This is a genomic window from Acinetobacter sp. ANC_7635, from assembly GCF_056779945.1.
In genome coordinates, this window is the sequence record NZ_JBWYIS010000005.1 from 115,343 (window position 1) to 168,572 (window position 53,230).

At 39.9% G+C, this 53,230-nt stretch carries 41 protein-coding genes (1 of these 41 only partly in view); 17 read left to right on the forward strand and 24 right to left on the reverse strand.

The window, feature by feature from the left end:
• The 3 genes from gltB to AC1M89_RS07975 form a co-directional block, all read left to right on the forward strand.
• Window positions 1-2,518: the 3' portion of a glutamate synthase large subunit gene (gltB, locus tag AC1M89_RS07965; RefSeq protein WP_171076729.1), read on the forward strand. Its footprint begins 1,958 nt before the window's first position; 2,518 of the gene's 4,476 nt are visible here — the last part of the coding sequence; its start codon lies beyond the left edge, outside the window; its stop codon occupies window positions 2,516-2,518.
• A gap of 72 nt (window positions 2,519-2,590) precedes the next feature.
• A complete protein-coding gene (locus tag AC1M89_RS07970; RefSeq protein WP_481614096.1) occupies window positions 2,591-4,012 on the forward strand; it encodes an FAD-dependent oxidoreductase in 1,422 nt (473 codons plus the stop codon).
• 281 nt (window positions 4,013-4,293) lie between these two features.
• A complete protein-coding gene (locus AC1M89_RS07975; RefSeq protein WP_481589148.1) occupies window positions 4,294-5,184 on the forward strand; it encodes a metal-dependent hydrolase in 891 nt (296 codons plus the stop codon).
• 33 nt (window positions 5,185-5,217) lie between these two features.
• Here the strand turns inward: AC1M89_RS07975 and AC1M89_RS07980 are convergent, their stop codons facing one another.
• The 14 genes from AC1M89_RS07980 to AC1M89_RS08045 all read right to left on the reverse strand — a co-directional run bounded on the left by AC1M89_RS07980 (window position 5,218) and on the right by AC1M89_RS08045 (window position 21,015).
• Complete coding sequence (locus AC1M89_RS07980) at window positions 5,218-5,604, reverse strand: Na+/H+ antiporter subunit G (RefSeq protein ID WP_481590464.1); 387 nt, start codon at window positions 5,602-5,604, stop codon at window positions 5,218-5,220.
• A gap of 15 nt (window positions 5,605-5,619) precedes the next feature.
• Entirely contained in the window at window positions 5,620-5,895 is a 276-nt protein-coding gene (locus tag AC1M89_RS07985; RefSeq protein ID WP_092767266.1) for a monovalent cation/H+ antiporter subunit F, read from the reverse strand.
• Window positions 5,892-6,416 carry a Na+/H+ antiporter subunit E gene (locus tag AC1M89_RS07990; RefSeq protein ID WP_481614098.1) on the reverse strand — a complete coding sequence of 175 codons (525 nt, stop codon included), beginning with the start codon at window positions 6,414-6,416 and terminating at the stop codon, window positions 5,892-5,894. The genes AC1M89_RS07985 and AC1M89_RS07990 overlap by 4 nt, the downstream gene beginning before the upstream one ends.
• 3 nt (window positions 6,417-6,419) lie before the next feature.
• Window positions 6,420-8,231, reverse strand: a complete 1,812-nt coding sequence (locus AC1M89_RS07995; protein ID WP_481591466.1) for a monovalent cation/H+ antiporter subunit D — start codon at window positions 8,229-8,231, stop codon at window positions 6,420-6,422.
• The gene (locus tag AC1M89_RS08000) at window positions 8,231-8,596 is read right to left on the reverse strand and encodes a Na+/H+ antiporter subunit C (protein WP_092767259.1); all 366 of its coding nucleotides are present in this window, start codon (window positions 8,594-8,596) and stop codon (window positions 8,231-8,233) included. Before AC1M89_RS08000 ends, AC1M89_RS07995 begins: the two co-directional genes overlap by 1 nt.
• 3 nt (window positions 8,597-8,599) lie before the next feature.
• The gene (locus tag AC1M89_RS08005; protein ID WP_481608949.1) at window positions 8,600-11,437 is read right to left on the reverse strand and encodes a monovalent cation/H+ antiporter subunit A; all 2,838 of its coding nucleotides are present in this window, start codon (window positions 11,435-11,437) and stop codon (window positions 8,600-8,602) included.
• A gap of 314 nt (window positions 11,438-11,751) precedes the next feature.
• Window positions 11,752-13,119, reverse strand: coding sequence for an ATP-binding protein (locus AC1M89_RS08010; protein WP_481591464.1), 1,368 nt, complete (start codon window positions 13,117-13,119; stop codon window positions 11,752-11,754).
• Between the two features lie 27 nt (window positions 13,120-13,146).
• Complete coding sequence (locus AC1M89_RS08015; protein WP_481586744.1) at window positions 13,147-14,640, reverse strand: UvrD-helicase domain-containing protein; 1,494 nt, start codon at window positions 14,638-14,640, stop codon at window positions 13,147-13,149.
• A gap of 163 nt (window positions 14,641-14,803) precedes the next feature.
• Window positions 14,804-15,586 (reverse strand): bifunctional phosphoribosyl-AMP cyclohydrolase/phosphoribosyl-ATP diphosphatase HisIE, encoded by a 783-nt coding sequence (gene hisIE / locus AC1M89_RS08020; protein WP_092767251.1) that lies wholly within the window; start codon window positions 15,584-15,586, stop codon window positions 14,804-14,806.
• Window positions 15,587-15,677: 91 nt separating this feature from the next.
• On the reverse strand, window positions 15,678-16,763 hold the full coding sequence (locus AC1M89_RS08025) for a patatin-like phospholipase domain-containing protein (protein ID WP_481591463.1): 1,086 nt from the start codon (window positions 16,761-16,763) through the stop codon (window positions 15,678-15,680).
• 58 nt (window positions 16,764-16,821) lie between these two features.
• A complete protein-coding gene (locus AC1M89_RS08030; protein ID WP_481591462.1) occupies window positions 16,822-18,441 on the reverse strand; it encodes an ABC1 kinase family protein in 1,620 nt (539 codons plus the stop codon).
• A 19-nt stretch (window positions 18,442-18,460) separates the two neighbouring features.
• Window positions 18,461-19,117, reverse strand: coding sequence for a ubiquinone biosynthesis accessory factor UbiJ (locus AC1M89_RS08035; protein WP_481591461.1), 657 nt, complete (start codon window positions 19,115-19,117; stop codon window positions 18,461-18,463).
• A gap of 19 nt (window positions 19,118-19,136) precedes the next feature.
• A complete protein-coding gene (ubiE, locus tag AC1M89_RS08040) occupies window positions 19,137-20,081 on the reverse strand; it encodes a bifunctional demethylmenaquinone methyltransferase/2-methoxy-6-polyprenyl-1,4-benzoquinol methylase UbiE (protein ID WP_179998846.1) in 945 nt (314 codons plus the stop codon).
• A gap of 223 nt (window positions 20,082-20,304) precedes the next feature.
• Window positions 20,305-21,015, reverse strand: a complete 711-nt coding sequence (locus AC1M89_RS08045; RefSeq protein ID WP_481591460.1) for a DUF8198 family protein — start codon at window positions 21,013-21,015, stop codon at window positions 20,305-20,307.
• Window positions 21,016-21,210: 195 nt separating this feature from the next.
• On the opposite strand from AC1M89_RS08045, the gene pap reads away from it, so the two are divergent.
• The gene (pap, locus tag AC1M89_RS08050; RefSeq protein ID WP_481591459.1) at window positions 21,211-22,665 is read left to right on the forward strand and encodes a polyphosphate:AMP phosphotransferase; all 1,455 of its coding nucleotides are present in this window, start codon (window positions 21,211-21,213) and stop codon (window positions 22,663-22,665) included.
• Between the two features lie 64 nt (window positions 22,666-22,729).
• Here the strand turns inward: pap and AC1M89_RS08055 are convergent, their stop codons facing one another.
• Window positions 22,730-23,242 carry a hypothetical protein gene (locus AC1M89_RS08055; protein ID WP_035264037.1) on the reverse strand — a complete coding sequence of 171 codons (513 nt, stop codon included), beginning with the start codon at window positions 23,240-23,242 and terminating at the stop codon, window positions 22,730-22,732.
• Between the two features lie 187 nt (window positions 23,243-23,429).
• Here AC1M89_RS08055 and AC1M89_RS08060 point away from each other — a divergent pair, with 187 nt between their 5' ends.
• From AC1M89_RS08060 to AC1M89_RS08080, 5 genes are all read left to right on the forward strand, one after another.
• On the forward strand, window positions 23,430-27,098 hold the full coding sequence (locus AC1M89_RS08060; protein ID WP_481591458.1) for an exodeoxyribonuclease V subunit gamma: 3,669 nt from the start codon (window positions 23,430-23,432) through the stop codon (window positions 27,096-27,098).
• Window positions 27,095-30,814: a UvrD-helicase domain-containing protein gene (locus tag AC1M89_RS08065; RefSeq protein WP_481591457.1), complete on the forward strand. Its 3,720-nt coding sequence runs from the start codon at window positions 27,095-27,097 to the stop codon at window positions 30,812-30,814. Before AC1M89_RS08060 ends, AC1M89_RS08065 begins: the two co-directional genes overlap by 4 nt.
• Window positions 30,815-30,901: 87 nt before the next feature.
• Window positions 30,902-32,671, forward strand: coding sequence for an exodeoxyribonuclease V subunit alpha (gene recD, locus AC1M89_RS08070; protein ID WP_481591456.1), 1,770 nt, complete (start codon window positions 30,902-30,904; stop codon window positions 32,669-32,671).
• A gap of 606 nt (window positions 32,672-33,277) precedes the next feature.
• Entirely contained in the window at window positions 33,278-33,565 is a 288-nt protein-coding gene (locus tag AC1M89_RS08075) for a hypothetical protein (protein ID WP_035264045.1), read from the forward strand.
• Window positions 33,566-33,608: 43 nt separating this feature from the next.
• Window positions 33,609-35,069 (forward strand): S8 family peptidase, encoded by a 1,461-nt coding sequence (locus tag AC1M89_RS08080; RefSeq protein WP_481591455.1) that lies wholly within the window; start codon window positions 33,609-33,611, stop codon window positions 35,067-35,069.
• A 64-nt stretch (window positions 35,070-35,133) separates the two neighbouring features.
• On the opposite strand, the gene AC1M89_RS08085 is transcribed toward AC1M89_RS08080, so the two are convergent.
• The gene (locus tag AC1M89_RS08085; protein WP_092767411.1) at window positions 35,134-36,429 is read right to left on the reverse strand and encodes a serine hydrolase domain-containing protein; all 1,296 of its coding nucleotides are present in this window, start codon (window positions 36,427-36,429) and stop codon (window positions 35,134-35,136) included.
• 249 nt (window positions 36,430-36,678) lie between these two features.
• Between AC1M89_RS08085 and rpsO the strand changes: the two genes are divergently transcribed.
• The 3 genes from rpsO (at window position 36,679) to AC1M89_RS08100 (ending at window position 40,617) form a co-directional block, all read left to right on the forward strand.
• On the forward strand, window positions 36,679-36,948 hold the full coding sequence (gene rpsO, locus AC1M89_RS08090) for a 30S ribosomal protein S15 (RefSeq protein ID WP_035264047.1): 270 nt from the start codon (window positions 36,679-36,681) through the stop codon (window positions 36,946-36,948).
• Window positions 36,949-37,190: 242 nt separating this feature from the next.
• Window positions 37,191-39,278: a polyribonucleotide nucleotidyltransferase gene (pnp, locus tag AC1M89_RS08095; protein ID WP_481589200.1), complete on the forward strand. Its 2,088-nt coding sequence runs from the start codon at window positions 37,191-37,193 to the stop codon at window positions 39,276-39,278.
• A gap of 106 nt (window positions 39,279-39,384) precedes the next feature.
• The gene (locus tag AC1M89_RS08100; RefSeq protein WP_481608952.1) at window positions 39,385-40,617 is read left to right on the forward strand and encodes a magnesium transporter CorA family protein; all 1,233 of its coding nucleotides are present in this window, start codon (window positions 39,385-39,387) and stop codon (window positions 40,615-40,617) included.
• 82 nt (window positions 40,618-40,699) lie between these two features.
• Here AC1M89_RS08100 and AC1M89_RS08105 read toward each other — a convergent pair whose 3' ends face one another.
• The 6 genes from AC1M89_RS08105 to AC1M89_RS08130 all read right to left on the reverse strand — a co-directional run bounded on the left by AC1M89_RS08105 (window position 40,700) and on the right by AC1M89_RS08130 (window position 47,579).
• Window positions 40,700-40,963 (reverse strand): HP1242/YdcH family protein, encoded by a 264-nt coding sequence (locus AC1M89_RS08105; RefSeq protein WP_481586754.1) that lies wholly within the window; start codon window positions 40,961-40,963, stop codon window positions 40,700-40,702.
• 76 nt (window positions 40,964-41,039) lie between these two features.
• Window positions 41,040-41,366 carry a chaperone modulator CbpM gene (locus AC1M89_RS08110; RefSeq protein WP_035264056.1) on the reverse strand — a complete coding sequence of 109 codons (327 nt, stop codon included), beginning with the start codon at window positions 41,364-41,366 and terminating at the stop codon, window positions 41,040-41,042.
• A complete protein-coding gene (locus AC1M89_RS08115; protein WP_481591453.1) occupies window positions 41,363-42,286 on the reverse strand; it encodes a DnaJ C-terminal domain-containing protein in 924 nt (307 codons plus the stop codon). Before AC1M89_RS08115 ends, AC1M89_RS08110 begins: the two co-directional genes overlap by 4 nt.
• A 153-nt stretch (window positions 42,287-42,439) precedes the next feature.
• Window positions 42,440-43,315 carry an Hsp33 family molecular chaperone HslO gene (gene hslO / locus AC1M89_RS08120; RefSeq protein WP_092767221.1) on the reverse strand — a complete coding sequence of 292 codons (876 nt, stop codon included), beginning with the start codon at window positions 43,313-43,315 and terminating at the stop codon, window positions 42,440-42,442.
• A gap of 50 nt (window positions 43,316-43,365) precedes the next feature.
• The gene (locus tag AC1M89_RS08125; RefSeq protein WP_481614097.1) at window positions 43,366-45,246 is read right to left on the reverse strand and encodes a monovalent cation:proton antiporter-2 (CPA2) family protein; all 1,881 of its coding nucleotides are present in this window, start codon (window positions 45,244-45,246) and stop codon (window positions 43,366-43,368) included.
• Between the two features lie 110 nt (window positions 45,247-45,356).
• Entirely contained in the window at window positions 45,357-47,579 is a 2,223-nt protein-coding gene (locus AC1M89_RS08130; RefSeq protein ID WP_481597487.1) for a primosomal protein N', read from the reverse strand.
• A gap of 152 nt (window positions 47,580-47,731) precedes the next feature.
• Between AC1M89_RS08130 and gspF the strand changes: the two genes are divergently transcribed.
• The 3 genes from gspF (at window position 47,732) to AC1M89_RS08145 (ending at window position 50,061) form a co-directional block, all read left to right on the forward strand.
• On the forward strand, window positions 47,732-48,937 hold the full coding sequence (gspF, locus tag AC1M89_RS08135; RefSeq protein WP_035264068.1) for a type II secretion system inner membrane protein GspF: 1,206 nt from the start codon (window positions 47,732-47,734) through the stop codon (window positions 48,935-48,937).
• Between the two features lie 58 nt (window positions 48,938-48,995).
• Window positions 48,996-49,421, forward strand: a complete 426-nt coding sequence (gene gspG, locus AC1M89_RS08140; protein WP_228143111.1) for a type II secretion system major pseudopilin GspG — start codon at window positions 48,996-48,998, stop codon at window positions 49,419-49,421.
• A gap of 307 nt (window positions 49,422-49,728) precedes the next feature.
• Window positions 49,729-50,061, forward strand: coding sequence for a hypothetical protein (locus AC1M89_RS08145; protein WP_481591450.1), 333 nt, complete (start codon window positions 49,729-49,731; stop codon window positions 50,059-50,061).
• Between the two features lie 63 nt (window positions 50,062-50,124).
• Here AC1M89_RS08145 and lnt read toward each other — a convergent pair whose 3' ends face one another.
• Entirely contained in the window at window positions 50,125-51,684 is a 1,560-nt protein-coding gene (gene lnt, locus AC1M89_RS08150; RefSeq protein ID WP_481596144.1) for an apolipoprotein N-acyltransferase, read from the reverse strand.
• On the reverse strand, window positions 51,681-52,520 hold the full coding sequence (locus AC1M89_RS08155) for an HlyC/CorC family transporter (protein WP_092767211.1): 840 nt from the start codon (window positions 52,518-52,520) through the stop codon (window positions 51,681-51,683). Before AC1M89_RS08155 ends, lnt begins: the two co-directional genes overlap by 4 nt.
• Window positions 52,521-52,720: 200 nt before the next feature.
• Between AC1M89_RS08155 and tusA the strand changes: the two genes are divergently transcribed.
• On the forward strand, window positions 52,721-52,978 hold the full coding sequence (gene tusA, locus AC1M89_RS08160) for a sulfurtransferase TusA (RefSeq protein ID WP_035264077.1): 258 nt from the start codon (window positions 52,721-52,723) through the stop codon (window positions 52,976-52,978).
• A gap of 107 nt (window positions 52,979-53,085) precedes the next feature.
• Window positions 53,086-53,230 (forward strand): hypothetical protein (locus AC1M89_RS08165; protein ID WP_481614099.1); only part of this gene is annotated, 145 nt, incomplete at its 3' end.

The following is a 53,230-nucleotide window of genomic DNA, read 5'->3' on the forward strand; positions in this document are numbered from 1 at the left end:
ACGTACAGATGCAAACATTATTGTTGAAACAGCTTTAGCGCGTGATCCACACCAATTTGCCGTAATGCTTGGCTTTGGCGCAACAGCAATTTACCCATATCTTGCATATGACGTCATTAATGATTTAATTGCGAAAGGTGAGTTGTTAGGTGATCCGATTCATGCACAAGCGAATTTCCGTAAAGGGATTGAAAAAGGATTGCTGAAAGTCCTTTCAAAAATGGGTATTTCGACTGTTGCTTCATATCGTGGTGGGCAGTTATTTGAAGCTGTCGGTTTATCTGAAGAAGTTGTTAATAAATGCTTCACAGGTGTTCCAAGCCGTATTAAAGGTGCGACTTTTGTTGATCTTGAAAATGATTTGAAAAAATTAGCAGAAACCGCTTGGAAATCACGTAAGCCAATTGAACAAGGTGGTTTGCTGAAATTTGTATTTGATAAGGAATATCACGCTTTTAATCCTGATGTAATTAATGCTCTACATAAATCTGTACGTTCTGGGAAATATGAAGATTTCAAAGAATATGCTGAGCTTGTAAATAATCGTCCAGTGGCAACCATTCGTGATTTATTTAAACTCAAAACAGAAAATTCAATTCCACTGGATCAAGTTGAATCTGTAGAAGCGATTCTTCCGCGTTTTGACTCTGCAGGGATGTCTTTAGGGGCATTATCACCAGAAGCACATGAAGCGATTGCCATTGCAATGAATACAATTGGTGGTCGTTCGAACTCAGGTGAGGGGGGGGAAGATCCAGCGCGTTACGGCACAATCCGGAACTCAAAAATCAAACAAATCGCATCAGGTCGTTTTGGTGTAACGCCTGCTTACTTAACTTCTGCAGAAGTACTGCAAATTAAAGTGGCACAAGGTGCAAAACCGGGTGAAGGTGGTCAGTTGCCAGGTGGTAAAGTGAATGGCTTAATTGCACGTTTACGCTACTCTGTACCGGGTGTGACATTAATTTCTCCACCACCGCACCACGATATTTATTCAATCGAAGATTTATCGCAGTTAATTTTTGATTTAAAACAAGTTAACCCTCAAGCGATGGTCTCTGTAAAACTGGTATCCGAGCCAGGTGTGGGTACGATTGCTGCGGGTGTTGCAAAAGCCTATGCTGACTTTATTACCATCTCTGGTTATGACGGTGGTACAGCAGCATCGCCATTGTCTTCGATTCATCATGCGGGTTCGCCATGGGAGCTTGGTCTTTCTGAAGCGCATCAAGCCCTTCGTGTAAATGATTTGCGTGGTAAAGTTCGCGTTCAAACGGATGGTGGTTTAAAAACGGGTCTAGATGTCGTGAAAGCAGCTATTTTAGGTGCGGAAAGCTTCGGTTTTGGTTCTACACCAATGATTGCGTTGGGTTGTAAATACCTCCGTATCTGCCACTTAAATAACTGTGCGACTGGTGTAGCGACTCAGCAAGATCATTTGCGTCAAGAGCACTATATCGGTGAACCACAAATGCTCATTAACTTCTTCACCTTTATTGCTGAAGAAACACGTGAGTGGTTGGCTGCATTAGGTGTATCAAGTTTGAAAGACTTGATTGGTCGTACCGATTTACTAGAAATGCTACCTGGTGAAACAGATAAGCATGCTCACCTAGACTTAAGTGCTTTACTTGAATCACATCCAGCTGCTGAAGGCAAAGCTCAATATTGCGAAGTCGAAGGAAATGCACCATTTGATAAAGGTGTTTTGGCTGAGTCTATGATCGCAGAAATATTGCCTGCGATTGAAGCTGGTACAGGTGGTGAATACAGTTTTAGCATTGGTAACTGTGACCGTTCTATTGGGGCACGTGTTTCAGGTGAGATCGCTCGTCGCTATGGTAACTTAAGTATGGAAGCACACCCTGTTAAAGTGAATTTGACAGGAACTGCTGGACAATCACTTGGTGTATGGAATGCGGGTGGTCTGCATATCAAGCTTGAGGGTGATGCGAATGACTATGTGGGTAAAGGTATGGCGGGTGGTCGTATCTCAATTTTCCCACCGAAGGGTTCTCCATTCCAAACACAAGAAACAGCGATCATTGGTAACACATGTTTATATGGTGCAACAGGCGGTAAATTATTTGCTGCAGGTACAGCTGGTGAACGTTTTGCTGTTCGTAACTCAGGTGCGTTCGCGGTGATTGAGGGTGCTGGAGATCACTGTTGTGAATACATGACAGGTGGTATTGTGACGGTACTGGGTAAAGTTGGTCATAACTTCGGTGCAGGTATGACAGGTGGTTTTGCTTATGTACTTGATTTAGATAATGACTTTGTTGATCATTATAACCACGAGTTGATCGAGCTTAATCGTATTTCGACCGAATCAATGGAAGAACATAAAGAGTTCTTAAGCCGCATTTTAGATGAGCATATTAAGGAAACTGGTAGTGCTTGGGCGTACAAGATCCGTAACGAGTTTGATTTCTACAGCCGTAAATTCTGGTTGGTGAAACCAAAAGCTGCAAACTTGCAGACTTTATTAAAAACAACTCAAGCTGATCCTCAATAATTCCACTACTGCAGATATATAGGCAGATGCAGCTGAACTAACAATAGACTGCATCTACCCACGGAGAGAGACATGGCAGAACGCCTTAATAATGACTTTCAATTCCTGGATGTCGCACGCCAAGATCCAGAGAAAAAAGATCTCAACGTCCGCAAAGCTGAGTTTGTGGAAATTTATAAACCCTTTACAGCTGAAGTTGCGAAAAACCAAACACATCGCTGTTTAGGTTGTGGTAACCCTTACTGTGAATGGAAATGTCCAGTACATAACTATATTCCAAACTGGTTAAAACTGATTGCTGAAGGTCGTATTTTTCAAGCAGCAGAGCTTTGCCACCAAACCAATACTCTACCGGAGGTGTGTGGTCGAGTTTGTCCTCAAGACCGTTTGTGTGAAGGTGCATGTACACTAAATGATGGGTTTGGTGCGGTGACCATTGGAAATGCTGAAAAGTATATTAATGATACGGCATTTGCATTGGGCTGGCGTCCTGACATGTCTCATGTCAAATGGACAGATAAAAAAGTCGCGATTATTGGTGCAGGCCCTGCAGGTCTAGGTTGTGCGGACATTTTGGTGCGCAATGGTGTTAAACCTGTCGTATTTGATAAGCGCCCAGAAATTGGTGGTTTGCTGACCTTTGGTATTCCTGAATTTAAGATGGAAAAGGACGTGATGAAACGTCGTCGTGAAATCTTTACAGGCATGGGGATTGAATTCCGTTTAAATACAGAAATTGGCACAGACATCACTATTGATCAATTGCTTGCTGATTATGACGCTGTCTTCATGGGTATGGGAACATACACATACATGAAAGGTGGTTTCGCAGGTGAAGATTTGGAAGGTGTTTATGATGCGCTTGATTTCTTAATTGCCAATGTGAATCGTTGCCAAGGTTGGGAGAAAGATCCTTCAGAATTTATCAGTGTGGAAGGTAAGAAAGTTATTGTACTCGGTGGCGGTGATACTGCTATGGACTGTAACCGTACTTCAATCCGCCAAGGTGCAACATCTGTCACTTGTGCATACCGCCGCGATGAAGAAAACATGCCAGGTTCACGCCGTGAAGTTAAAAATGCGCGAGAAGAAGGTGTTGAATTTCAGTTCAATCGTCAGCCGATCGAAATCGTGGGTGAGAATGGAAAGGTCACAGGTGTTAAATTTGTGACGACTCAACTCAGTGAGCCTGATAGTCGTGGTCGTCGCAGTCCTGAACCGATCCCAGGTTCAGAGGAAATCTTACCTGCTGATGCAGTGCTGTTGGCCTTTGGTTTCCGTACAAGCCCTGCAGAATGGTTTAATGATGTAAGTATTAATTTAGATGGTTCAGGTCGTATCGTTGCTCCTGAGCATCAACAATACAAGTTCCAAACTTCTAATCCGAAAATCTTTGCCGGTGGAGATATGGTGCGTGGTTCTGACTTGGTCGTAACTGCGATTTGGGAAGGACGTCAGGCTGCTGAAGGTATTTTAGATTATCTTGATGTTTAAACGAAAACATGCCTTACAAAAAATCCTACTTCGGTAGGATTTTTCATTTATATGCATGACTTGTTTGACAATCTCTTGTTGAATATTCAAAAGTATCCAATTCAAGAACTATCTTACGAATCATGTAATTAAATTAAAAAAGAGAATGGAGTTGTAATTTAATTTGCGACTTTATTGGCAAAAAATATAATTTATTTGTCTGTGTGGTTATTTTTGCAATATTAAATCTGATTTATTCTGACAGTATGAATAAGAAATGCTATATCCATATAGGCTCTAAAATGACAACTACACAAATCGCCAAAGATAAATCTTATTTAAATCGTCCAAAAGCGATTGGGATTACCGTACGACGTTTAAATTATAATCCTAAAGCCATACGACGCCATTTTTTCGCGAATTCTCCTGTCATGTCACACTTGTTGACGGCACTTTCTTCTACCTTTCCAATTGGTGAACAATTCTTTGTTCATAGTGTTCGTAATGTACGAGATAAAGTGAAAGATGAAAAATTACAAGCGCAGATTGCAGCATTTATTGGTCAAGAAGCGATGCATTCAAAAGCACATGCGGAATTTAATGACGCTTGGCGTCGTGATGATTATCAACTTGACAACTTTCAAGCATGGTTAGCGCGACGCGATGAATTTATTCGTACTACCCATCCAAAATTGCAGTTAGCAATTACCTGTGCTTTTGAGCATTTTACAGCGTTATTGGGTGGTTATATTCTTCGTCATCCTGAAGTCCTGTCGACCTTAGATGAAGATGCAACTAAGCTTTGGGTGTGGCATGCTATTGAAGAAATTGAACATCGAGCAGTTGCATTTGATGTCTATCAAGCGGTATACAAAGATACCAAAGTGCGCCGCAATATTATGCGTAGCGTAACCACAGGTTTCGCGAGTCTTACATTTTATTCAGCGACTCGATTATTTTGGCAAGATCGTCGAAAAAGCTTACCGAAGGTCAGTGGAAACTTATATGGTATTTACCTGATTTCTAAAATGATGATCGAGCTAATTCCAGAATATTTATCATATTACAAAGAAGATTTTCATCCTTCTGAAATTGACTATACGGATATCGTGAATCATTGGAAGGCAAAATTAGCTGAAGAATATCAAGTGGAAGGCTTCCAAGAGCATCCCCAACCTGTACTATATAGCTAACAAAAAAAACCTAGCGAAAGCTAGGTTTTTTTATTACTTAGATGAGTCTTGATTAAACTGACGCATTCTTCTTTGGCGCTGCCAAGGGAGAGGGCGGTCTAGTGCTTCGGGGACATCGCCTGATGTAGAGCGTAAACGTAAATGTAATGCAGCTTGTGCAATTAAATTTGCCGATACAGGCGCCGTAATAAAGGCAAGTAATGTAATCAGTAGTTCAGCAAACCCAAAGCGACTATGAAAAGCTGAATAAATCATAGCTGCTATTAAAAAACTACCTAAGCCTAGTGTGCTCGACTTTGTAGGGGCATGCAGACGCATGAATAGGTCAGGCAATTTCACCATTCCAATTCCACCTACAAGTGTAAAAAAGGCACCATTGATCAGGAAGAAGGAAACTAAGATTTCCATAATCAGCTGAATATTCATAGTTTTCTCCTAGTCCACCACATGGCCTGTCGTAAAATAGCGAGCTAATGCTGCTGTCGATACGAAACCGAGCATGGCTACCAATAGTGCACCTTCAAATAAAGAGGTGCTAGCCCAATAAATTCCTAGAACCACAACTAAACACGTAGCATTCAGAAATAAAGTATCTAATGCAAGTAGTCGATCAACCATTGAAGGACCGATTACAAGACGGATTAGACAGAGCAACATTGAAATCGTAATTCCAATTAAGCTAATTCCCAATACATAAGGAAGAATGATCATTGAGAATCTCCTTGCTGTTTTACATGGAAAATTGCGATGAGAGGCGCTTCGTAGCGCTGTTTGATTTCTAAAATATCAGCCTCTGGATTGTCTGTATTAATCGAGTGAACAAGAATATCTCCACGTTCTTGGTCGATTCCAGCACTGACTGTACCAGGAGTAGTCGTAATGATCATTGCCAGTAAACTGTTTACTTGGTCATGATCCGTATCTAGAGGTACCCGATACCACTTAGGGTGTAGACGATCAGTAGGTCCTAGGACTTGTTTAGCAATACGAATATTACTGATGATAATGTCCCATAACACAACAAAAACCAGTTTAACTGCTAAATCCCAATGAATATTGGGTGTACGAACGATAAAAGGTTGTACTAGCTTAGGAATGACTAAACCAATAAGAATAGCAACCAATATATCAAACAACGCTGCGCTGTTAGCCAACATCAGCCAACTGATAGCCACGATAACTGAAACAAAAGGATGTGGCATGATTCGATCAAATAGAGAGCTCTTTTGTATCATTTACTGCTCCATCGGTTGAAGCTTAGATTGGGCTTCTTCAGGTTGTCGCTGGTTCAATTCTTGTTCTTTGATTTGACGGCGCTTGAACTCTGAGATGTGTTCGCCCTCAAGTGATTTTTCACTTATAACATGTGGAATATAATGTGCATTTGGGTCTGCAAACTCTCCGCCGTATTTTGTTTCTGGAAGATAATTGGGATCAAATGGTTGTACACTAATTACTTCACCACGTTCATCCATTTTTAAAACAGCAGTAATATATTGTTCTGAATCATTTAACTGATTTGCAGTTTGTTGAATATACTGTGTGACTGGATGAGCAAATATCACATAAGCGATTAAACTTATAATAAAGACAAAAATTGTGGTGTCATTACGTGGAGGTGCCTTGCTTGGTAACTTTTGATATTCATGATAAGACTCTTGATTAGGGTCATTTTCTGGTACAGTTGAACGCCATAAAATAACGAATCCTAAACGAGTGAAAGCTATGATACTAAGCAAGCTCACAATCAGAATAACAATAATAATGAGCAATTGATAGCTAGATACAGAGGCCGCTTGAAGGATAAATACTTTTCCAAAGAATCCACTGAAGGGTGGAAGCCCTGCCATCATGAGTGCAATAATGAAGAAGCAAATCGAAACTAGCGTCTGCTGTTTCATGATTGGTGCGATTTTTAGATGATCTTTGAATGCACCACGCTGCGAAGTAATCCAACCGCATAGCAAGTAGAATGCAGCGGCAATAATCGTACTATGCACGAGGTAATATAGCGCTGCAGCCCAAGCATCTGCAGTCATCAGAGAAAGGGCGATTGCAATCGTTCCTATAGACGATAGGATCATGAAACCAACAAAACGACGCATTCGCTCTGCACCAATCGCACCAATTACACCATAAATAGTCGTAATTAAACCAATTGGAAGCAGCCAAGTGCTGAGAATTTCTCGCGAAAGCTCATCGGTGAATACGGTTCCATTCACACGTAAAATGGCATAGATACCCACTTTGGTCATGATGGTGAATAATGCGGCTACAGGGGTCGTGGCGACGGCATAAGTTTTAGGTAGCCATAGTCCGACAGGGAGGATTGCAGCCTTGATACCAAAGACTACAAACAGCATTAATCCGCCTGCAACTGCCATATTGTACTGATCACCTTCAAGTGTACGTACAATTCGACCCACATCAGCCATATTCAGGCTACCAGTATTACCATAAATCATCCCTAAGCCAATCAAAAAGAATGCAGACGCTAATAGGTTGATCGTTACATAGTGAATACCAAGTTGGAAACGTGCTTTGCCTTGACCATGTAGAAGCAATACATATGAAGCCATCAATAGCACTTCAAAGAAAACAAACAAGTTAAATAAGTCGCCTGTTAGAAATGCACCACATAATCCCATGAGTAAAAAATGGCTCATTGCATGGAAATAGCGTCCACGTTCATCCCATTCTTTACTTGCAAACCAAATAATTGGTGTCGCAAGAGCATAGGTGAGCACGAGCATAAAGGCTGCCAAACGATCTACTACAAGTACAATGCCAAAAGGAGCTGACCACTCGCTTAAACTATACACATAGATCTGACCAGAATTCGCCTGAATTAAGTAAATGATTGCAGTCGCTAAACCAAGAAAAACCGATGTTAAACTGATTCCACGACGCCAAGGTTGACGCCAGTCATGCGCTAAAGATCCTGAACCTGGATTACCCAATAGCACTAAAATAAATGCAGTAAATGTCGGAATTAAAATACTTAAAATTGGCGAGTGGGTGAGCCATAAATCATAAAAATTCATCATTAAGGCTCATCCTCTCTTGGGTCTGTATTGATTATTTCTTCTTTAGAGTCAACATGATCAGTACCCGATTCATAACGACTTCTCAATGCTAGTTGCACGATAAAAGCAGTTGTGGCAAAACCGATTACAATTGCCGTTAATACAAGTGCTTGAGGTAATGGATCTGTAACTTGAGTGGCATTGGTTAAAATCGCAGGTGAATTTAATTGAATCCGCCCCATTGCAAAGAGAAATAAATTGACTGCATACCCTATCATGGCCAAGCCTAGTACCACAGGGAAAGTGCGGGCACGTAAAATCAGATAAATACCAGTGGCAACCAATAATCCAATAGCGGAGGCGAGTAAAAATTCTAAACTAATCATTCTTTACTCCTTCGGTACAGGGCCGGTGATGCTTGAGTTGCGTGAGTCGCCTAAAACGGAAATCATGAGCATTGTTGCACCAACGACTGTGACATAGACACCAACATCAAATGCTGCAGCAGATGGCAAATGCATTTTTCCGAGAATGATCGGCTCTACATAAATATGAGCACTGGTCAGGAATGGTCGACCCCAGAACCACGCAGCGACCCCAGTCAGACCAGCAATAGTTAAGCCAGTACCAATCCAAATTTCATAAAGACGCCCAGACTTTGCTCGTAAGAGTTGTTCAGTGTGATCTTGACCTAGTGCAATGTACTGAATCACAAGCGCCATTGATGTAATGAGACCTGCGATAAAGCCACCCCCTGGAAGATTATGTCCGCGTAAGAAAATATATAAGCTGACGACTAAGGCAATCGGAAGGACCCAAGATGCGGTCATTCGGAACATCAACGGTGATGGATTAAAGCGATAGGTTAAGCCTTGTGTAATGGTCGTACCATGAGCACGCATTCCATCCATTAAACACAGTGTCCCAATCGCAGCAATACCCAGTACTGTGATTTCACCAAAGGTATCAAATCCACGGAAATCGACTAAAATTACGTTCACAATATTTGAACCACCACCAAGCGGTAGAGATTGTTGAACAAAGAACCATGAGATTGAATTGTGATCACGCGTTAGAATCATCCAAGTGATCCAACCGATTCCTAGGCCTCCGATGATTGCAATCACCGCATCTCTCCAACGACGAGTGCGTGAAGATTCATAAGGCGTAAGTTGTGGTAAGAGGGACAGACTCATCAGAAGTAAAACAGTTGTGACAACATCGACTGTGATTTGTGTGAGTGCCAGGTCTGGTGCTGACATCGTAACAAAGACCATCGTCACGACAAGACCGATTGCTCCACTGATAAGAACGGCTTTAATGCGTTCATGGTGAAACCAAAGCATCATCCAGCACGCTGAAAACAGTAATAACCAAAGCACGATTGCAACCAATGGTGCATGCGTCAGTTCGCGTGTACCTGCATAAATACCTTGACCAATGAGAGGCATGGAGACTAAAGCAACAGCAAAAATTAATATCCACAATAAATAGTTTTGTAGAGAACCTGTTTCTGTTGCTCTTTTTAATTTTCGCGAATTTAAGAGCAAATGTTTGAGAAAGAGATCAAACAGGACTTTACCTTGAAGTTTGCCAAGTATTGGATCAAGGTCAATGTCACGAATTCTACTGTTCTTCGCAAGACTAAAATAAAAAATAATACCGCCAATCAATGCAATCGCACTCATCAATAAAGGCACATTAAAGCCATGCCAGATTGCTAGATGTACGCCTTCAAAAGCTGGAAGGTTGGTGCTTGCTCGTGCACCAGCATTGACGATATCGCCTACTAAGAGCGCTGGTAATAGACCCACTGCAATACATAATGTAGCTAATAAAATTGCAGGTGCACGCATACCAATTGGTGGTTCATGTGCATCTTTATTTGGAATCGCTTTGCCTAAATCACCATCAAAAAATACGCCATGAACTAAACGAACAGAATACGCGACAGCAAACAGACCTGCGAGTGTTGCAATAATTGCTGCGAAGATACCTACACCACCCGAGAGATTCGCTAATAGTTCAGTAAAGAACATTTCTTTGGATAAGAATCCATTGGTCAGTGGTACACCAGCCATTGAGGCTGCTGTGATCATGGTTAAAGTCGCTGTAAATGGAAGTAACTGCCATACCCCACTGAGTTTTCGTAAATCACGTGTACCTGTTTCATGGTCGATAATACCAGCGATCATGAATAATGCTGCTTTAAAGGTCGCATGGTTAATGATATGAAAAATAGCTGCAGCCACAGCGAGTGGTGAACCAATCCCAAGTAAGCAAACGATCAAGCCTAAATGACTAATGGTGGAGTAGGCAAGCAAACCTTTCAGATCTTCCTTAAAAATGGCAAAGAACGCGGCCATACATAAGGTAAATAAACCAATGAATGTGACGAGGTTATGATACAAAGCAGAACCAACAAAGATCGGCATTAAGCGCGCCAGTAAGAAAATTCCGGCTTTCACCATTGTCGCTGAATGCAAATAAGCTGACACGGGTGTTGGGGCAGCCATTGCATTTGGCAACCAAAAATGGAAAGGAAATTGAGCACTTTTGGTGAATGCACCTAAAAGAATAAGGAGCAAGGCTGGCACAAATAAATGACTCGATTGAATCTGCGTCGTCATATTGAGGATTTGATCAATTTGATATGTGCCAGTGATTTGACCTAAGAGAATAAAACCACCGAGCATAGCTAAACCACCCATACCCGTGATGGTTAAGGCCATTCTTGAGCCACGCTGTGCTGCTTCGTAGTTACTCCAATAACCCACTAAAAGGAATGACGAAATACTGGTCATTTCCCAAAAGACAAGAAGAATAAGTAAATTATTGGAAAGTGAAATGCCGAGCATGGCGGCCATGAACAGCATCAGTAAGAAATATAGCTTACTTAGAGAGTTTTTATGATTTAAATAATAATAAGCATAAATATAAATGAGCGTCCCAATCCCTGTAATAAGGAGGGAGAAGATCAAGCCTAATGCATCAAGTCTAAAGCTTAAGTCGATACCAAACTGTGGTAACCATGACCAATGTTCAGAGATGACTTGACCTTGAAAGACGTCTTTGGCTTGAGTCAGCAACAAGATAAAACTTGTTAAGCTGACTCCAATTGCCCCTAATGCTGTCGCCCCGCGAGAGATTTTTTGCAGCCAGAGGACAAGAAAAGTGCCAAGTATTAATGGTAACAATATAATAATCGGTAGCACACTCGTATCCATAGAGTTGTAGGCCGGAACCTATGATGAGTTTTATCTTTCAAAAGCTTGAGGATGGCAAAGAGTCATCCAACTACTTAAACTTTGAAAGCCGAACGAATTTTAAAAACAAAAACAAGTTGTGTTGCGCAACTTGGAAAGCTAATGCAAAGAAATAGACACTTTTTGATTAAAAAATGAATGAGTAGATTTTATTACATGTATAAAATTACATCAAACTTTTTAGCTACACAATTCAGAATTATAGCGAAAAAAAGCTTAAATTTCTGTTTAAATTGAGTGAGTCATACCCGATTAATTCATCTATTTCCAATCAATTAGGGTAAGGAAATACTCGATAAGTCACCAGCTTGGAGATACTCAATGAAGCGCTGTTTTTCTGACGCTGATAAATTTTTGAAGTGTTCAAACAAACGCAAGCCATCAAGCGTATCAGTAGTTCGATTCACTTCAGAGATTTGGCCATCTTGTAAATCATTAGCCATGAGTTGAGCAAATAGTTCATCATATTGTTCCCTGATTTGGTTTTGTTCTATTTCAACAACTTTTCGATTTTCTAATTTAAAATGTTGTAGATCTACGTCATTGTTTAAAATCAATTCAGAGCATGCAGATGCGATAATTTGAATTTGTGGGAATGCTTCATGCAAACGGCTGAGTACGTTTTGCACAAAATCTTCATCCACTTGAGCATCAATATTGTCAATTAATAGAATGCCTTCACCATCAAGGCATGGGTCAATACTATGAGGATTCAGGAGACAAAGTCGTCTGACAATATCACCTACTAAACACAACCATTGACGATACGAATTAGATAATTGCGAAAAAGGAATTTCTTGACCATTTTGTACCAGCATCAATTGGATCTTGGGCGTGTATTCAATATAAATGTCACTGATCGACGGGAATAATGTCTGGATGGCTTTCTTGAGTGCTTTGAGTGATGGTAGTTGCATCTCTGCTTCAAGATTCAATAATTTTGCAACTAAATCCTCTTGGTCATGATGAGAGGATAATTTTTGATTGGTTTGAATTTTTTGAAAAACTTGTGCTAATCGTGCATTTTCGATGTCACTAATTTCACGAAACCATTCGAAGAACCGAGCAAATGTTGTATAAGGGAGTGCTGCAAGTTCGTAGGCTGCATGTGTTTGTAATACAGCAGGATTATTTTTGCTTAGCAAATTCACTTCGTTGATAAAGCGATCAGAAGGATAGTAGGCCACCATAGGCATGCCTTGAGCAGGATCTTGTTTGATCGCTTGTTGATAAAGATGAACGAGTGATTCTAATTGAGTCGTTAGCGCTTTACTATGACCTACACCTTTGCTGGTTAATGTTTTATAGAGTTGCCATTCGCACAAACCCTCTTCATTGTTTTGCACGGTCGCAGCCTGTTCAATAGATCCAATATCCGTGGGATATTGAACACAAATATCTATTTTGGCTTGAATGTGTTTGTGCTTAATATCCGAATCAAGCATGACTACACCAGCAGTTCTTAAATCTTTGGCACGTGCAGCAAACCACGTTAAAGCTTGATAAATATTTTTAATTATCGCAGTTTTACCAGAGGCCTGATCACCTAAAATAATAGATATTGGTCGTTGAGTTGGATCAAATTTAATTTTTATATCTGAAAAATGATAACAGTGACGTAACTGAATAGATTGAACTTTCATATTTTGCCTGCAACTTATCGTAGGGGATTATGCTGTTGCTTTCGTTTTAATCGTGGATTTAAGTTTGAGTTGTTGTATTAAATCATAAATATGATGAATATTTAAGCTGCTTTTTGCTCGTGTACATGCAACATAAAGTAAACGTAATTCTTCATCGCTAATTTTATGTTCTAGTCCATTAATTTTAAATTGGTAATCATCTTCTAAATGCACACGATTCCATTCTAAACCTTTGGCTTTATGAGCGGTTGAGATTACATAGTCCGCTTGTTCAATGGGTGTGATTTTGGCAAGAGCTCGTTTGAGTGGATCTGTACCATGTTCATCAACCAATTTAACCAAAGGCTTGATGTCGCTACCATCATTTGTTTCACAATATTCATGCACATCATGCCAAGAGTTAAACCAAGCTAACTCTGGAACGTCCGTTACTCTTTTACCTTGTTTAAGTAAGCTTGCAGCGTCAACAAAGCGATTTAATTTCGCATGATCGGCTTGCAGGCTCACTTTGTCCCCTTGAACTAATCCTGAGAGTAAAAGTTCCATTGCGCGTGCGTTAGTACGGCACAAAATCGCATCTCGCATTTTGGTATGAGGCTTGTTGACGACTTTTGATTGGAGTTCGGGGTTGCCAATCAACGGAACAGTCTCATTGAGTGCGCCTAATAAGTGATTAGCAACTTCAGCGATATCATCACCAAAACGGAATGAAGTGGTTAGGCGCGATTCGGGTAAAGGCATTTGTTGCATCGCATTGACTGCCCCACGCCATGCATAAATTTGTTGATGTGCATCGCCGACATAGATGACTTGCGTACTTTTTTGCTTGAGTAAAATCCCTAGCATGAGTGGGTCAGCATCCTGTGCTTCATCAAACAATACATAGTCTGCGGGTATAAAAGGATCTGATAAAGCCCATAATTTGAGATAGATATCATGCCCAATGCCAGCCTGATGATTAGGGTCGATTGATTCTAACCAACGACGTTCGACTGCAGGATAGAGGTGTTGCTGTAATACCGCAATATCGTCAGCATGTAGCCAACTTGGTGCTTGAATATGTCGGGGTGCAGGATATTGCGAGCTTGTTGAACAGAAATAACTAACAGCATTTGCAACTAAGCCCGCCAAACGACTAGGCATAAGCGCATATTTTTCGTAACGCCCCCCCATGAGTCGGCGTAATGTGATGGGTTGCAAACGGTATTCTTTGGCAATAAAGCTCGGGCTCAAGCGTGGGAGTCTAAGTTTATCTGTCACTCCACGTGGAACGCTTCGAAATGCTAAAGAGTGGAATGTACGACAATCCACGCGCTGATGAAATTTTTGTTGAGCCTCGCTGGCAATCGCTTTGTTAAAGGCAAGATACATACCGCGACGCTGTTGCATCGCATCACTGACTAATTTAAGCGTTGTTGTTTTACCTGTACCTGCATAGGCAATCACTTTGAAGGATTGACCAGATTGCGCTTGTTGAATCGCAATTTCTTGTTCTAAGGTAGGTTTGACAATGACAGACACAGGTTGATAAATCTTCAATGGTTTTAAAAATGATCAGTGAGTATAGCAAGAATTTACAAAGGGGAGAGTTCAATCTTCTTCTTTTTGGATGGGGAGTCTTCGGCGACTTAAAAAGCCGAATTAAATAAAAAAGCCATGTTTGAACATGGCTTTAAAGAGTAAATTAATGCGTGCGATTTGCTTTTTCAACAAGTCCTGACAGACCCTGACGTCGTGCAAGCTCATTTAAAACGAGTTGAATATCAAGATCGAAGTAACCCAGCATCACTATGGTATGGAACCAAACATCAGCAACTTCATAAATTAAATCATTTTGGTGATCCAGCGTCGCTTCTTGTTTGAAATCTTTAGCAGCTATTACCGTTTCAAAACTTTCTTCACCAATTTTTTCAAGTATTTTATTGAGACCTTTATGATAAAGCTTTGCCACATAAGAAGAGTCAGGATCTGCAGATTTACGTTCTGCCATCATTTGACCAAGATAATGTAACACATCGACTTGCTCAGCTTGAGCTGTTGATGCATTCATCACTTTACTATGCGCATTCTCAGACTTTTCGCCATAAATTTGGTTCGGATCTTTCAATTGAGCGTCTACAATTTCCCAACCGTTTGATGTTAAGCGGCGATAAAAACATGATTCACGTCCTGTATGGCAAGCAATGCCACCATGTTGCTCAATTTGAAGAACGATCACATCAGCATCACAATCTAAACGAATTTCATGCACAGTTTGGAAGTGACCTGATTCTTCGCCTTTATGCCACAATTTGCTGCGTGAACGAGAGTAGTAAACAGCTTGATTTTTTTCTGCTGTAAGTGCCAAAGACTCACGATTCATCCAAGCCACCATCAACACTCGACCTGTTTGATGATGCTGAGCAATGGCAGGGATTAAACCTTGTTCGTTAAATTTTACTTCATCGAGCCATTGCGTATTGTTCATAAGGATTTCACCAGAATTAAATGAGACACTACAAAATTGTAGGTCATTAGTTTAAGCGAATAAATCTTTGTAGGGGAGAGTAGAAATTAATTTATTTAAGATCTTGCATGTATTCTTCAAAGTTTTGCTTATGGATCATTTCTAGGAATGCATCCCCTAATCGTTGACTTTCAGCTACAGACTGTTTCCAAAGCTCGATTCGTTTTTTTTGATCAAGCCCTTTCAGTGTGAAATCTTTGCGATCAGGAAGACGTCCTAAAGGAAGTGATCTTAAATAAGACTCAGAGGGTGAAATCAATACGGTTCGTGCTTGATATTCAGCATTAGATCTACGTTTTTTGAGGAACTTATCGAACCAACCTGGTGTTATTTGATCTGTAAAATGAGGGTAGAGGACAATCCCATGACTCGGTAAAGGTAGATCAATATGATAATCGATTAGCCCGCCATCACGATAAGCAGCGACATCTGCACCTTCGATATTTCTGACCGCCGGCATCACAAATGGAATGGATGCAGATGCCATTAACCAATCTTCTAAATTTTTTTCAGTCAACGCATAATCAAGATGTTCGAATTCATTTTTGATGAGTGAAAGTCGTGAAGCGTTGTGTGGTTGGGCAATTGTACGTTGCATGAAGTGCCCAATTTTAGCTCTCGAAAAAGTATTGAGACCGATAATGCCAGCAACTGCACGGGCAAGCATAAGAGGATGATCACTTTGAAATTTTTTCGATGACTTTACTGACAAAATAGCCAAATGGTAGTCGGGATGATCAATAATTTGATTGGTTTTACCTTGAAGGAGGGCTTTAAGCATGCCGCGACAGACGTCTCCAACTTCAAGAATATTCATCTTAGGTCGAAATTCAAGATGGGTATATAAGTCTGCTAATTTGGATGTGCCTGCTTGTGCACCATGCGCTGCAATACTTGCAAAACGCCAACTCCCAATGGATGAGCCAATTAGAGTCCGCTTTTTGGGTGCTTGAGCAAAGAACTCACCAAAAACAGCTAGGTCCAATCCTTGAATTCCAATACCTTTGGGACCACCTGCTGCTCCAGGAACAAAATCAACCGCACTGGCTTGTAGACCTTGTTCTTGAATGATCTGTTTTGCTTTATAACCTACATGAATATTCAAGCAAGGTTGAGTGGTCTTGAGGATATGTGTCATAAGCAATTCAGCGACTAAAACCTATTGATGTAGCAAGTTTTGACATGAGATAGTGAACTTATTTCACCATACGCCACATAGCAATAAAAGATGCCAACACAATTAAAATCATGGAAATAAACCATGGTGCGATCACAGCGATTGAGAGCAGAATTGCGATTACACTTCCGAAAATCCAACTACGCTTTTGCTGATGCTCCATTTGCAAGCGCAGCGTTTGAAGTTCATTCAATTGTTTAGCATGCCATGCAGACTGATTTTTTAAACCGTTAAGACTGTCAATCAGTAAAGTCGGTAAATCCTGAGCGCCCAATAACAAGTCTGGGATTTTTTGTCCTAATTCTTTAATATTTTTTTGAGGATTCATTTGGGCTTTAACCCAATCCGTTAGAATTGGCTTTGCTAACTTCCAAATATCTAATTCAGGATAAAGGTCTGTACCTAAGCCTTCAACATGTACTAAGGTTTTAAGCAATAACATCAGTTGTGGTGGAATTTCTAGATGAAAACGTCGAGCGATGTCCATCACTTGGATCAATATGCCTGCGAAATCTAACTCATGCATCGGTTTCGAAACCATAGGTCCTACTGTACGACGCATTTCACGTGCTAAAGCATCTTGATCCGTGCCTGGTGGAATCCAACCTGCTTGATGCACAATCTGAATCAATTGCATGAAATCACTGTTCATGACTGCCAGCAACATACGTGCTATCGTCATTTGATCGTGCTTGGAAAGCTCGCCCATGATGGCGCAATCGAGCGCAATAAATCTTGGATTTTGCGGATTAATCGTTTCTACGAAAACATTACCCGGATGCATATCTGCATGGAAAAAATTATCGCGAAACACTTGAGTAAAAAAGATTGTTAAGCCTTTTTCTGCTAAGTCTGCACGATTCATTCCTAAACGATCAAAGGTCGCAGTATCTGAGATAGGCACACCAGTGATACGCTCTGCCACCATTACATCCGGACTATCCATATATACTTCAGGCACATACATCATGCTTGAGCCAGTAAAATAATGGCGCATACGTCGTGTATTTTCGGCTTCAAGAGTCAAATCGAGTTCATTTAAAATGATTTGACGATAATCTTGAATAATTTCTGATAGATGTAAAGCACGGGCAGCTTCTAGCCTTTTTTCTAAATAGTGACCAAGCCATTCTAAAATTTCAAAATCTTGAATAATTTGAGCACGTATATTCGGGCGAGTTACTTTCACGACAACTTCACGCCCATCGTGAAGAGCAGCGGTATGTACTTGAGCAATTGAAGCAGCAGCTAGCGGCTTATCATCGAAGCGCTCAAATAATGTGGAAACATCTGCTTTAAGTGATTCTTGAATTCTTTGCTTAGCCACACCAAGATCGAAAGGTTTAACACGATCTTGTAATAACACCAATTGTTGTAATATTTCTGGTGGAATTAGATCGCGACGCGTAGAGAGGAGCTGCCCTAATTTAATTGCGAGTGGCCCCATTTCTTCTAAAGCTTCTTTAAGCTTTAAAGGATTTTTACGTTCTCGACTAGAAAGTGCAGCAGGATGCAAACGTATAAGATTCAGCAGGGGGCGAACCTTTGCAGGAATATCTTCCGCAGGTACCAACGTGTCGAGTCTATAGTGCGCAGCTATACGCCAAAGTTCGATTAAACGTCTAATGTGCGGAATCATATATGCAATTACCTGAAATCTACGAAGGGTTAAATTTTGATTTTAAAAGCTGAATTTTTGCTTCTAGTCGATCAATATCTTGATTAAGCTGGCGAGTTCCGTGGAGAAGATCGTCCATTTGCCAACGTGGTGCGAATAGTCCAGTATCTTCTTTTAAAAAGTCTTCCGCAAAAAAAAGATGAGATTGAAGTGACTTAATTAAATGTTGTGGTGCTAATTGAACTTTGCCGATTTGACTTGCAAGATTAGGTCCGATCCAATCACTCAATTGCGAAGCGAGGTCTGGCTCAGCATTTTGTATAATTTTTTGAATGTCTTGCAGAAGGCGATAGTCACCTTGAACGGGGATATTGCCAATGTCATGTGCTAGAAATAGTTTGCACAAGTCGACCACATTATTAACATGCAATGTGGAGTCTGCTTCAGTAATCGTGTGAGCTTGCTCCCAAGGCCGCTGTTCGAAAATAGAGGGTTGAGTGCTATGACCTGTTACTGTTGGTTCTAAACGAACTTTATTTTCATCAAAAAACACATCAACGGAAAGCTGTGGCGCATCGATCACAACACGAAGCATTTTCCCTTGTAATTGGTTAAATTGGATACGAGTAATCGCATCCAAATTAATCCAATGATGTATGGTTTTTTCAACTGCACCCAGTGCTAAGATTGACCACATGACGAAGTGCTACCTGCGGTTAGAGTTTAAAACCACGGTGAACTGCAACAATACCACCTGTTAAATTGTGATAATCGCAGTTTTGGAAGCCCGCATTTTCCATCATGCTTTTCAATGTGCGTTGGTCTGGGTGCATACGAATTGATTCAGCAAGATATTTATAGCTTTCAGCATCATTTGCCACAATTTTACCCATGATTGGTAAAGCAGTGAATGAGTACAAATCATAGAGTTTTGAGAAAGGCTCAAAGACTGGTTTTGAAAACTCTAATACAAGTAAGCGACCACCTGGTTTAAGTACACGATACATTGCTGCAAGTGCTGCATCTTTGTCTGTTACATTACGTAGACCAAAACTGATGGTGAGTAAATCAAAACTGTTGTCTTCGAAAGGCTCGAGGGTTTCAGCATTCGCCAGTACAAAATCAACGTTGGTACAACCCGCGTCGATCAGACGGTCGCGACCTACATTCAGCATGGATTCATTAATATCAGATAATACAACATGCCCAGTAGGACCAACTTCACGACTAAATACTTTCGCTAAATCACCAGTACCACCAGCGATATCTAAAACGCGTTGCCCACGGCGAACGCCAGACATATTAATGGCAAAACGTTTCCACAAACGATGAATACCAAATGACATTAAGTCATTCATAATGTCGTATTTTGCGGCAACTGAATGGAAAACTTCAGCGACTTTTTGCGCTTTCTCTTCAGAATTTACGGTTTTATAACCGAAGTGTGTCGTTGGTCCAACGTTTCCAGTATTCGCACCACGTGGCAAATTATATTTCGGCACTGAAGAATGTACTGGCGTATCTGTCAGTTGCTTTTGTAGCGATTGTTGCTGACCTTGAGGTGCGCCAGTTGGTAATGGATCTGTTAAAAAAGGACTCACGTTGTCTTTATTATTTGCCGGCTCAACCTGAGCATGAGGCTGTTGATTTTCATTAGACATTCGAGTCACTCCTGAACACAAATAATATTAAATCTGAATTAAACTGCATAATGACAGATTCTTCAGTTTTTTTCAGTCTAGATTATGCAATTGATATGAATAATATACAGAATTAAAGCGAAGTTTCATCCATGAAATGAGAAGATGTTCTTTTATTTTCGATATTCTGACCAGACGCTTTTACGCTTTTCGGCTGATCAGAATCTTGGCTGATGAATTTTAATTAAGCGATTTGGAAGGGATTTTCTTTCCCTGTGTGGACATTATTCACAATGATTCGCTCTTTTTCTGTAAAACTCCGAATGAAGGTCGCAGCCGATTTCATTGGTTTCATAGCGACAAAGCCTTCACCAATAAAGTCATACATCAGTTCAAAATTATATTTGCTTGCTGCACCTTTACACATTTTAAACGCTGTGTGCATGATGAATGAACGCATGTATTTGTCCAGACTCAGACCGAGCTCATCCAACAGATTGAGTTGTTCATGGCGCGCTTGCTCTTGATCTAAAGCCACTAGAGTTTCACGCATCATTTCATCAGTAATGGGTTGGTCTTTTGGATAATGTTGGAGTAAATACTGTGCAACTTGTTCATCCAGTTGCATCGCCAAGACCGCCAGTCCTACAGATTTTAACCCAGTTTTAATGGCATTTTCTGGAATGATTTTTTCAGCTTTGTGTGCGTATTTTAGTAAACGTTCGATTTGCAATGCTAGGTCATCAAATTCAGGGCCACCATAAAGACGGTTAATAAAATATTGAGCCATCAGCTTATTTTTGTCTTCAGCGAATAACTCAGCATGTGTGTGAAGTATGCGCTGTTTTAGCCAATTTTGAGCATCATTTAACCTTTGTTTAAGTGCCGGATTCTGATGATAATTGAGTTGTTTGTATTGTTCTAAAAGTTGATCTAATGCAGCAAGTTTGGACATGTTCTAGCTCAATTAAAAGGACTGAAAAAAGCATAATAGGTTGGATTGCGCTCGACTATGACTGTTGAAATCTAAAATAAAACCTTTCAGGTCAGTCATGGATGAAAAGACAATTGCAATAAATTGTACCTGAAGATTTAAGTTGATACTGTTCCTTGCGTATACTGTCGAAAATACAATAATTTTGAGTGGGCTATGTCTGAACCAAAACAACAATTTGATAAAAATACTGATCAACCCGAAGATAAGAACAAAATATTTGACGCAGATCAGATCAATTTAGACTTAATTGAAGCGCAATATGCTCTCAAAGATACACGTGGTAAGAAAAATGCCAAAAGCTTAGTGGTGTTGGTAAGTGGCATTGAGTTAGCAGGTAAAGGAGAATCGGTTAAGCAATTAAGAGAATGGGTTGATCCACGATATTTGAAAGTCAAAGCTGACCCTCCTCACCTTATTCAGCCGAATATCCCATATTGGCAACCTTATGCACGTTATATTCCTGCTGAAGGACAAATGATCGTCATGTTTGGAAATTGGTATAGTGATCTTTTAGCCACATCCTTACATGTTTCAAAACCATTTGATGAAACCATGTTCGAAAATTATTTGCAGCAAATGCAAAGCTTTGAGCAGGATTTAAAAAATAATCATGTTGATGTCGTGAAAGTTTGGTTTGATTTATCGTGGAAATCATTACAGAAGCGTTTAGATAAAATTGAACCTTCGGAGCAGCGTTGGCATAAATTGCATGGGCTGGATTGGCGCAATAAAAAACAATATGAAAATGTACAACGATTGCGTCAAAAATTTACCCAAGACTGGGTCATTATCGATTGTGAAGATGAAGTATGTCGTGATCAGAAATTCGCAGAAGTTGTATTAGCGCGACTGAAAGATTTGCCAAATCATCCTCAAAAAATGCGCCAAAAATGGCATCAAGCGGATATCCCAGAAATTTTAACGTCCCCCAATGAAGCAGTACTTGAAAAAGATCAGTATAAGGCTGAACTCAAGAAACTGACCAAGAAGGTCGCTGAAGCATTACGCGCAGAAGGACAAAAAACGGTGATCGTTTTTGAGGGGATGGATGCCGCAGGTAAAGGTGGTGCGATCAAGCGTATTGTGAAAAAGCTCGATCCAAGAGAATATGGAATTTATAACATTTCTGCGCCCGAAAAGTATGAATTGGCGCGGCCTTATCTCTGGCGTTTTTGGAATAAACTGCTTGAAGATGAAAAAATCTCGATTTTCGATCGCTCTTGGTATGGTCGTGTATTGGTGGAAAGAGTTGAAGGTTTTGCAACGGATGTGGAGTGGAAACGTGCATATGATGAGATTAATCGCTTTGAAAAAGATCTAGTAGATACGCAAACAGTCGTTATTAAGTTTTGGTTGGCCATCAGTAAAGAAGAGCAAGCCAATCGTTTCAAAGCACGAGAGGAAACACCGCATAAGCGTTTTAAAATTACGGCTGAAGATTGGCGTAATCGCAAACGTTGGGATGATTATTTATTGGCTGCAGCAGACATGCTCCACCGAACAAACACCGAAGATGCGCCGTGGTATATCATTGCTACCAATGATAAATATACTGCACGCCTTGAAATTTTGAAGGCAATTTTGAAACAATTAAAAGTAGATGTTTAGAGCTGGTGAGAGGTATAAATAAAGCCCTTACAGGGCTTTATTTATACGTATAAGGTTTTATGGGTTAAGCGTATTTCACAACATTTGCTTGTTGTTTTTGTTGAATGCTTTTGGCAAGTTTATAGCTTTCTTCAACATGAGCCTCAGCCACTTTTTTCATGACAATATAACCCAAGCTAGCTGCAATAATTGAACCGCCCAATGGAATAAACTTAGTCACTTGCTTGGTCAACACTTTGGCTGCCATATTGTTCAGCGAAGCTTTAGCGGCAGTACGAGCCACGACTAGACCAGAAAACTCGAAACCGCGTTTGCGTAGTTCGTTCCAATGGATTTTTTTGGTTTGAGGATCAAAAACGCTGATTTGTTCAGGAGCTAAGCCAAAGCGAGCATTAATTTCTGGAATTAAAATTGACAACATACCTACGTCAATCACAACATCTAAAAAGGGCACAGGAATGACAGCAACACCTGCTGAAACATAAGAGCGTTTTTTGACGAGTTCAAGACATTCATCTCGAATTTGTTCTAAATTTAAATTTGGGTCGATTGTTTCTGGAATTTTATCAATTTTCATTTATTTATCACCTAATCAAAGTCTATGGTTCTCGATCCATCACATGATGAACATAGCGCGAGATGAAAGTTTTATTAAAGTCATAAAGTAAAAGTGACATAGTCAGATTAAGATGTATAGTAATTTATGTTTATGATTTTGTTCACACAACTTCATAACGTGTTCGTTGTATGGTGAAAGGGACCTTATGGGAATTCATGTAATTCAAAGTCAGCGCATTGAAGTTTTGGTACAAGGCATCATCACAACTCAAAAGCGTCCCACGAACAACCCATTTGCAGTCCTACAGCAACAACATTTTGTGGTGCCTTCTGCGGCAATGCAAGAGTGGTTAACCCAACGGTTATCTGAACACCAAGGCATCAGTGCAAATACATTTTTCCATCAACGTATTCGTGGCTTTCAATGGTATGCCTACCAGCAAATTTTGAGTGACAAAGATAAAGTACGTAAAGCGAATATTCCACGTCTGATTATGAAGTGGCGTATTTTCCAAGCACTCAAACCTTTTATACAGCGTGCGCATAATCAGCTTGAGGTTGAACATCCTTTATTCCCATTAATCACACGTATCTATGACAGCGCAGCACGTATTGAACAGTCAAATGAACAATATCGAAAAAAAATGAGCATGTTGTATTGGGTGTCTGATCAAGTGTCAAAATTGTTCAGCAATTACATGATTTATCGAGCAGATTGTCGCCGAGCATGTGAATATGATTGTCGTTGTCCTGAAAATTGGATTCAGGTATGGGGGCGTAATGAAGCACTCAATATTGAACAACAATTACAATATCTAAACGATCAAGATTCCAGTTTTAAATTTTCGCAGGCACAACAATTAGAGGCTTGGCAACGTTGGTTATGGCTCAACATTTTTCATGAAGACTTTGTTGAAATGCAAAGTATTGATCATGATTTTTGGGGTGTACTTCGTGATGAACAGCAACAGAAAATAGCCCTCAAAAAACTACCACAGCAACTGATCGTTTTTACACTCTTGGATTTACCACCAAGTCAATTACAGTTTTTGCGCCGTTTGGGTCAGTACATTGATGTGTTGATTTTGCATTACAATCCCTCACAAGAATATTGGGCGGATAGTGTCGATCCGAATTGGAAAAAACAATATGACTTAAAGCTCAAAGAGCGATATATCGAAAAGTTTCAGCAAAAGCATCAAAGAAAACCAGCTGATAATGAAGTTGAGCAGTTTTTTGAGAATTTTAGTCTGAGCTTTAATGGGCTGGCACGTGAGTCCAGACATCCCTTATTAACACGAATGGGAAAGCAGGCACGTGATCACTTTTCTCTGTTGTCTAACCTTTCCTCGGGTGATGAGGGGCAATGGATAGATGCTTTTGTGGATGAAGCACCGCAGCATTTACTGAGCCAATTGCAATCAGATATTTTACATTTGGTTGAACCTCAAGCTCAAAGTTATGTATTAGATCCAGCAGACGATTCAATCCACATTCATGTTTGTCATTCCGCTGTACGACAGCTTGAAGTCTTAAAAGATCAATTGATCCGATGGCTTGCTCAGTCAACAGCAGAAGCACCACGCCGTCCGAGTGATATTTTAGTTCTTGCGCCTGATCTGAAGCAAATTGAGCCTTTGATACGGAGTGTGTTTCCGCAAAAAAATACTGCAACAGGTGTTTATCTGCCAGTAAAGCTAGCTGGTATCACGCAGTTAGATACAGTATTGGCATGGCGTTCAGTGTTAGGGCGAATTGAACTGATACAAAGTCGATTTACCATTGATGATTTTGCTGATTGGTTGAACTTAGCAGCGACCCAGGTGAGATATTGCTTAGACATTAACGGGGCTGAGCGCATCTTATCGTTGTTGAGACAAGCGGGATTTCGACGAGGTTTGGATGAGCAACATTTGCAAAAAACATTGGCGGAGTATGATCAAGACTATCGGTTCAGTTTTAAGTATGCCTTAGATCGTTTGGCGCTGGGTGTGGCTGTTCCAGTTCATGCGATGTTTCAGGAGACCTTAAGTTCTCATGTAGTGGACTCGGGTGATTTTCACTTAATTGCCACGCTCATTGAAATATATAAGCACTTTGTAGAGCGTCGAGATTGGCTCACGACGATTGAAATCGAAAATGATCAAGAGACGTCAGAGCATGTTGAATTTTGGCTCAATCGTTTAATTTTAGAAGTTAATGAGTTTGAAAGCGCTGGTGTAAGCTCGTTAGAGATGATTAAAGAGATTATTCAAAAGCAAATAAGAATGCTAACGCTGGCAAATTTCTATGAAGAACATGATCAAGCCATTCTTAAAAACATACGTTTGCCTTTGAGCTATATTCTGACTGAAATCCAAAGCACCCTTGAATCGCAACTTGATTATGCATTGCCAACTGGACAAATTACATTTAGTCAAATTGGTTTGATTCGGCCAATACCGTATAAGTTAATTGTCATGATGAATTTAGATGGCGGGAAGTTTCCAAATCGGGAGAGCCATTTACCTTTTGATTTAATGGATTTACTCAAGCCAATGATTGGTGATCGATCACGTTTAGATGATGATCAAGGTGCTTTTTTAGACGCTTTGTTATTGGCCAAAGATAATCTCTGGCTATTCTATAATGGTTTTGATGTAGCCGATGGTGAAGTGCGAGATCCATCAAGTAGTGTTCAGGAATTGCTCCAACATCTCGCGTGGATCATAAAAACATCAGATCAATCTTCCTCGAATCCTCTCATTGATATAGATGGCATTCAAGTTCATCAAAATTTGAGCACACTCTATACGGTGCATCCTTTGCAACCCTTTGATCCTGATGGTTTTCAGCAACAGCATCAGCGCTATGACGATGAATGGTATGCCGTGGCTTCTAACCTCAATCGTCAGGATCAACGTGGTCATAGAGCGGCTTGGATTAATACCTCGCTTGAATTGAATCAGGACATCATGGTCTTGGATGCTGAACAATGGATCAAAGATATCTGTTTTCCTGCGCGTCTTTATTTAAAAACCTTAGGCGTATCTAATTTAAAGGATCAGGATTTCCCTGAGGTGAATGAGCCGTTGTTATTAGATGGATTGGCGCGATACTCTATTCGTGACTTTTTACAACAGCAGCCAAATGTTTCGAAGCTTCAGACTGAATTACTCAGTGACCAGCTTCCTGTCGGCAAATTACAAGAAGTCAGTTTGAAAATGAGTCTGTTAGAGCATCAACAGTTATTAAAAAGACAAAAGTGCTATGTTGATGAGCCGACCAAAATCACTCAGCGCGTCATAGCAATAGATGATATACAGCTTCAAGTGACCGTTCCTCAAGGGGATGAGACGAGTTGGGTGAGTGTTTCAACATCCAGTGCACGCGCACGACGACGAGCACATGTGTGGTTAGAATACTTACTTTGGTTAAGTTATCGAGACTTACCAGATCACCTTGCAACTGAAATGCAGCGCATCCAAATCTTTAGCGATAAAACCATTATGTGTACTGGCCTGACGACGAAACAAGCTCAGGATATGCTTTCCCAATGGATTCAGGCATATAAACAAGCTCAGATAGAGCCTCTCGTTTTACCTGCAGCATTGCTGATGAAACTTGCTGTAGATGGAAAAGCATTAGAATGGGTCACTGATGAAAAGGGTCATCAGCAGTTAAATAACTTCGATAAGCTATTAAATGAGTGGAATAAAAGCGATGCCTTTCTGAATTATAGTTTAAATGACAGCGAAGAAAGTCATTTGCACCGAGATTGGCAGTATATTTTGCAAGATTTAGATGCTGAGCACCTATTAAAACAAGCGTGTGATCAGTTTGCTTATGTCTTATATCAGCCGATATATATGTATCAATCGGAGGCTGAAATATGAGTCAAAAGCCTACAGTCTCGTATCAGCCAATTGTGGATATGCATTTCACTGGATTGCATTGGATTGAGGCTTCTGCGGGGACTGGAAAAACGTATACGCTCTCCAGCCTCATGGTCAGAATTTTATTAGAAGAATATTTACCAAAGCAGATTATTGCGACGACATTTACACGCAAAGCAGCGGCTGAATTGAAAAGTCGAATTCGTGCACGTTTAATCGAGGTACTTGGACTTTTAGAGTCATGTCGTGAGCTAACTCAAGATCAAGTTCAGGCGCGTGCAAAATTAGAATCAGATATTTTATATCAAGTGATTTTAAATCAATTTTCTGGCTTGATTGCACATGCATGTGCACGTTTAAAATTGGTGATAGATCAGCTTGAAGAACTCTTTGTTGGTACCTTGGATAGCTTTAGCCAAAAGCTTCTTCGTGAATTTGCATTTGAGAGCGGTAAAATTGAACGAATGCAAATCACCAATGATGCAAAACAATATACGGTTCAGTTAATTCATGATGAATTACGGGCATGGATTCAACAGCAGCCTCAATCAACTGTAGATTATTTGCTGCTTAAGAAAAAAATTAAGTCACAAGATGCTTATATCGATTTAATTGAAACGAGTTTGAATTTTTCCTCTGCTTATTTCAAAGCAGTGCCAGCGCCGACCATAGATGTAGACGCTTTCAGAACTCATGCAGAGCGCTTCATACAGATCGAGCTTGAAACGCTAGATTCATTAATAGACTTTTATGATCCTGAAGGGCAGTATTATGCTGTAGTCGCAAAGAAGTGGCGCGATCAAGATAAATTAAAAATTACACTCACGCAGTTGTTGCCTGAATTCCTTGATCAAGTTAAATCCCAAGGCATTGAAGTCATTTTTGCGTCGCATCTCAGCACTCATCTTAGTCAGTTGAATGAATTGAGAAAAAAAGTTCTCAATAAATGTCCCGTCGATGTTTTGGCGGCATTTGAGCAACATCCTATTATTGTTGAACTTGCTGAGTTTTTTAAACACTTTGATAAGCTCAACCAACAACTCGAGCATTTGGAGAGTTATTTACAATATTATTTAGCGCAGCAAGTAAAACAACGTCTGCCAGAATTGCTACAGCAAAAATCCGAAACCACATTTTCACAGCAAATTCGAACTTTGGCCGAAGCACTGCAGGGAGCGCAAGGTCAGGAGTTTGCAAAGTACGTTCACGCGCGTTACCCACTTATTTTAGTGGATGAGTTTCAGGATACCAACCAAGATCAAGATGATATGTTGGCGCAGATTTGGAGACATCCAAGTCGTGTGAAGCAGGGTTGTATGATTATGGTGGGAGACCGTAAGCAAGCGATCTACGGTTTCCGCGGTGGAGACATGCTCACGTTCCTAAAAGCATATCAAGATGTTGAAACTAAAGCAGGGCGTTTTTACCAACTTGTGCATAATCATCGCTCAGTGAAACCATTGGTCGAAGTCGTCGATGCATTGTTTCAACAACAAATGGATTTTGGTGAACAAGTTGAATATACGCCTGTTACAGCAGGTACTCGATCGCATCCATTATTGATCCAATCCGGTTTAGAAAATTATGCTCCGCTTCGTTGGGTTCAAGTAAATGATAAGGAACACGAGTTAGAGCAGGTTGCTTGGAAGATACGGGATTTGCTCAATCAGGCTGCCCAAAGTCAGCTATATTTCGAAAAGCAGGGGCAACGTATTGAGCTTCAGGCAGATGATATCGCTGTTTTGTCTCGTAACAATCCTGATTTAGATAAAGTTCATCATCACTTATTGATGTTAGGCATTCCTGTAAATCGACCTTCACGAAAAAGTGTCTTCAAAAGTGGAATTGCTCGAGATGTTGGTGCAATTTTGACAGCCATCATGAATCCATTTGATGAAGCTAAATTAAAGAGAGCTTTACTTACACGATTGATGGGTTTTAATTTACATCGCTTTTTGCAACTTCAAATTCAAGCAGATGGATTAAGTTTATTTATCACGAAATTTGAAGAAATTCGTGAAATGTGGATGGGTCAAGGCTTTTTAACGGCATGGCAAAGTTTCCTCACAGAATTCAAAGTTTGGACAAACTTGGTTGAGCAATTCAGCTATGACAATGAACGCGAAGTGGTCAATCTACGACACATTTCAGAGTTGTTGAGCCAAAACAGTGATGAGTTAAGAGGTATGCACACCCTTTATCATTGGTATATGCGGCAGCTTTCAAATCCGATGGAAAGAGAGTGGGAAATTGAAAGACAGTTGAGTAATCAAGCGGGCGTTCACCTTTTAACTATTCACCAATCTAAAGGATTGGAGTTTAAGATTGTATTCTTGCTTGGCGCAGATCGTAAACTGTCAGATCGAAGCGAACTTAACTTTTCAATTCGTGAAGTGCAGGATAATGGAACTGGAAAGTCCGTCGCACAACGTGTCGTGGCGTTAAAGCGTGAAGAATTATTGGAACCATTAGAGGTTGAGCAACATGACCAACGTGCTTTGGCAGAGCATCGACGATTATGGTATGTGGCCTTAACTCGAGCACAACACCGCGTTTATTCAATGATGAGTGATCAAAAAGGGCAATCTATTTATGGTTTGGCGTTTTGGCGTGGTCATGGTGCGAACCAATTTCAGCATGCTTTCAGTTTAGATGAGCCATGTTTAGAGCAATGCCCTGAGAAAGTAATCGCAAAAAAAGAACATCATACTGTTCAAATGATTGCGCAGAAATATCCTCAAGTTCATTTTTATCCTAGAGCCAAAACCAGTTTTAGTTATCTCGCACAACATTTGAGTCATCAACAAATTAAAGATCGTATGGCGGCTCAAGATATGATTGAACATCATGCGAGTGATGAGGTCAATGCTGTGACGCTCGTGACTCGATATCAATTTGAGGATTTGGATCATCAACAACCTTTGAGTTGGATTCGTGCTCATTTTCCGATGGGAACATTAGCTGGAAATTTCCTACATGAAATTTTTGAACATATCGATTTTCAAGATCGCCGAGATTGGACATTAGAAATTCGCCGCCGTTTTAAAAATGCCTATTCGAGTTTATGGGAGCAATTATTCGCTAAATTTCAATCAGATTTTCCTCAACATCATGATACCGAGCAACATCTGTTAGAAATGATGGCTGAATGGTTAGCAGAGGTTTTAGAGACACCGATTCAACCTGAATTTCGACTCAAACAATTAGTACCTGAAGCACATTTGGCTGAATTTCCATTCTATTTGGCTTTAGCAGACCGAATATTTGGTATTCAGCGTATTCAGCAATTATTTTTAGAGTTTGGACTTAATATGCCCGAATTCAATGCTGCAAATTCAGCACGTTACCTCAATGGTTCAATTGACTTGGTTTATTATGATGGGGAGCGCTATCACATTGCCGACTATAAGAGTAATTATCTCGGAAATCATGTGGAAGACTATTCAGCTCAAGCTATTCAGCTGAGCATGACGCATGCAAGTTATTGGCTACAAGCAGCCCTATATTTGGTGGCATTACATCGCTATTTAAGTATTCATATTGATGACTACAACATCGATCGAGATCTTGGTGGTGCCAGTTATTTATATTTACGTGGGATGAATGGCACTGACCAATATGGATTTAATTATTGGCGTCCTAGTTCAGAATTTATTCTAAGATTAGATGCAATATTGGGCTATTTTGCTGAGGATAAAAACAGCAAAATAGCATGAATATTTAAATGAATTTATTATTAATCATTAATTTATCTTGTGGATAATATTGATGATAAATGTGTAGATAACTATGAGGATAACTGTGTGGAAATTAATCAGAATGAAAAAGTTGATGTTCCTCAATGGGTAACAACTTGGGCTGAATATATCCTAAATCAGTATCTTTCATCAGATGATTTAAATGAACAATCCATTAACACCATTGAACAAGTTCTGATGGCATCTACTGTCGGCGATAGTTGTATTGATTTGAAAGGGGAGGTTATCCAAGATCTGAGTAAGTTGCTCGTGAGCGCAGAGCTTGCAGAACAACAGGTCGCGCCTTTTGTTTATGATCAGAACTATTTGTATTTATATCGCTATTGGCAATTAGAGCAGCGTTTAGCTCAACAAGTTTATCGTTTAAAGCAGCAAACGATAGTGCCTGTAGATTGCACAAAATATGAAAAATTATTAATCGATCCATTTCAAAAGCAAGCCTTAGAAATAGTATCAAGGCAAGCGCTGAGTATGATTACAGGTGGTCCGGGTACAGGGAAAACGTATACTCTAGCGCGTATTATTGCCGTATTAAATGAGTCGAATCATCAGTTAAGAATCGCAATGGCTGCACCGACAGGGAAAGCTGCACAGCGAATGAAAGAAGCATTGCAAAACTCATTAAATGACGATGCAATGCTCAATATGGGTTTGGATATTGCCCACTTAAAGCAGCAAAATACGTTAACGATTCACCGTCTTCTGGGTTTAGGGCATAGCGCTCAACCTAAATACAGTCTGAAAAAGCCATTACCCTATGATGTGGTGGTGATTGATGAAGCCTCAATGCTCGATCTCAATCTCGCGACGATGCTTTTTGAAGCAATTCCAGACCAATGTCGTTTGATCTTGTTAGGGGATGCACAGCAGTTGGCCTCGGTTGATGTGGGGATGGTATTGGCGGATTTACAACAAGTAAAAGCGCTTAATGACCATCACGTCAATTTAGTGACCAGTCGAAGATTCAAAGCAGGTGCAAAAATCGGTGATTTGGCAAGGTTCATCCAGTCACATCAATGCTCACCACAAAGCTCGAAAGTTGAGCTATTGGCTAAATTTGAGAAGGAGATTTGTAGAGCATCTGAAATCCAACAGATTAATTTAGCTGAGCTTCAAGAGGATCTTGTTCAACTAGAGTATTTGAATAAAGAATATTCAGATCAAGATTTAAAAGCCTATTACCTTAAATTAAGCTCGGGGTTTACGGATTACTTTAAAGCACTCAACCTTTATGTCAGAAATGGATATCAGCAGCAGGATGTGGCTGAAATTATCCAAAAATTTGATGATTATAGGATCTTAGCTGCAGTGAGACATGGACATTTGGGATTGAATCGTTTGAATGATGAAATTGAAAGGGAGCTATTTCAGCACATGCGGATATCACGACACGACCTTTGGTATATTGGTCGCCCTGTCATGATGACATATAACGATTATCAACTCGGGCTTTCTAATGGTGATATTGGGATATGTCTCAGACATCGCCAGTTTGCTGATCAATATGAAGTATATTTTCCAAGTCTTGACCAATGGTTTCCAGCATCACGTTTACCAAAGTCAATGCAAACCTGTTATGCGCTGAGCATTCATAAGTCGCAAGGTTCTGAATTTAAACACACTGCAGTTGTATTAGATGAGTTTGCGTCACGTCTATTGAGCCAAGAATTATTGTATACCGCGATTACGAGGGCAAAAAAAGCAGTCAGTTTATTGGTGGATACTGATGCTTTATTTGAGGCAATAAACATTAAAACAATAAGAAAAACAGGTTTATTGAATAAATTAAACACTTTATTTATATCTAATATTTAACGATTGGTTGAAAATAGAAAACCTTTGTAGGAAATATCTTACAAGGATTCGAGAAATTGGCGCATAGAGCTTCGTACAATTTTTTGCGATGATTGCTTGCATAAAAGGTTCAACACGGAAAGTTGAGCAATATCGCATAATTACAATAATTTATAGTCGAGAGACTGCGAACTTACAATGATGTAAGTGATAAAAGAGGAAACTTACAGCCGCTAAGCCTTGTAGTTTTGGGAGAGACTACAGGGCTTTTTTATATACATATAAGATTAAATTGATTACATAATGTACGCAATTTCTTACATAAAGATCAGAAAACTGCGACTTGTGTTGCATAATGAATCTGGCAAAATAGTCATATAAGGAAATGAAACCTTAAGAACAAGGACCGTATTAATAATAAATGTGTGTGCAGCACTTACAATAAAAATATAAATAACAGAATCATAACTAAAATATAAGAATCTACAGCGCAAAAAAGGCCCTATGACTTGTCATAGGGCCTTTTTTAACCGTTTATCTCAATCTTAATTTTTAGGCATCTTTATACTTGTTTTGACTTAACGATTCTATTAAAGTGCGTAAAAAATATCACTTTACAAAAAAACCATGAAAAAATTCATAATTTTAATCATTTTGGTGAGTGTTGTTCTGTTTGGGTTGTATAAATGTTTTAAGCCTGCAGATCAAAACACTTCCTCAGTCGCTCAGATTGATTCTCTATCTGCTCCTGAGAGTGGACAGCAAACGCCAATATCGCCTAACGAAGATCAAGTCGAAGATTTAAATGAGTCTGAGAAGATGCCTGTTACTGATTCTCCAGATTTAGTAGATCCGAAGAGCGATTTTTCGATTAAGCCTATTGATCCAGAAACTGATCCAGCCAATCAAGTGTAATTTTTTACCCTGCGCACTAAAAACATAACAACGGAGAATAATTATGTTTAAAACTTTATCATTAAGCGCATGTCTGAGTGTTTTGATGGTCGGAACTGCGATGGCTCAGATGAGTCCTGTAGCAGCTAACGCTCAATTGAACAATCAGGCAAAACAAAAAGTGTCGAAAGGTGGTATTAATCTGTCGGCATTACTGAACAACAGTTCAAATGATTTAATCGTTGAATATCATGTTGACACTAATCATTTAGAAAATAATCGCACTCAACTTCGTGAACATCTTGCTCAAAAGAAGCAATCGATTCAATCGCGGTTTATACGTTTAGGTGGTATTCAATTACTACGTGATTATAATGCTTTACCATATAGCTTTCATCGCGTTCAAAAGCGTGACACGCTCGTAAGCTTATTGAATGACCCGAATGTAAAAGCAGTTTATCCAAATAATGTTTCTTATACGACAGCATCTCAAAGTCTACCATTAATTGGTCAAGTACCTGCGGCTGCGCAAGGCTATACTGGTGAGGGGACAACAATTGCTATCTTAGATACAGGTATTAATTACCGACATTCAGATTTTGGTAATTGTACAGCGCCAGGTGTACCATCATCGACTTGTAAAGTTTTAGAAACTGTCGAGGTTGCTCGAGAAGACTATCAGTTAGATGTTAATGGACATGGAACTAACGTTGCAGCAATTGCTTCTAAAGTTGCACCAGGTGCAAAAATTGTCATGCTTGATGTCTTCACTGGTAGTACCTCTAGAGATGGGGGGCCGGCATACGATTATGATCTAGTGGCTGCCTTGAATTGGGTGGCGAACCACTCCCAAAGCAAAAACATTAAATCTGTAAACTTAAGCATTGGTAATGGACGTAGTTATTCCTCAACTTGTACTAGTTCCGTACTTACAGATTCTTTTTCGAAGTTGAGAGGCTATGGGGTATTACCAGTTGTTGCATCTGGTAATGATAGCCATCTGAGTGGTATATCCTATCCAGCATGTACTGCGGGTGCGGTCAGTGTAGGAGCGGTTTATGATGCTAATGTAGGTTCAATTGGATTTAAAAATTGCTCTGACAGTGCAACTTATAGCGACAAAGTAACGTGTTTCAGTAACTCGAGTCGTAATTTAACTTTATTGGCACCTGGTTCACGTATTACCGCTGGCGGATATACAATGGATGGTACTTCAATGGCTGCACCTCACGTCGCTGGGGCTGTTGCTGTGTTACGTGCGAATAATGCTTTCCCGAATGAATCATTGGATCAAATTGTTGCACGTATGACGTCTACGGGAGCTTTGGTTACGGATCATCGTAACTCAATTCGCACACCTCGTTTGAATTTAATTGCTGCGTTAAATGGTGCTCCATCTACTCCAGCACCACAACCCCCTGTTGTTGAGCCACCTGTAGTGACGCCAACTCCTACGCCAACACCAACTCCAGCACCACAACGTAACTGTCGTACTTTCTTATTTGTGACAATCTGTAGTGGTTAATTAATAGCTAATAGATTAAAACTTTAAAAAAAGGCATCTAAATGATGCCTTTTTTACATTGATATTAAACACGTTCAGTTTCAGATTGATCAGTTCCAAATAACGCGCGTCTTTTTTCCTTAGGAATACTTGGGCATTGGTTGGATATTTGATATAGCACTTTTGCTAAAGCGGCTAAATGTGTGCCTAACACAGATTTCCCTGTATTTAAGAACGATACACTGATATCCCGTTGAGGATCTGCCCAACATAAAATATTCGAGAAACCTAGATGACCAAAAGCTTGTCCAGTATTTGGGCCAAATACACCGATTGGATTACTGCCTAACATCGGACCAAGTGCATAACGCATAGGTGCTAAAAGGTTACGGTCTATTGTTGTATTGGATGTAGGGAGTGTTGCTCTGAAAACCGTTTCTGAATTGATAATTTGCTGGTCTTGATAACGACCACCATTGAGTAACATTTCAAAAAAGCGATTGGCTTGTTCAGCACTGGTGTAAATATTTCCTGCTGGACAGACGGTATCCATAAAACGGGGATCATTGGTGACATCCACTGCCAGTTGCAGTCCTCCGCCTAATACACGATTGAGATATAGGTCAGTCCCCAAGACAGGGTGAATCCCAGTTGGATAATTTTTTGCAACTAAATGACGTAGTTCTGGTTTTAAACCATAGTTGAAGAAAGGTAAATTCATTGGTTTTTCAATATGTTCGTGCAAGTAATCACGAATATCTTGTCCTGTTACACGTTCAACCAATTCTCCTAAAATATATCCAGCAGTTACAGCATGATAAGAGAGTTGCGAGCCTACGGGTGCAATCGGTTTTGCTGCATAAAGATGCTCCAGGATCCCTTGACGATCAAATAAAAGCTCTGGAGTGACCTCAGTTTCAATTTTAGGAATACCGCCACGGTGTGATAACAAATGAAATATGGTGGCGCGTCGTTTACCGTTAACACCAAACTCTGGAATATAGCGACTCACTGGATCAAGTAAGTTAATTTTCCCTTGTTGATCTAACAAATGCACTAACATGGCATTAACGATTTTAGAGGCAGAAAACATACAGACCGGTGTTTCTGGTGTCGCAACTTTAGAAGGGTCTGTTTGATAGTTTGGACCAAGTTCTGTGTAACCAATACTGCGATTAATTAATATCTGACCCTTGCGACGTAAACACATACTGATCATTGGATGATTGCCAGTACGATAAAGTGCTTCAACACTGTGCCAAATTTTATCAATTTGCTGTTGCGTCATTCCCCCAAGTTCTGGCGCAACTTCGTCTTTATGACGAGTGATCGTAGTTAAGTCTTTTGGTGCTATGCACGTATTTGTAGAGAGTAATTTCACGTTCATTCCATGTTTCATTGTTTTTATAACAGGCAAGTTTGCCCTGCCAAAAAACAAAAGTCAGTATCTTTAACGACATGAATTGATGATTGTTTCTGCCAGAAGTTATTGAGCGGATAATTTTGCTTTTTGAGGGGGGTTCCTTTAAAATAGCACGCTGCTGTAGTGATGCACGGCAGTCAATTCCGCTTTGAAGAGCGTCATTGATTTGTATCAAATACTTTTAAATAAGCATCTCGGAGAAATCGAATGGCTTTAACAAACGCAGATCGCGCAGAGATCATTGCTAAATTTGCTCGCGCTGAAAACGACACTGGTTCACCAGAAGTTCAAGTAGCTCTTTTATCTGCTCAAATCAATGACTTACAAGGTCACTTCAAAGAGCACAAACACGACCACCATAGCCGTCGCGGTCTTATCCGTATGGTTAACCAACGTCGTAAGCTTCTTGACTACCTTAAAGGTAAAGATGCTACTCGTTACAGCGATTTGATTGCTGCTTTAGGTTTACGTCGTTAATTCGATTTAAACTTTATTTTCGGATTATTGCATGTTGAATGCTGTATTGCTGAAAACTAAAGGCGATCTAGTTTCGACTAGATCATGGGGAAGGGGCGAATAGTTTCGCTCCTTCTTTGTGTTTAAAAATAGTGTTTCTAGTGAGGTCGGCTTCTAAGCTTTGTCATTTAAAACCTGTGTTGTGAATGCCAAACCTTAGGGGTCTCCACTAGAATAAAATCAGGAAAAAATAGAACATGTCGATGTTTAATATTATTCGTAAAGAATTCCAATTCGGTCAGCACCAAGTTGTGCTTGAAACAGGCCGTGTGGCGCGTCAAGCAAATACAGTAGTGATTACCATGGGTGGTGTGACTGTATTGGTTGCTGTTGTTGCTCAACCAACTGCGAAAGCAGGTCAAGACTTTTTCCCACTGACTGTTAACTACCAAGAAAAACAATATGCTGCAGGTCGTATCCCAGGTGGTTATGGTAAGCGTGAAGGCCGTGCATCTGAAGCTGAAACTTTAATTTCACGTTTGATCGACCGCCCAATTCGTCCGTTGTTCCCAGAAGGTTATTACAACGAAATCCAAGTGACTGCAACAGTTGTATCATCTGACAAAACTATGGAAGCTGATATTGCTGCAATGTTAGGTACCTCTGCTGCACTCGCAATTGCAGGTACACCATTCCGTGGTCCAATTGGTGCTGCACGCGTTGGTTTAATTAACGGTGAATACGTTCTTAACCCAAGTCATGAACAACTTGCTCAATCTGACCTTGACCTTGTGGTTGCAGGTACAGAAGCTGCTGTTCTTATGGTTGAATCTGAAGCGAAAGAACTTTCAGAAGACCAAATGTTGGGTGCTGTATTGTTCGGTCACGACGAAATGCAAATTGCAATTCAAGCGATCAAAGAATTTGCTGCAGCTGCTGGCGCGAAGGAATCTGACTGGGTTGCTCCAGCGAAAAACGAAGACCTTCGTAGTCAATTGAAAGCAGCTTTTGAAGCGAAAATCTCTGAAGCGTATACGATTGCGGTTAAGCAAGACCGTTATGCAGCACTTGATGCACTTCATGCTGAAGCGATTGCTCAATTCGTTCCAGAAAATGACGAAACAGGTATTGCTGACGAAGTTAACGAATTATTTGAAGACCTTAAATATCGTACAGTTCGTGACAATATCTTGTCTGGTAAACCACGTATTGATGGTCGTGATACTAAAACTGTTCGTGCAATCGACGTACAAGTGGGCGTATTAGATCGCGCTCATGGTTCTGCATTGTTTACACGTGGTGAAACTCAAGCACTTGTAACAACAACTTTGGGTAACACGCGTGATGCATTAATGGTGGATACCCTTGCAGGTACGAAGACTGATAACTTCATGCTTCACTACAACTTCCCTGCATACTCTGTAGGTGAAACTGGTCGTGAATCTGGTCCTAAACGTCGTGAAATTGGTCATGGTCGTTTGGCACGTCGTGGTGTTCAAGCAGTTCTTCCACCAGCTGATCGCTTCCCGTACGTGATTCGTATCGTATCTGACATCACTGAATCGAATGGTTCGTCTTCAATGGCGTCTGTGTGTGGTGCTTCTTTATCACTTATGGATGCAGGTGTTCCACTTAAAGCGCCAGTTGCAGGTATTGCAATGGGTCTAGTGAAAGAAGGTGAACGTTTCGCAGTTCTTTCAGACATTCTAGGCGACGAAGATCACCTTGGCGACATGGACTTTAAAGTAGCAGGTTCTGCAAACGGTATTACTGCACTTCAAATGGACATCAAGATCGAAGGTATTACTGAAGAGATCATGGAAGTTGCATTGAATCAAGCGTATGCAGGTCGTATGCATATCTTGAATGAGATGAATCAAGTGATTTCACGTGCTCGTCCTGAAATCTCAATGCACGCACCAACATTCCAAGTGATCAGCATCAATCCTGATAAGATCCGTGACGTGATTGGTAAAGGCGGCGCAACTATTCGTCAAATCACTGAAGAAACCAAAGCAGCGATCGATATCGAAGATAACGGTACAGTACGTGTATTTGGTGAAACTAAAGCAGCGGCAATGGCTGCAGTAGCGAAAATCCAAGCGCTTACAGCAGAAATTGAACCAGGTACAATTTACACAGGTAAAGTCATTCGTATCGTTGAATTCGGTGCGTTCGTCAATATCCTTCCTGGTACTGATGGCTTGCTTCACATTTCACAAATCTCGAACGAGCGTATTGCGAATGTGACAGACGTTCTTACTGAAGGTCAAGAGGTTAAGGTACAAGTTGCGGATGTTGATAACCGTGGTCGTATCAAACTTACAATGAAAGACATTGAACAAGCTTAATCATTTAAGCTAATTCTAAGCCTTGTGTGGTGCTTCGTTTAAACGAGTGTTACACAAGGCTTTTTTTATGGCATGATCAAAATGTTCTCATTTAAAAATAACTAAAATGCAAAAGTTTAATTATTATTATCATCAAGGTGACGGGTATATTTATCTGAGTGAAGAATTATCGACTGATGTTGATGCAGAATTTATATGGTTGAGTTTTGAACGCCACGAATTGATTCAAAATACAGAGACGTGGCAACGATATATTTTTGAGAACACTGGAATTCTGTTGAACGAATTTCATCTTAAAGATATTCAAAACATTGAGCATCCTTGCGTATTTGATGCATTGGATGATTATGATTTATTGATATTTAAAAAATTAATCACCCCAGATGACCACATTCAAATTCAGAATGGTCATTCAGCTGAACAACAAACTGCGGACATTGTTACAACGCCGGTAAGTTTTGTCATGACATCAAATGTTTTAATCACAGTGCATGAACGAGGTAATCGTGTATTTGAAACATATCTTGAAAGAGTGCAGGCGATTCAAACACGACCTATAGAGCAACAAAATATTCCACGAAAATTAGCACAGAGCCCTGTAGATATTGTGCTTAGATTACTGAATATGATGGTGGATGGCTATTTAGGTTTACGTGTGGCACTAACCAAACGTGTGGAATTTTGGCAAAGAGAACTATTACAAGGAAATCAAAAATTTAATCGATGGAATCAACTGCTGCAAGAGATCACGGCTTTTCAACAAGTTGAAAATTTGTGTGAAGAACAGGTTGAATGCCTACAAGAATTAAGAGATGAAGTTGTCGAAAATTATCATCATATTAAAGCTAAACGTAAGGCAGAGAAGCAAAATTTAATGCTCGTCCGAATGGATGATTTAATTAGCCATATTGAAAGAATACAAAAGCACAGTGTTCGGTTAAACCATGCAGTACAAGCCGCTATCGATTTGCACTTTTCAGCAGTGGCCAATCAAACCAATGAAAATATGAGAATTTTAGCAATTATCACCGCTGTATTTGCACCACTGACTCTTCTTACAGGTATTTACGGAATGAATTTTGAATTTATTCCAGGATTAAACTCACCGCATGGCTTTTGGTATATGCTCACAGCCATGTGTGTGACAACACTTTTGTTAATTTGGTATTTTTATCGTAGACAAATGGTCGGGCGCGGTGAAAAAAGTGTGATGGAATTGTTGGCTCAACAAAACCAGCAGCAACAACTCGGTTTGTTTGCATTTTTGGAGTATGAACCGATTCAAAAAACATTGAAAGGTACGCTCCGAGAAATGGGACGTTGGACTCGATTAAAATAGTCAACGTCACATAAGGCACTTATGCTTTAAGTCAGAATGATAAGTGCCAGATTCACCGTTATTTTATAATATTAAATTGAAATTACTGGGTAAGGTTCATCTGCGCTTGTTTGAGCAAACGATACATTTCATCTTTTAATTTAAGTTTTTTTCGCTTTAGAAACTCAATATCATCATTAATTACATTAACTGGATTTAGTTCCAAATGCGTAATTTCATGATCTAGCGTTTCATGTTCCTCGAAAATTTTAGCGAAGTGAGGGTTTTCTTCTCTTAAAGGCTGAATAAGTTCACGGAACTCAGGGAAAAGGTTTTTCAGCTTTTTATTGCATTCTTTAACTTTCATTGATGGTTTAATCCTTTCATTCTAATCAATAAAAAATAAATGCATGTAACAGTACATGCATTTATGTGGGCTTGCTTTATTTGAAGTATTTCACTTGCTTGCGCAATTGTTGTACTTCATCTATCAGATCCATCATCATGGCGACGGCAGGGAGACTTGCTTCAAAATCCCGTTGCAAGCGATAAGCTCTCCGTGCTCGAGTAAGTTCTTCACCAAAAAATTGATGGATTTTTTGCTCAGAACGAGCTGGTAGAATTTCATATTCAAGTAATTGCAAAACCCATTCAGGACTTTGTCCGCATGCTTGGGCAAAATGCTTTAAATCAAAAATACATTGGTCATCAATGATTTCAGCCTCTAAATATCCATTTTTGTACACTTCTCGGTACTGAATCGTTGTCATGATTCACCTCCTTCATCACGAGGGTTGAAATGTGTAAATGCTTGAGCAAATTGCTCATATGCCTGTTTTTGCTGCGGGGATTCTGCTCTTGGATAAACAATATTCAGGATTATATAAAGGTGTCCCGGGGGGGAAGAGGGAATCCCTTTTTCTTTAATACGGAGTTGTTTGCCATAAATTGTATGTTGAGGAATGCTGACTTTGATCTTTCCAGAGGGGGTTTTTAGCTCGATGTCTTGGCCTAAAGCAGCTTCCCAAGGACTAATGTTAATGTGATAGTAAATGTCTGCCTGATCGACATATATGCTGTCAGTGGTTTGATAATGGATCTGTATATAAAGATCTCCATTTTCACCGCCCGATAAACCAGCTTGTCCTTGACCTTTGAGTCGAATTTGTTGACCGTTTTTCATCCCTTTCGGGATTCTAATTTCAAGGGTTTTTCGCTGAACTTCAGGTTGTCCATATGCATTAAAAGTGGGTATACGCAATTGGATGGATTGAGTGACACCTTCAAAAGCGACTTGTAAGGGCACTTCTATACTGGCATGTTGATCTTCACCACGAATCGGCTGGGATTTATATTGGTGTGAGCGCTGTGCATAACCTCCACCAAAACCTGTTCCAAAACGCCCAAACAAATCTTCAAAGCCAGAAAATTCATGATTTGTATGGTTTTCACTATCCGAGAAAGGAGACTGACTATTCAACTGATCGAGTTGTTGATCGTACTCTTGTTTTTTTAAAGGATCACTTAATGTGTCATAAGCCGTATTAATCGCCTGCATTTTTTTTTCGGCATCAGGTGCTTGACTGATATCGGGATGGTATTTCCGAGCCAGTTTTCGATATGATTTTTTTATTTCCTCAGGACTCGCATCGCGATCTAGTCCGAGTTCCTCATAATAATTATTTGCCATTAAGCAAAAATAACCGTTGATTAACTTTTAATCATTATGAGCAGACTTTCGAAGACTACAATATGTTCAGATGGTGAATAATTGTTTCAATTTCTTACAACAAAAAAAATCAGCAAGTAAAACTTGCTGATTTTCGAAGAGAACTGTTTAGGATTAACTGAGGTGCTCGCCGAATAGACCAAGAGCTTCTTCAGCAGTAAATCTGTATTGAGTGTTACAGAATTGACAGTCCATGGTAATAGGGTTCTGTTGTTCTAAAATTTCACGCACAGATTCAGCACCCACCTGAATTAATGCTGTAGAGCAACGCTCTTTAGAACATGTACAGCCAAATTGAAGTTGTTCAGCTTCAGGTAGTCTGACTTCTTCTTCATTATATAAGCGATACAAAATTTCTTGCGCATCCAGCTCAGTAAGTTCATCTGTTTTTAAAGTTTCAGTGAGCATGGTTAGACGAGGCCAGATATCTTCATCAACCTTTTGCTGCTCTTCATCATTGTTACGCGGTAATAATTGAATCAAAAGACCACCAGCGCGTTGAGCAGTACTAGCTAAAACGATCTTGGTTGGGATTTGGGCAGATAAATCATAATACTGCATGAGGCATTTAGCTAAATTCGGCTGATCTAAAGGCACGATACCCTGATAGCGTTCGCCAAATTCAGGTTCAATATTAATAAATAAAACTGGACTGACCAAAGTTTTCAGAACGATGCTGCTGTCTGATGCTTCTTCAAAACGTGGATCAGCTTCATATTCAGCTAATCCGCGTACTTCACCGAGGTGATTACATTCAGCCATAGCCCATTTTAAGGTGCCAGAAGCTTGAATTTGGAGGCTAATACGTCCCTTAATTTTAAGTGTGCTGGCCAACAATGCAGTCGCACTGAGCATTTCGCCCAATAAAATTTGAATCGCAGGTGCATAGGCGCGTTGCGCTAAAATTGTTTTAAGCGCATCTTCAAGATGTACGACTTCACCACGAACAGGGCTGTTATCAATAAAAAAACGTTGACGTAAATCAGACATAAAATTCTCCAAATCCCTGTCTAGATGGTGACGATATTGTAAATCACAAGTTAAAATTCTTCATCTCGACAAACATTAATTTGGTTTTGCGAGTGCTTAGCGCGTCGTTCTATAGAACTTACTTCAGAATCAATGGTTTCATCTAAACTTTCTGAAAGTGGTTGATGTTGTTGAGCATCATTTTCAAAAATTTGTTCGAGTTCCGCTAAGAAATTTCGATAGCTTTCAAAGACTTTTTGATCATCCGTATAGATGCGTTGTTGCTCAGCTAATAGACGCTCATCATAGTCTCTAAATATTTCAATACTATGTTGAGCATGTTCTTGACTTAAACCTAACGCGGTTAAGGTGCGAAATGCCATACCGAGTGAAGATAGAAAAGTTTCACGCCAAATATGCTCAATGCCTAAGTCTTTAAGTAAATGCATATGATGTCGATCACGGGCACGGACGATGAGTTTGAGCGTTGGATAATTCAAACGTAAATGGCGAGCAATATTCATCGACATTTCCACATCGTCTACAGCAAGTACAAAGGCCTTAGCATGCTCGATGCCTGCAGATCTCAATAAATCAGGGGAGGAGGCGTCTCCATAATAAATTTTACCACCGTACTTTCTCACAAAATCAATTTTTTCTAAATTATTATCAATGGCTGTAAAGCTGACATGATTGAGATAAGCAACGCGCGCCACTATTTGTCCGACGCGTCCAAAACCTGCAATGATTAATGTTGAATGAGTGTCTGGTAATGGGACATCTTCAGCGCTATCAGTCTTTCGATCAAGATATGGAATGAGCCATTGTTGTGCAAGCCAGAAAATGACAGGGGTGAGTGCCATCGAAATTGCAATGATCAGAATCGTAGGGGATAACACTGCTTGAGTAATTAAACCTTCGGTATTCGCAACAGCTAAGATCACATAAGCAAATTCTCCTCCTTGAGCAAGACAAATGGCAATCAATACACTGGTTTTGCATTGAAATTTAAAATATCGCGCGATTGCAACCATGCTTAATATTTTTATGATGATCAGCACGAATGCCCCACCAAAAATGAATAGCGGCTGATCTACGAGGAGATCAATCGGTGTCATCATGCCTACGCTCATAAAGAATAAACCGAGTAATAACCCTTTGAAGGGTTGAATGCTCGATTCCAGTTCATGGCGAAACTCAGAATCCGCGAGTAATACACCTGTCAGAAAAGCACCGAGCGTGGTGCTTAATCCGAGCATATCCATAAACAGAACGACAGCCAAAACAATGAAGAGTCCAGCAGCCGTAATGAGTTCAGTGGCACCACTCTGTACAATGAATCTAAAAAATGGTCGCATCACATAGCGACTAAATAAAAATAAGCCAGTAAACGTTGCAACAACAGCGGCAAAATAAGCAATACCATGATGTGTAGACTGATTTCCCGCGAGTAGGGGAATCAGGGCGAGTAAAGGAATAGCGGCAATATCTTGAAACAGTAAAATAGAGAAAGATTGCTGACCATGCGCGGTATTCAGCTGCTGCTTTTCTGCAAGTAATTGCATGACAAATGCTGTAGATGATAAAGCAAGGGCAAGACCAATTACGACACTAGCAGCAAGATGCTGTTGGAAGAACAGCCAAATGGTTGCGACAAGAATTATACCTGTGATCAAGACTTGAGCACTTCCAATCACAAATATAGAGTGACGCATATTCCACAAGCGCTGAGGGCGTAATTCTAGGCCGATTAAGAACATCAAAAAAATCACGCCGTACTCAGCTAATTTCATTAATGTTTCGGCATCATTGGTCACATTCAATGCACTTGGACCAAGTAATATTCCTGTAAACAAATAACCTAAGACTGTCGCAATACCAATTTTTTTTCCGAGCGGAACAAAAATTAATGCGGCAGCTAGAAAAATTGTGATTTGTAACAACAATGGCATTGGCCTTCCCTAAAGTGGAATGTTGGACTGATGAAATTGTAATCGTGTCTGCTTTAGCTGTGTAAATTTAATTCAGGTCTTCGACTTTGATAATTTAACTCTATTCATGATTAGCTTAGCTCTTGAGGATCTATATCAATACTGAGCTTCATCGTTGAAGGTTTTTGTTGAAGCACAAATGGCCACCATTCTCGTATATAGAAATGCATTTTTGCACGATCTGATGACAATAAAACCACATGTGCCTGATAACGCCCAGCCTTTCGCTCCATTGGCGCAGGAATTGGACCCCAAATCTCAATCAGCTCACCAGTATGTTGTTGGAGCGATTGTGTCATATTGGTTAAAAAATTGAGATTTTCTTCCTGACTACGCGATTCACAACGTATTAATGCTGCATAGCGCATTGGAGGGAGTAAAGCAGATTGACGATCATGAAGTGTTTCACGAGCAAAAGCACGATAGTCTTTATTAATGAGCGTGTTGAGTAGAGGGTGATCAGGTCGTAAAGTTTGTAGATAAACCTCACCTTTTTTTTCACCTCGTCCTGCACGACCTGCAACTTGAACAATCAATTGGGCTGTTCGTTCCGTTGCTCTGAAATCAACACTGAGTAGGCCACTATCAATATCTAAGATTGCAACTAAGGTTACATACGGAAAGTGATGACCTTTGGCTAACATTTGCGTACCAAGTAAAATCATCGGTTTACTTTGATGAATTTGCTCGTAAATTTTTTGCCAACTACCGACACGGCTCGTGGAATCACGATCTACTCTGACCACAGGAAAGTCTGGAAATAAATGTTGTAAATTCTCTTCAACTTTTGCCGTGCCCATTCCAATAGGCTTCAAGGTGTGTTGCTGACAAGAGGGGCATTGATCAGGCAGTCGATTAATTGTCCCACAGTGATGGCAATGCAGGTGCTCATATGGTTTTTTATGAAGCGTAAAATGTGCATCACAATGGGGACAATTGGCTTGCCATCCACAGCTTTCGCAGATCAGGACAGGTGCATAACCACGTCTGTTTAAAAAGATCAGTACCTGTTCTTCTTGATTGAGTCTTTTTTGAATTTCTTTAATGAGTTGTTCGCTTATACCATGCTGTTTTTGAGCAATCTTTAGATCAATTAAATGAATTTTAGGTAAGCTTGCACCTGCAGCACGTTCATCGAGTTTCAGAATCGTTAATTTTTTTTGCTCCACCAAATGATATGAGTCAATACTTGGTGTTGCTGAGCCAAGGACAATGGGGCATTGCTCTAAATAAGCGCGATAGAGAGCAACATCACGTGCATGGTAGCGAAAACCTTCTTGTTGTTTGAATGACAGGTCATGCTCCTCATCTAAGATAATGAGCCCTAAATTTGGCATGGGGGTGTAAATCGCAGAGCGTGTACCAAGAATAATGGAGGCCTTTCCTGTTTGAGCATATTGCCAAGCTTGGAGGCGCTTTGTGTCATTCAGTCCGGAATGCAACAAGACAATATTGCAGTGAAAGCGAGATTGAAACCGACTGATAGTTTGAGGGGTTAAGCCAATTTCTGGTACCAGTACCAATACTTGCTGACCTTTTTGTAAAACCTCTTGCATGACTTGCAAATAAACTTCAGTTTTTCCGCTTCCAGTTAAACCATCGAGTAAAAATGCTTGATAGCGATTTTGTGCTTTTAAAATGGATTGAATTGCTTTTTTTTGATCATCATTTGCAGTCAATGGCATTTGAGCCAGCTGTACAGGTTCAGGACTAAAGTCCTGCTGAATCAATTTACATTCGACGATTTCTTTCTTTTCAAGCGCTTTTAATGTTGCTGTTTCCACACCACTCAAATTCAGTATCGTCTCGGCAGTCCCTTGAGGGTGTAGCTTTAAAATTTTATAAGCCTCTTGTTGTTTTAAAGATCGAGCCACTTTCTTTTCAGCGTCTAAATTTAAAACTTTCCAAGAGTGAGCTAATAAATTATAGGGTTTACCCTGCCTTAAAAATGTCGGCAAAGTGGTATGCATGACTTCCCCAATGGGGAATTGATAATATTGAGCAGACCACTGCGCGAGCTGAATGATCGTATCATTGAGTATGGGTTGCAGATCCAAGATTTCAGTGATGGGTTTCAGTTTGATTTTCGGATCTAATGGCGTTTCCGGTGCGATCTTTTCGAGTACGATTCCGACTAAGTTTTGACGACCAAACGAAACAAGAACACGGCAACCTATGTGTATAGTTTGGTATTGTTCTGCAGAAACTTCATAATCAAAACAATCATATAGATAAACTGGCACCGCGATGCGCACTCGATAAACAATTTGGCTTAATTCTGAAATATTTGTCATATATAGTCGTCAATCAATATGGTGAAAACTTATCGTGGATAACCAATGCTTGTGATAGAGTGTTCAAGTTGTTGCAAGTGATCAATATGAATGAAGAGAACGGTCTAAGGCAACTCTTAAGACATCATAATTAGGAAAATTAGAGCATTATCATGCCCGCATATCAATATACTGCCATCGATGCTTCAGGAAAGCAGCAAAAGGGTGTGCTAGAAGGTGATTCAGCCCGACAGATTCGACAACAGCTTCGGGATAAACAATGGATTCCAGTACAAGTTGATGCTGTAGAACAAAAAGACAAGCATCGAACTGGTGGTTTTTTTCAAAAAAAGTTTACAGCTTATGACTTAGCTTTGATGACTCGCCAATTATCCGTATTAGTTGCTGCGGGGATCCCACTTGAGGAAGCATTAAGAGCAGTTGCCAAACAAAGCGAAAAAGCTCACGTGCAAAATTTGATGTTATCTGTAAGATCAAAGGTTTTAGAAGGTCATTCCTTGGCTCAAGGGATGCAACAATCTGGCAGATTCCCTGAACTTTATATTGCAACGATTGCTGCTGGTGAGCGATCAGGACACTTAGATCTTATTCTCGATCAATTGGCTGATTACACTGAAAATCGCTTTGCGATGCAAAAGAAGATTCAAGGTGCAATGATTTATCCTATTATTTTGATGTTGATGTCTTTCGGTATCGTAATGGGACTCATGACCTATGTAGTACCAGATATCGTTAAAACTTTTGACCAAAGTAAAGATGCGCTACCTTGGATTACGGTTGCTTTAATGAAAGCTAGTGATTTTATACGTCAAGCTTGGCCATTTGTATTGGTTGCATCGGCGTTGGGATTCTTTCTATTGGTGCGTTTTTTAAGGACTGCCGCAGGGCATTATGCTTTTGATCGTCTCACGTTGAAGTTGCCATTATTTGGAAAACTATCACGAGGTATTAATGCCGCCCGCTTTTCAAGTACCTTATCTATCTTAACGCAATCTGGTGTTCCTTTGGTCGACGCGTTGAAAATTGGTGCAGCAGTAAGTAGCAATTGGGTTATTCGAGATGCAGTCAATGTCGCGGCTGAAAAGGTCACAGAGGGTGGAAATTTGGCGACGCAACTTGAACGCTGTGGTTATTTTCCACCGATGATGGTGCAAATGATCAAAAGTGGTGAAGCCTCGGGTGAGTTGGATCGAATGTTAGAAAGAGCTTCGACGATGCAAGATCGAGAAGTTACCACATTAATTTCGACATTATTGGCGTTGTTGGAGCCACTAATGTTGGTGTTAATGGCTGCGATTGTATTGGTGATCGTGATTGCTGTCATGTTGCCAATCGTCAACATGAACAATATGATTTAAACAGATTCAATAAATTCTAATAATGAATGAAATAGCGAGTGAAAATATGCGAAACAAGATGAAAATGCGAAAACAATCTGGTTTTACCCTGATCGAAGTGATGGTAGTGATTGTGATTTTAGGTGTGCTTGCAGCACTGATTGTGCCTAATGTCATGGGGCGTGGTGAGAAAGCGAAGGTTGATACCACAATCATTACGCTGAAAGGTGTTGCAGGTGCATTAGATCAATACAAATTAGACAATAACCAATATCCATCGATGCAAGATGGGGGCTTGGATGCCTTGGTCAATCAACCAGCTTCAGCAAAAAATTGGTTACCTGGTGGTTATGTGAAGGGTGGTTATCCTAAAGATAGTTGGGATAATGATTTACAATATGTGATTCCCGGTTCGGAAGGTCGTGCATATGATCTTTATTCATTCGGCGCAGATGGAAAGCAGGGTGGTGAAGGAAATGATGCTGATATCTTTTACACACCATAAATAAAAATCATTATTAAAAATCATTATTAAAAATCATTATTAAAAACCATTCATGGTATTAATCACTTCACTTAATCGAATTAATAAATATTGAGTGAAGTGATAATCTTTATTATTTAGAAATATTAACCCAAATAATTGATAATTATAATGTTTACAAATAAAGGGTTTTTGAGATTTATAATAAGAATTATTCCCATATTTAATGGTTACAAGAAACAGAAAATATGAAGAAAATTAGGCTTTTTATTTTAATTTTTCCCTGCATAATGGAGCCAACAGCTTAGCTTGATAATAAGGGGGAATGATGAAAGCATTAATATTGTCAGATGAAATCAATTTATTTCATTGGACTGTGCTCAAGTCTGCACTGCTTATTTTGAGCTTATTACCTATCAGTCATCTATTTATTGATCTTTGGTCAAATGCAGATGCAAGCAGTCAAATCATGATCGGATTTATGGCGATTAGTGTATTTAGTGCGATTACGATTTTAAGTTTTTATAGTGCACTTAAAGCATCTGTTTTGACGCTGTCTGATGTATCTTCAACATTTGAAGCGCTGCTCATTAAAATTTATCGATCTATTCCGATGTTGAGTTTGATGGCAATGCTGTCTTACCTCACAACACAAATTTAAAAAAACCGAGCATATTTGCTCGGTTTTTTTGATATAGAACGTATATTTGATTTGAACCAAGTGTTATCGACGAGATTTAAAACTGACATCGACAACACGTGGTCTAAAGAACCAACCCATCACCAATAAAATCAATGACAATCCCAATATTGGCCAATCACTGAATCTCGTATACCAAGTTTGCCCTTCCATTGCAGGTAGATCACCACGAAGAACCGCTTTTTGATCAATTGGGGCTTGGCTGACGATTTCCCCTTTGTGGTTGATAAAAGCAGTTACACCTGTATTGGTTGCACGAATAAACCAGCGTCCATTTTCTTTTGCTCGCATTTGTACCATTTGTAAATGTTGCCACGGACCAGCCGTACCCGTAAACCACGCATCATTTGAAACGGTGACGAGGAAATCACTATTTAGTGCATTGCGTCGGGTTAGGTTCGGATAGGCAACCTCATAACAAATCGCAGCAGCTAATTTGTGGTTGTGAATTGAAAAAGGAGCTTGATCCTGCGGACCACGTGAAAAACCGCTCATTGAAGGATCATTTTGAAGCGCAGGTAACACCCAACTTAACAGGCCAGACAGCGGAATATATTCACCAAAAGGAACGAGACGCTGTTTTTTATATAAGCCTGTAGCTTCATCACCGGATGCCATCATGGAGTTATAATAACGCGGATAACCCAATGCCTTAGATTCATTTAAATCCCAATATGGAATGCCTGTTACCCAAGCTGTGTTGGTACTTTTGGCTTGCTGATCCATTGCATCTAAAAATGGTTCGATATCTGATTGAAACATTGGGATAGATGATTCAGGCCAAACCACCAAGTCACGTCCCCATTCTGATCGTGTTAATTGTGCATAGATTTCAAGTGTCTTTACTTGATACTCAGTTAACCACTTTAAATCTTGAGGGATATTACCTTGGATTAAAGAAACGCTCAGCGGTGCTGATTTTTTTTCTTCAACAAAAGTTAAATAGGATGCGCCCCATGCACCTAGTAATACAATTGAAACTGGAATAGCCCAAAAGTAGCGTTTTCGTAGGAGTTCAACAAGTGCAGATGCAATGAGAATGACCACGAAAGAAACGGCAAATACACCAAATAAAGGTGCATAGCTATCTAAGAAGCGCTCGGTAAAAGCATAACCTGCAAATAACCAAGGGAAACCAGTAAATACCCAAGTTTTTGCCCATTCAAAGAATACCCATAAAGGGGCAAAAGTAAGTGGTGTTTCTGGAAAGAATCGACGATATATCCAAGTTTGTATTGCAGTAAATAGCCCCATCACCAAGGCCATAATCGCAATCATGATGACACTTAAAAACGCAGATGTATCACCATACACATGGATAGAAGTGTATAACCAGAATGCACCAACAAACCATAAACCAAAACCGTAAGTCCAACCGATGAGGAATGCTTGTTTAGGATTTCGCTTACTGAGTGTGGCATATAGCAATGCTGGCGATAATATTGCCAGCCACCACCAATAAAAAGGTGCAAGTGCGAGACTAAAAGTCGCACCTGCTGTTAAAGCAATAAGGAGTGGATAAATGAAAGGTAATGATTTTTGTTTTTCTGAAGGACTCAATAATTTTTGAAAATAGGCTCTCATTTACGCACAGCTCGAATCAGATGAATAGTACGGACATCTGCTTCCACAATGGTAAATTCCCAATCTCCCAATTCAATCACTTGGCCTTGAAGATCGCTGACTAAACCAATTTCTTGCAGTAATAGTCCACCCACAGTTTCCACTTCATCATCAGAAAATTCAGCATTTAAAACATTGTTAAAATGTTCAATTGGTGTAAGTGCTTGAACTAACCACGTGTTACTGCTGTTGCTGGTTTGATCTGGAACAATGAAATTGGCTTCTTCATCGACATTGTCATGTTCATCTTCAATTTCACCCACAATTTCTTCAAGAATATCCTCAAGTGTCACTAAACCCGAAGTAGAACCGTACTCATCAATCACAATCGCAATATGTGTTTGAGTGTTTTTTAGCATTCGGAGCACTTGATCAGAACGCGCGCTTTCAGGCACAAAAATCGGTTGGCGCATCAGCGAATGTACATTTACTTTCGAATCACGATCTTTTAAGAAAGGTAAGAGGTCCTTTGCCAAAAGGATACCAATGACGTTATCAGGTTGATCTGTTGAAAATACAGGGAAACGTGAGTGCGCTGACTCGATGAGAACATCAAGAATATCCAATAACTCATCATCTTCTTGTAAGCTGACCATTGAAGTTCGTGGCGTCATGACTTCACGAATTTTAGTCGCTGGAAGGTCAAAGATTCCCTCGAGCATCGCTACTGTATCTGGTTCGAGTAGTCGACGTGAATCTTGTACAATTTTTAACAGTTCATCTCGGGTTTCTGGGGCTGTGCCTAACCATTTGCGTAAGCCACGCATACCCCACGATGTACCTGATTCCTCTTGCATGATCTTTCCTAAAGACTCTTCAATTGAAAAAATAAGTTTTAATCATACCGAAGAAAATACGCTTGTCTATTGGTAAAATTTTGATTCCTAATGATCTATTTGATCATAGACCACTGTATTTGGAGTCTTTTTCTGAATTTGGGAGTGAAAAGATTGAATTATGATAAAATAATCGCCCAATCTTTTAAGGGCGATATTGAATGTCTGATTCTCAAGTTCAACCTCAAATCCAGTTGAATACACGTGGTTTACGTTGTCCAGAACCGGTGATGATGTTACATCAAGCCATTCGTAAATCTAAGTCTGGTGATGTGGTGGAAGTATTTGCAACAGATAATTCAACTTCTTGGGATATTCCTAAATTCTGTATGCATCTTGGTCATGAATTGCTGTTGCAAGAAGAACGTTTAGATGACAATGGGAACAAAGAATTTCATTATTTGGTAAAAAAAGGTTAGCCCGTCGTGAATTAACGGTTGAAACAATTCATATCGTTTAAAATTGATTTTTTCGTGTACAATTTGGGTTAAGAATATCTAAATAATAATGATTAACTCATTTTGACATGAAGAATTTCATCAATAATATTCAGCGTACGATTGAACAACTCGGTCTAACTGCCCAAAACAGAGCCCTCCACATCCAATTCAGTCATTCACAACTGAATAGCCAAGTCTTCCTACAACGCATCGATGGCAGCCATGCCCTTA

What these genes read in the sequence shown, in the direction of transcription:
- AC1M89_RS08080 (WP_481591455.1), top strand. Translation starts at nt 33,609, where the DNA reads ATGTTTAAAACTTTATCATTAAGCGCATGTCTGAGTGTTTTGATGGTC.
- AC1M89_RS08060 (WP_481591458.1), top strand. Translation starts at nt 23,430, where the DNA reads ATGGGAATTCATGTAATTCAAAGTCAGCGCATTGAAGTTTTGGTACAA.
- AC1M89_RS07995 (WP_481591466.1), bottom strand. Translation starts at nt 8,231, where the DNA reads ATGATGAATTTTTATGATTTATGGCTCACCCACTCGCCAATTTTAAGT.
- AC1M89_RS08030 (WP_481591462.1), bottom strand. Translation starts at nt 18,441, where the DNA reads ATGATTCCGCACATTAGACGTTTAATCGAACTTTGGCGTATAGCTGCG.
- AC1M89_RS08100 (WP_481608952.1), top strand. Translation starts at nt 39,385, where the DNA reads ATGCAAAAGTTTAATTATTATTATCATCAAGGTGACGGGTATATTTAT.
- tusA (WP_035264077.1), top strand. Translation starts at nt 52,721, where the DNA reads ATGTCTGATTCTCAAGTTCAACCTCAAATCCAGTTGAATACACGTGGT.
- hisIE (WP_092767251.1), bottom strand. Translation starts at nt 15,586, where the DNA reads ATGAACAATACGCAATGGCTCGATGAAGTAAAATTTAACGAACAAGGT.
- gspG (WP_228143111.1), top strand. Translation starts at nt 48,996, where the DNA reads ATGAAAATGCGAAAACAATCTGGTTTTACCCTGATCGAAGTGATGGTA.
- AC1M89_RS08105 (WP_481586754.1), bottom strand. Translation starts at nt 40,963, where the DNA reads ATGAAAGTTAAAGAATGCAATAAAAAGCTGAAAAACCTTTTCCCTGAG.
- AC1M89_RS08110 (WP_035264056.1), bottom strand. Translation starts at nt 41,366, where the DNA reads ATGACAACGATTCAGTACCGAGAAGTGTACAAAAATGGATATTTAGAG.
- AC1M89_RS08145 (WP_481591450.1), top strand. Translation starts at nt 49,729, where the DNA reads ATGAAAGCATTAATATTGTCAGATGAAATCAATTTATTTCATTGGACT.
- AC1M89_RS08115 (WP_481591453.1), bottom strand. Translation starts at nt 42,286, where the DNA reads ATGGCAAATAATTATTATGAGGAACTCGGACTAGATCGCGATGCGAGT.
- hslO (WP_092767221.1), bottom strand. Translation starts at nt 43,315, where the DNA reads ATGTCTGATTTACGTCAACGTTTTTTTATTGATAACAGCCCTGTTCGT.
- gspF (WP_035264068.1), top strand. Translation starts at nt 47,732, where the DNA reads ATGCCCGCATATCAATATACTGCCATCGATGCTTCAGGAAAGCAGCAA.
- AC1M89_RS08155 (WP_092767211.1), bottom strand. Translation starts at nt 52,520, where the DNA reads ATGCAAGAGGAATCAGGTACATCGTGGGGTATGCGTGGCTTACGCAAA.
- AC1M89_RS08010 (WP_481591464.1), bottom strand. Translation starts at nt 13,119, where the DNA reads ATGAAAGTTCAATCTATTCAGTTACGTCACTGTTATCATTTTTCAGAT.
- AC1M89_RS08075 (WP_035264045.1), top strand. Translation starts at nt 33,278, where the DNA reads ATGAAAAAATTCATAATTTTAATCATTTTGGTGAGTGTTGTTCTGTTT.
- ubiE (WP_179998846.1), bottom strand. Translation starts at nt 20,081, where the DNA reads ATGTCTAATGAAAATCAACAGCCTCATGCTCAGGTTGAGCCGGCAAAT.
- AC1M89_RS08000 (WP_092767259.1), bottom strand. Translation starts at nt 8,596, where the DNA reads ATGATTAGTTTAGAATTTTTACTCGCCTCCGCTATTGGATTATTGGTT.
- AC1M89_RS08055 (WP_035264037.1), bottom strand. Translation starts at nt 23,242, where the DNA reads ATGAAAATTGATAAAATTCCAGAAACAATCGACCCAAATTTAAATTTA.
- AC1M89_RS07985 (WP_092767266.1), bottom strand. Translation starts at nt 5,895, where the DNA reads ATGATCATTCTTCCTTATGTATTGGGAATTAGCTTAATTGGAATTACG.
- AC1M89_RS08025 (WP_481591463.1), bottom strand. Translation starts at nt 16,763, where the DNA reads ATGACACATATCCTCAAGACCACTCAACCTTGCTTGAATATTCATGTA.
- AC1M89_RS07970 (WP_481614096.1), top strand. Translation starts at nt 2,591, where the DNA reads ATGGCAGAACGCCTTAATAATGACTTTCAATTCCTGGATGTCGCACGC.
- AC1M89_RS07975 (WP_481589148.1), top strand. Translation starts at nt 4,294, where the DNA reads ATGACAACTACACAAATCGCCAAAGATAAATCTTATTTAAATCGTCCA.
- pap (WP_481591459.1), top strand. Translation starts at nt 21,211, where the DNA reads ATGTCTGAACCAAAACAACAATTTGATAAAAATACTGATCAACCCGAA.
- AC1M89_RS08005 (WP_481608949.1), bottom strand. Translation starts at nt 11,437, where the DNA reads ATGGATACGAGTGTGCTACCGATTATTATATTGTTACCATTAATACTT.
- AC1M89_RS08125 (WP_481614097.1), bottom strand. Translation starts at nt 45,246, where the DNA reads ATGCCATTGTTGTTACAAATCACAATTTTTCTAGCTGCCGCATTAATT.
- AC1M89_RS08045 (WP_481591460.1), bottom strand. Translation starts at nt 21,015, where the DNA reads ATGTCCAAACTTGCTGCATTAGATCAACTTTTAGAACAATACAAACAA.
- pnp (WP_481589200.1), top strand. Translation starts at nt 37,191, where the DNA reads ATGTTTAATATTATTCGTAAAGAATTCCAATTCGGTCAGCACCAAGTT.
- rpsO (WP_035264047.1), top strand. Translation starts at nt 36,679, where the DNA reads ATGGCTTTAACAAACGCAGATCGCGCAGAGATCATTGCTAAATTTGCT.
- lnt (WP_481596144.1), bottom strand. Translation starts at nt 51,684, where the DNA reads ATGAGAGCCTATTTTCAAAAATTATTGAGTCCTTCAGAAAAACAAAAA.
- AC1M89_RS08035 (WP_481591461.1), bottom strand. Translation starts at nt 19,117, where the DNA reads ATGTGGTCAATCTTAGCACTGGGTGCAGTTGAAAAAACCATACATCAT.
- AC1M89_RS08130 (WP_481597487.1), bottom strand. Translation starts at nt 47,579, where the DNA reads ATGACAAATATTTCAGAATTAAGCCAAATTGTTTATCGAGTGCGCATC.
- AC1M89_RS08065 (WP_481591457.1), top strand. Translation starts at nt 27,095, where the DNA reads ATGAGTCAAAAGCCTACAGTCTCGTATCAGCCAATTGTGGATATGCAT.